The organism is Paenibacillus marchantiophytorum (genome assembly GCF_014640555.1).
Lineage (GTDB): Bacteria > Bacillota > Bacilli > Paenibacillales > NBRC-103111 > Paenibacillus_E > Paenibacillus_E marchantiophytorum.
On record NZ_BMHE01000006.1, the window covers coordinates 115,344 to 173,014 of the forward strand.

Annotated in this window: 38 protein-coding genes and 3 pseudogenes (2 of these 41 cut by a window edge); 30 read left to right on the forward strand and 11 right to left on the reverse strand. The window is 43.3% G+C overall.

Features of this window, described 5'->3' with window-relative positions; translation table 11 throughout:
• From IEY34_RS36640 to IEY34_RS08690, 4 genes are all read left to right on the forward strand, one after another.
• Positions 1 to 5,540: the 3' portion of a glycoside hydrolase family 3 N-terminal domain-containing protein gene (locus IEY34_RS36640; protein ID WP_229757533.1), read on the forward strand. It extends 496 nt beyond the left edge of the window; 5,540 of the gene's 6,036 nt are visible here — the last part of the coding sequence; its start codon lies beyond the left edge, outside the window; it ends in the stop codon at positions 5,538 to 5,540.
• Between the two features lie 161 nt (positions 5,541 to 5,701).
• A complete protein-coding gene (locus IEY34_RS08680) occupies positions 5,702 to 6,742 on the forward strand; it encodes an S-layer homology domain-containing protein (protein ID WP_189010333.1) in 1,041 nt (346 codons plus the stop codon).
• A gap of 17 nt (positions 6,743 to 6,759) precedes the next feature.
• A complete protein-coding gene (locus IEY34_RS08685; RefSeq protein ID WP_189010335.1) occupies positions 6,760 to 7,926 on the forward strand; it encodes a cohesin domain-containing protein in 1,167 nt (388 codons plus the stop codon).
• A gap of 169 nt (positions 7,927 to 8,095) precedes the next feature.
• Positions 8,096 to 8,587 carry a transposase gene (locus IEY34_RS08690; RefSeq protein WP_229757534.1) on the forward strand — a complete coding sequence of 164 codons (492 nt, stop codon included), beginning with the start codon at positions 8,096 to 8,098 and terminating at the stop codon, positions 8,585 to 8,587.
• Positions 8,588 to 8,845: 258 nt separating this feature from the next.
• Here IEY34_RS08690 and IEY34_RS37740 read toward each other — a convergent pair whose 3' ends face one another.
• The gene (locus IEY34_RS37740; protein WP_189010337.1) at positions 8,846 to 9,223 is read right to left on the reverse strand and encodes a glycosyltransferase; all 378 of its coding nucleotides are present in this window, start codon (positions 9,221 to 9,223) and stop codon (positions 8,846 to 8,848) included.
• Positions 9,224 to 9,229: 6 nt separating this feature from the next.
• Positions 9,230 to 9,592, reverse strand: coding sequence for a hypothetical protein (locus IEY34_RS08700; RefSeq protein ID WP_189010339.1), 363 nt, complete (start codon positions 9,590 to 9,592; stop codon positions 9,230 to 9,232).
• A gap of 208 nt (positions 9,593 to 9,800) precedes the next feature.
• On the opposite strand from IEY34_RS08700, the gene IEY34_RS08705 reads away from it, so the two are divergent.
• The 8 genes from IEY34_RS08705 to IEY34_RS08740 all read left to right on the forward strand — a co-directional run bounded on the left by IEY34_RS08705 (position 9,801) and on the right by IEY34_RS08740 (position 21,199).
• Entirely contained in the window at positions 9,801 to 10,931 is a 1,131-nt protein-coding gene (locus IEY34_RS08705; protein WP_189010341.1) for a glycoside hydrolase family 88/105 protein, read from the forward strand.
• On the forward strand, positions 10,909 to 12,411 hold the full coding sequence (locus IEY34_RS08710) for a response regulator transcription factor (RefSeq protein WP_189010343.1): 1,503 nt from the start codon (positions 10,909 to 10,911) through the stop codon (positions 12,409 to 12,411). Before IEY34_RS08705 ends, IEY34_RS08710 begins: the two co-directional genes overlap by 23 nt.
• Position 12,412: 1 nt before the next feature.
• A complete protein-coding gene (locus tag IEY34_RS08715) occupies positions 12,413 to 14,167 on the forward strand; it encodes a sensor histidine kinase (protein WP_189010345.1) in 1,755 nt (584 codons plus the stop codon).
• 171 nt (positions 14,168 to 14,338) lie between these two features.
• Positions 14,339 to 15,256: an ABC transporter permease gene (locus IEY34_RS08720; RefSeq protein WP_189010347.1), complete on the forward strand. Its 918-nt coding sequence runs from the start codon at positions 14,339 to 14,341 to the stop codon at positions 15,254 to 15,256.
• A 25-nt stretch (positions 15,257 to 15,281) separates the two neighbouring features.
• Positions 15,282 to 16,163, forward strand: a complete 882-nt coding sequence (locus tag IEY34_RS08725) for a carbohydrate ABC transporter permease (protein WP_189010349.1) — start codon at positions 15,282 to 15,284, stop codon at positions 16,161 to 16,163.
• A 56-nt stretch (positions 16,164 to 16,219) separates the two neighbouring features.
• Positions 16,220 to 17,848, forward strand: coding sequence for an extracellular solute-binding protein (locus tag IEY34_RS08730; RefSeq protein WP_189010358.1), 1,629 nt, complete (start codon positions 16,220 to 16,222; stop codon positions 17,846 to 17,848).
• A gap of 178 nt (positions 17,849 to 18,026) precedes the next feature.
• Complete coding sequence (locus tag IEY34_RS08735) at positions 18,027 to 19,565, forward strand: ABC transporter substrate-binding protein (RefSeq protein ID WP_189010360.1); 1,539 nt, start codon at positions 18,027 to 18,029, stop codon at positions 19,563 to 19,565.
• Entirely contained in the window at positions 19,562 to 21,199 is a 1,638-nt protein-coding gene (locus IEY34_RS08740; RefSeq protein WP_189010362.1) for a pectinesterase family protein, read from the forward strand. Before IEY34_RS08735 ends, IEY34_RS08740 begins: the two co-directional genes overlap by 4 nt.
• A 56-nt stretch (positions 21,200 to 21,255) precedes the next feature.
• Here the strand turns inward: IEY34_RS08740 and IEY34_RS08745 are convergent.
• Positions 21,256 to 21,466, reverse strand: a pseudogene (locus IEY34_RS08745) (response regulator transcription factor); the annotation flags it as partial.
• A 160-nt stretch (positions 21,467 to 21,626) separates the two neighbouring features.
• Complete coding sequence (locus tag IEY34_RS08750; protein WP_373291211.1) at positions 21,627 to 22,136, reverse strand: C40 family peptidase; 510 nt, start codon at positions 22,134 to 22,136, stop codon at positions 21,627 to 21,629.
• A gap of 273 nt (positions 22,137 to 22,409) precedes the next feature.
• Here IEY34_RS08750 and IEY34_RS08755 point away from each other — a divergent pair, with 273 nt between their 5' ends.
• Positions 22,410 to 23,015, forward strand: coding sequence for a DedA family protein (locus IEY34_RS08755; RefSeq protein WP_189010368.1), 606 nt, complete (start codon positions 22,410 to 22,412; stop codon positions 23,013 to 23,015).
• A 408-nt stretch (positions 23,016 to 23,423) separates the two neighbouring features.
• On the opposite strand, the gene IEY34_RS08760 is transcribed toward IEY34_RS08755, so the two are convergent.
• On the reverse strand, positions 23,424 to 24,638 hold the full coding sequence (locus IEY34_RS08760; protein WP_189010370.1) for a COG4705 family protein: 1,215 nt from the start codon (positions 24,636 to 24,638) through the stop codon (positions 23,424 to 23,426).
• Between the two features lie 217 nt (positions 24,639 to 24,855).
• Here IEY34_RS08760 and IEY34_RS37745 point away from each other — a divergent pair.
• A pseudogene (locus IEY34_RS37745) lies at positions 24,856 to 25,020 on the forward strand (phosphatase PAP2 family protein); the annotation flags it as partial.
• A gap of 165 nt (positions 25,021 to 25,185) precedes the next feature.
• Here the strand turns inward: IEY34_RS37745 and IEY34_RS08770 are convergent.
• Positions 25,186 to 26,022 carry a glycosyltransferase gene (locus IEY34_RS08770; RefSeq protein ID WP_229757535.1) on the reverse strand — a complete coding sequence of 279 codons (837 nt, stop codon included), beginning with the start codon at positions 26,020 to 26,022 and terminating at the stop codon, positions 25,186 to 25,188.
• A 710-nt stretch (positions 26,023 to 26,732) separates the two neighbouring features.
• On the opposite strand from IEY34_RS08770, the pseudogene IEY34_RS08775 reads away from it, so the two are divergent.
• Positions 26,733 to 27,163 (forward strand): annotated as a pseudogene (locus IEY34_RS08775) (glycoside hydrolase family 2 TIM barrel-domain containing protein).
• Between the two features lie 146 nt (positions 27,164 to 27,309).
• Positions 27,310 to 28,089 (forward strand): NmrA family NAD(P)-binding protein, encoded by a 780-nt coding sequence (locus tag IEY34_RS08780; RefSeq protein ID WP_189010374.1) that lies wholly within the window; start codon positions 27,310 to 27,312, stop codon positions 28,087 to 28,089.
• A gap of 196 nt (positions 28,090 to 28,285) precedes the next feature.
• Here the strand turns inward: IEY34_RS08780 and IEY34_RS08785 are convergent, their stop codons facing one another.
• Positions 28,286 to 30,100, reverse strand: coding sequence for a glycoside hydrolase family 43 protein (locus tag IEY34_RS08785; protein WP_189010376.1), 1,815 nt, complete (start codon positions 30,098 to 30,100; stop codon positions 28,286 to 28,288).
• A gap of 398 nt (positions 30,101 to 30,498) precedes the next feature.
• On the opposite strand from IEY34_RS08785, the gene IEY34_RS08790 reads away from it, so the two are divergent.
• The 6 genes from IEY34_RS08790 (at position 30,499) to IEY34_RS08815 (ending at position 39,046) form a co-directional block, all read left to right on the forward strand.
• Positions 30,499 to 32,250 (forward strand): sensor histidine kinase, encoded by a 1,752-nt coding sequence (locus IEY34_RS08790; protein WP_189010378.1) that lies wholly within the window; start codon positions 30,499 to 30,501, stop codon positions 32,248 to 32,250.
• Entirely contained in the window at positions 32,247 to 33,857 is a 1,611-nt protein-coding gene (locus IEY34_RS08795) for a response regulator transcription factor (RefSeq protein WP_189010380.1), read from the forward strand. Before IEY34_RS08790 ends, IEY34_RS08795 begins: the two co-directional genes overlap by 4 nt.
• A 115-nt stretch (positions 33,858 to 33,972) precedes the next feature.
• Positions 33,973 to 35,307: an ABC transporter substrate-binding protein gene (locus IEY34_RS08800; RefSeq protein ID WP_189010382.1), complete on the forward strand. Its 1,335-nt coding sequence runs from the start codon at positions 33,973 to 33,975 to the stop codon at positions 35,305 to 35,307.
• Between the two features lie 103 nt (positions 35,308 to 35,410).
• Positions 35,411 to 36,346 (forward strand): carbohydrate ABC transporter permease, encoded by a 936-nt coding sequence (locus IEY34_RS08805; RefSeq protein ID WP_189010384.1) that lies wholly within the window; start codon positions 35,411 to 35,413, stop codon positions 36,344 to 36,346.
• A gap of 31 nt (positions 36,347 to 36,377) precedes the next feature.
• Entirely contained in the window at positions 36,378 to 37,217 is an 840-nt protein-coding gene (locus tag IEY34_RS08810) for a carbohydrate ABC transporter permease (protein ID WP_229757536.1), read from the forward strand.
• Between the two features lie 170 nt (positions 37,218 to 37,387).
• Complete coding sequence (locus IEY34_RS08815; protein ID WP_189010389.1) at positions 37,388 to 39,046, forward strand: extracellular solute-binding protein; 1,659 nt, start codon at positions 37,388 to 37,390, stop codon at positions 39,044 to 39,046.
• 55 nt (positions 39,047 to 39,101) lie between these two features.
• Here IEY34_RS08815 and IEY34_RS08820 read toward each other — a convergent pair whose 3' ends face one another.
• The 3 genes from IEY34_RS08820 to IEY34_RS08830 form a co-directional block, all read right to left on the reverse strand.
• Positions 39,102 to 39,938 (reverse strand): carbohydrate ABC transporter permease, encoded by an 837-nt coding sequence (locus IEY34_RS08820; RefSeq protein WP_229757537.1) that lies wholly within the window; start codon positions 39,936 to 39,938, stop codon positions 39,102 to 39,104.
• 21 nt (positions 39,939 to 39,959) lie between these two features.
• A complete protein-coding gene (locus tag IEY34_RS08825) occupies positions 39,960 to 40,898 on the reverse strand; it encodes a carbohydrate ABC transporter permease (RefSeq protein ID WP_189010391.1) in 939 nt (312 codons plus the stop codon).
• A gap of 96 nt (positions 40,899 to 40,994) precedes the next feature.
• Positions 40,995 to 42,332 (reverse strand): extracellular solute-binding protein, encoded by a 1,338-nt coding sequence (locus tag IEY34_RS08830; protein WP_189010400.1) that lies wholly within the window; start codon positions 42,330 to 42,332, stop codon positions 40,995 to 40,997.
• Positions 42,333 to 42,563: 231 nt separating this feature from the next.
• Between IEY34_RS08830 and IEY34_RS08835 the strand changes: the two genes are divergently transcribed.
• The 8 genes from IEY34_RS08835 to IEY34_RS08870 all read left to right on the forward strand — a co-directional run bounded on the left by IEY34_RS08835 (position 42,564) and on the right by IEY34_RS08870 (position 57,306).
• Positions 42,564 to 44,348: a sensor histidine kinase gene (locus tag IEY34_RS08835; RefSeq protein WP_189010402.1), complete on the forward strand. Its 1,785-nt coding sequence runs from the start codon at positions 42,564 to 42,566 to the stop codon at positions 44,346 to 44,348.
• Positions 44,341 to 45,768, forward strand: coding sequence for a response regulator transcription factor (locus tag IEY34_RS08840; protein WP_189010404.1), 1,428 nt, complete (start codon positions 44,341 to 44,343; stop codon positions 45,766 to 45,768). The genes IEY34_RS08835 and IEY34_RS08840 overlap by 8 nt, the downstream gene beginning before the upstream one ends.
• Before the next feature lie 142 nt (positions 45,769 to 45,910).
• Positions 45,911 to 47,647, forward strand: a complete 1,737-nt coding sequence (locus IEY34_RS08845) for a sensor histidine kinase (RefSeq protein ID WP_189010406.1) — start codon at positions 45,911 to 45,913, stop codon at positions 47,645 to 47,647.
• A gap of 4 nt (positions 47,648 to 47,651) precedes the next feature.
• A complete protein-coding gene (locus IEY34_RS08850; protein ID WP_189010409.1) occupies positions 47,652 to 49,301 on the forward strand; it encodes a response regulator in 1,650 nt (549 codons plus the stop codon).
• Positions 49,302 to 49,418: 117 nt separating this feature from the next.
• Positions 49,419 to 51,158 carry a type 2 periplasmic-binding domain-containing protein gene (locus IEY34_RS08855; protein ID WP_189010411.1) on the forward strand — a complete coding sequence of 580 codons (1,740 nt, stop codon included), beginning with the start codon at positions 49,419 to 49,421 and terminating at the stop codon, positions 51,156 to 51,158.
• A gap of 13 nt (positions 51,159 to 51,171) precedes the next feature.
• Positions 51,172 to 52,086 (forward strand): ABC transporter permease, encoded by a 915-nt coding sequence (locus tag IEY34_RS08860; protein ID WP_189010413.1) that lies wholly within the window; start codon positions 51,172 to 51,174, stop codon positions 52,084 to 52,086.
• Positions 52,087 to 52,108: 22 nt separating this feature from the next.
• Positions 52,109 to 53,017, forward strand: coding sequence for a carbohydrate ABC transporter permease (locus tag IEY34_RS08865; RefSeq protein ID WP_229757538.1), 909 nt, complete (start codon positions 52,109 to 52,111; stop codon positions 53,015 to 53,017).
• A gap of 83 nt (positions 53,018 to 53,100) precedes the next feature.
• Positions 53,101 to 57,306 (forward strand): glycoside hydrolase family 98 domain-containing protein, encoded by a 4,206-nt coding sequence (locus IEY34_RS08870; protein WP_189010415.1) that lies wholly within the window; start codon positions 53,101 to 53,103, stop codon positions 57,304 to 57,306.
• An 84-nt stretch (positions 57,307 to 57,390) separates the two neighbouring features.
• On the opposite strand, the gene IEY34_RS08875 is transcribed toward IEY34_RS08870, so the two are convergent.
• Positions 57,391 to 57,671, reverse strand: the 3' portion of a protein-coding gene (locus IEY34_RS08875; RefSeq protein WP_189010417.1) for a cellulase family glycosylhydrolase. Its footprint extends 1,231 nt past the window's final position; the window shows 281 of its 1,512 coding nt (coding positions 1,232–1,512); the start codon falls outside the window, past its right edge — the gene reads right to left on this strand; it ends in the stop codon at positions 57,391 to 57,393.

Below are 57,671 nucleotides of genomic sequence, written 5' to 3' on the forward strand. Positions count from 1 at the left end.
CTGCTGATATCCTTAACGCGGCAAAATCAAAATCCGATACAGCGATTGCGATTATCGGACGCACAGCTGGAGAAGATAAGGATAACAAGGACGAGAAGGGCGCATACCGGCTGACAGACCTTGAAGTTGCTATGCTTGATCAGGTGTATGCCAAATTTGATCGAGTTGCCATCGTTCTCAACGTTGCGAACGTGATTGATATGTCATGGGCTAAAAACTACCCGAAAGCCTCCATTCTATACGCATGGCAGGGTGGCATGGAAGGCGGAAGCGCTGTTGCCGATGTATTGACCGGTGACGTAACGCCGAGCGGTAAACTGAGTGATACGATTGCAAAATCACTTGCCGACTATCCATCCACAGCTAATTTCGGCAGCCAAACCGAGAATAAATATGCCGAGGATATCTATGTCGGTTATCGCTATTTTGAAACCTTTGCTCCGGATAAGGTGCTCTATCCATTTGGGTTTGGGCTATCCTATACCAACTTTCAGATGACTACGGATAGCATCAAGAGCAATGATAAAGAAATTACCATAAATGTAACCGTTAACAACACAGGCAAGGTTGGAGGTAAAGAGGTCGTTCAGATTTATTACGGAGCGCCTCAAGGAAAGCTCGGCAAACCAGCCAAACAATTGGTGGCTTTTGCCAAAACCGGCATTCTTCAGCCTGGGCATTCGCAGCAAATGGCGATTACCTTTGATATTAACGATATGGCTTCGTATGATGACAGCGGGGTTACAGGTCATGATTCCTCTTATGTGCTAGAGGCTGGAGATTACAACATTTATGTTGGAAACAGTGTGAGGGATTCCGTCAAAGCAGGAGCCTACCAAGTTGCTGATTTAAAGGTTGTTAAGGAGCTGCAGGAAGCGCTGGCGCCTACGAAACCATTTGATCGCATAAAACCTGGCACTTTGAAAGTAGACGGCACGTTTAATAGCATCACTGAAGCGGTTCCAACAAGATCAATTGATCTGACGAAAAGAATTAAAGATAACCTGCCTGCGGCTATCGCGCAAACGGGCGATAAAGGCTACAAATTAGTAGATGTTTATGATAAAAAAGTGACGATGGATGAGTTTATTGCCCAGTTTAGCAATAATGATTTGGGAGCTATTATTTTAGGAGAAGGGATGTCCAGCCCTAAAGTAACAGCAGGAACTGCAGCGGCGTTTGGCGGTGTGACGAAGAATTTATTGAAATTTGGTCTTCCAATCGACAGTGCGGCAGACGGCCCTTCCGGAATCCGTATGGAGACCGATAGCCAACGGGCAACGAGCATTCCCAATGGTACGATGCTTGCTAGCAGCTGGAATATTGAGCTTGTTGAGCGCTTATATTTCAACTTGGGCAAGGAAATGCGTCTTAACAATATCGACACCATACTTGGACCTGGTATTAATATTCACAGAAATCCATTGAATGGAAGAAACTTTGAATACTTCTCGGAGGATCCTCTGCTAACAGGGATGATGGCTATCGTGCAAACGAGAGGATTGCAGCGGCACGGCACGACTCCTACATTGAAGCACTTTGCCGCTAACAACCAGGAATCTGCACGCCATTCTGTCAATGGCCTTATCTCGGAAAGAGCACTTCGTGAAATTTATTTAAAAGGATATGAAATGGCTGTGAAAAGCGGCAAAGCGCGTTCCGTTATGACGTCATACGGTCCAGTAAACGGAACCTGGGCTTCAAGCAATTACGATTTGAATACAACTATCCTTCGCGGTGAGTGGGGCTTTGACGGTATTGTTATGACAGATTGGTGGGCTAGGCTGAGTGAAGATCAAGGATTCTATGCAGCAACGAATCGTTTTGATGAACTGAACGGCAAAGCGATGGTTCGCGCTCAGAACGATGTCTACATGGTCATTCCCGATGGCGCTGCGGAAACACATAAGAATCGTGGGAGTAGCACCTTCAACACAGTAGCATCGCTTACGAATGGAAGTCTTACTTTAGGCGAATTGCAGCGTTCCGCCAAAAATATCAGCCGTTTCCTGATGCTGTCTCCTGCCTTCGCAAGAACAGCAAATATCGAATACAAGGTTGATTATACGCCGGGTAAAGATTGGTTTAGAGTTGACACTGCGAAGCTGGGCGATCCAGTTCTCAGCGGCATTACAGTAGGCGGTAAGAACATTAAGACCTTTAATCCGTTAAAATTGGATTATAAAGCGTATGGTGACGCGGCATTGTCTCATTATCCGGAAGTTCAGGCCGTTGCGACGGGGGGGGCAGTCGTAGATGTTGTGCAGGCGAGTCCTGGCAGACCGGCGGCGGTCATTACGGCTACGGCTGGTGGACAGCAAAGAATTTATAAGGTTATCTTTACTTCAGAAGAAGGTTTGGAGCCTATATTTGAAAATCCAACCTATGCATATTTGAAAAATATTTCGATTAACGGTAAACCAATTGATGGCTTTAGAGAAACCAGATTGAGCTATGATGTGGGTGTTAACAGTGTGGCAAGCTTGCCTGAAGTTGCCTTTGAGACAAATGCAGGAGTAACGGCAACTGCTACGGTTGATACAGCGAACAGAAGAGTATCTATTAAAGCGATAAGCTCCGATCAGGCCAATACCTACGTGATTCAATTCGGTAAAATACCGCAGAGCGATGAGTTTAATGCGACAGCATTAAACAGTTTTTGGACAATCAATAAAGAAACGGCGACGAACAGTGAAAACAAAGCTAACTGGTCGTTAACCGCAAAGCCCGGATCGTTAAGAATCATTGGGGAAAGAGGCGATTTCTGGAGTGAACATACGGACCTGAAAAATTACTTCCAACAGGAAGCCTTCGGAAACTGGGAAGCTACAGTCAAGGTTAACTTGAATAAAACGCCCAATCAGAATTACAATGCCGTCGGTATTACCGCTTCACAGGATAACAATAATTATATATTTGTGAAGTATGAATACAGTGAAGGAAAAATAATAGGCATGGTCAAGGAAACCGGCGGTGTAATGCCTGTAAGCATCGGGCAGCTTTCTGCTAGTCAGATTGCTAATTTATTCGGCGAGAAGACAGAAATCTATCTACGTTTGAAAAGGTTAGGTAACGTCTACTCTGGCTATGTCAGCGCGGATGGTACGAATTATATTTCATTAGGGAATACAACGGCGGATTATGCCAACCCGAAATTCGGGCTATTAGCTTCGAATGGAAGTCAAACGCTTACCGATCCATTTTATGCGGATTTTGATTATGTTCGTTTTAATATGGACAGTGTAACTGCGGGAGTTACGAATATCGGGCCTAACACCAAATTGAAGGTTGCAGAAACAGAATCTGCTGCTATCACTTCGGTGATCACTCCGGTAGCCTGTAATGATGTTGACGGAGGGCTATGTTATACCAATACGGCTAAGGGCGAGGCAATCTCCTACAAGGTGAACGTTACAACCGCTGGTGAGTATAGGATTTTATCCCGCATTCGATCCAGCCAGTCTGACGTCGCTCAAATGTCCTTTGGTCTCTATGATGGCGCCAATCTTCTTGGAACGTTTGACCTCACGACTACAAAAGGCGAGTGGGCTACGTTCAAAATCCCGGATGTCGCGCTCTCCAAAGGTGAGCACACATTAAGGATTGTGTTTGAAAGTGCCGGTATCGACTTGAACTGGTTGAAATTCCAGCTCAAGCAGGACGGTGCGGACACTTCGAAATTAGCAGACGCTATTCGAGCAGCTGAGAGTTTGGATTTGAGCCCTTATAGCGTTTATAAAAAAGCGCGCTTCAGCGCTGTTTTAGCGAACGTTAAGCTTGTATTAGCTGAACCGATTAACGACGCGGTAGTAACAGAAGCAATCGCTGATTTAGCGGCTGCAGTAACCGACTTGAAAACTGCAGTCATGCCGAAGGGTGTGGCTCCAAAAGCGACAGAAAAAGTGACAAACGGCATTCGAATTTATCCGTATAACGCGCCATGGATTTTCACATCGAACGGCGGATTCAGATTTGAAAGCGGTACGGACGCTATGAGCTATGTGAATCCCAATGACATCACTTATTTCGGCAAAATTGATTTGACGAATCTTGTTGAAGTTCGAGTTCAATATGCTCGCGAAGGCGGCACTATGCCATATTTCAGATTCTATACGGAAGCTGAAAATACTGGCAATCCAGTCAAAGGCGCAACGACACAAGGAAGAGCATACAGCGATTTATACAGCGGTGGTTCTTTTGATGTCAATAACGAATTTGCAAGCATTAATTTTAATCAGAAGGCTGGCGCTGCTTGGAGTAATTATGGAATCGCCAGCACTAAGCAAGTAGGGGACAATCCTTATTTGGAGAACTATCTCGGAGCTGCGACCAATTTTGTTGACAAAACAAAAGCAACGGGTTTACAAAATGTTTATATGAAATTCGATGGTCTGAATACGAACTTACAGTATGTTGAGTTCATTTATGATGGGTCTGCTCCTGCTTCTACGATTGTATCCGTTGTTCAGCCGCAGCCTTTGAGCGTTGCTTATGGAACGGGCTTTGAACAGCTGGGATTACCGGCAACAGCAACAGTCAACTTGAGCAACAATGCAACAAAAGCGATTGCTGTCCAGTGGAACGGCAGTGAGTATAACGGCAACGCGGCTGGAACCTACACGCTGAATGGAACGTTGGCTGCAGTCGATGGGGTTACCAATCCCAATAACTTGAAAGCATCTATTTCCGTTACTGTATTACCGCAGCCGGCTAAGGCGAAGTTAAGCGGTCCGATCAGTGCATCGACAGGAATGACGGTGGATTTCACTTACGGGCTAGAGCATATCGTTGGCGAAGTTGCCGCTCAAGACGTAACAGTCACGTATGATACCTATAAGCTGGAGCTTGTGTCGAATCCGGTGTCATTGAACGGCGAGAAATTCATTATAGTCGATTCTGTGTCCTTGCCGGGACAAATTCGCATGCTGGGCGTACACTTAAGCGACTACCAATCGGCTCCAAATAAAGACTTGATGAAATTGACGTTCAAGATAAAACCAGAAGCTGCGGCAGGGGTCGCTTCAGTTAGCGTGTCGAAGCTTGTGGTAGCCGACCGCCAAGGCAAAGAAACTACAGTTGCAGGGGCTGCACATCAGCTGCAAATTATCGCAGTTGATAAAACCGCGCTGAGCGCCACGATTGCAAGTGCGCAAAGCAAGTACGATGCAGCTGTAGTGGGAACCCTACCGGGTCAATATCCGGCGGCAGCGAAGGCTGCTTTGCAGACCTCGATTACCGCTGCGAATACCGTTCTGAGCAATGCGGCAGCAACACAGGACGATGTGGATCATGCAGTAACGGATCTGAATGCAGCGATACAAGCGTTCACGTCCTCGGTCATTACAACTTCACCGAGCGATACGAATGGAGACGGCAAGCTCAGCATCGGCGACTTGGGTATGGTTGCGGCTTCCTACGGTAAAACGTCAGCAGATCCGAACTGGGAGCAAATCAAATCGGCGGATGTCAACAAGGACGGTAAAATAGACGTCGTGGATCTTGCTATTGTGGCAAGAGCGATTCTAGAATTGAAACAGTAAGTGGAATGAAAACGTTTTAGTGACTTCCTTCTGCATCTTACGATACGATATGTATCGTAAGATGCAGTTGATGTTGTTGGACAAGCATCAAAGTAGCGTTTTTTCTTGATACAAAATGGATTTCATTAAGATCCTAACTTATCGTGAAGGGAAGAGATTTGGTGAGACGAACCTGCTTATCTTTATGCTTAGCACTAGTATTTTTTATTTCCACATGGTCATCTCCATTAGTTTTTGCGGCTAATGAACCCGTTTTTACTTTGGATATCCACGATGTGAAGCAGGACTCTGGAAGTGAGATTACGGTAACTGTCAAAGGAGAAAATTTGAAAGACGTCTATGCTTATGAAGTGAATCTGGAGTTTGACAACAAACGGCTGATATTCAAAAAAGCGAAAGCCGAGCAAGAAGGCGGATTTTCCATCAGTCCGATCATCAAAGAAAATAAAATTCAATATGCGCATACAAAGTTGGGCAAAGTGCCTGGGGATGACGGAAAAATAACGTTCTGTACGTTTACTTTTGAACCGATCGATGCTGGAGAAGCTCAGATTGCTTTGAAAGACGTAAAACTCGTTAACAGCCAATTGGCGTCTTCCGTCCTATCCAATTCAGCCAAAGTCTCTACGCTGATCGACAAGCTGCCGACAATCAAGGAAACGAATTTCAAGGACATCCGAAATCATTGGGCGAAAGAAGCGATTTTTGCGGCGGTTAAGCAAGGCTTTGTAGACGGATATTCGGATCAAACTTTCCGCCCGGACGAGGACGTCTCCCGTTCTGAATTTGTTGCAATGCTGATCCGTGCGCTGCATATTCAGCCGACTGACAGCAGTGGTCTGGCGTTTGCCGACTTGAACAGCATTCCTGTATGGTCTAGACCTTTTGTCTCTGAAGCTGTTAAATTAGGCATTGTAAACGGGTATGCAGATAACTCGTTCCGCTCCGGGAATTCCATTTCTCGCGCAGAGCTTGCCGTCATGATTGTTAAAGCGCTTGGCATGAAGGTCGATTTGAACAACCCATCCACATTTGCGGATGCAGGCGATCTGCCGGACTGGGCCGTTCCTTACGTATCGGCGGCTGCCAAAGCAAGATTGATTCAAGGCAGAGGCGACAATTTATTTGCGCCAAACGATAGGGCAACACGGGCGGAGGCCGTCAACTTGATTCTATCGATGCTCAAACATAAAGGTGCTTAAGGAGTTGAATATAACGTATGAGAAAAATGGGACTCATAGCGTTCACTGTACTTTTTTTGTTATTCAACATCATTTCCCTTCCGAAATCCGCCAATGCCGCCACGGCTTCATCAATTGATATCAGCGTAGTCCTTCATGTCGGAGATTCCGTCCAATTGTCGGCAGGTTATCCGAAGGTAGCCTGGACGGTTACGGAATTGAATGGAGGTGTTACTGACAAAGCTGCCGTCACTACGGAAGGCGTCGTAACCGCCAAAAAGCCGGGCAAGGTGAAAGTCATAGCGACCGCTTCTGACGGCACCCATTATACAGGTGAAATTCTCATTACAATCGTTGGAGAGGTAACGACTCCTGCCGCAGTATTAAACGGAGCGGTTAATGTCGCGCCAGGCGGAAGCTTCGATTTGATTTATGGGTTGAGGCATGTAGCGGGAGGCATTTATGCGCAGGACATTACGCTGACTTTTGATCCGGAACGGCTGGAGTTCGATTCGGCCGTATCGCTGAAAGAAAATGCGATTTCCATTGTCGATACCTCGAAGCAGCCAGGCAAAGTCCGCATATTGGCGGTATCGCTAGGCGAAGACAATGCCAATGCTGCGAGCGGGGATATTATTAAGCTACTGTGGAAGGTCAAATCTACTGCGCAAGCCGGAACGACAACCGTTTCATTAAGCAACGTCGTTGTCTCGAACGGCAGTGGAGGAGAGACGACCTTGAACACGGAAAATAACAGCCAGATTGTGATCCAGGCCGTTTCCGTGAATAAGCAAGCGCTGCTTGAACTCATTTCAAAAGCTCAAGGCAAGCATGACAATGCTGTCGAAGGCACGCTTCCCAGCCAGTATAAGGCAGGTTCCAAGGCTGTGCTGCAAAGTGCGATTAATGCCGCGAAAGCCGTAGCCGATAGTGCGTCCAGCAGCCAACAACAGGTAGATGCAGCTGAGACCGCATTGACGACGGCACTGCAAACATTTGCGGATGCCGTTAATCCCCACATTCCAGGCGATCAAAATGGCGATGCCAAAGTCAGTATTGGCGATATTGCCATCATAGCTGCAGCCTATGGAAAATCCAGCAACGATCCGGATTGGGAGAAGGTTAAGAACTGTGACATGAACGGGGATGGAAAGATTGATGTAGTAGATTTGGCTGCGGTAGCAAGCATCATGCTCAAGGAATAGTGTGAATTGCTGTAAGCGAGACCTATGCCACGTTTTTCGGGCGAAAGAGGCTGTCCCATAAGTCATGAAAATGACTGAGGGATAGCCTCTCATTTTTGTAAACAATAAGAAACCGTTCTTTGGTAAAATAGAGGTACCACCCAACCACTTACAAAAGGAGACGGTTTCTTTGTACATTCAATATACCATGGATCAATTTTTGCCTGCCAATGGATTTGGAAGAAGATATTCCTCAGAATCACCTCGTTCGCATCGTGAATGCTGCCGAGATAGTTATCACCCGAAGATGCTCACCAAAGTCATCATTTATGCCTACACCCAGCGTACCTACTCTTCTCGCCAGATCGCCAAGGCTGTCCGGGAAAATATTATGTTCATGTGGATCTCTGGCAGACAGCGCCCAGACTTCCGCACCATTAACCGGTTTCGTTCTGAACGGATGAAAGCCGTGTTAGAGACCGTTTTTGCCGCAGTTCTGCAATTTTTGGCTGATGAAAAATACGTTCAACTCGAGCACTACTTTGTTGACGGGACCAAAATTGAAGCCAATGCCAATCGGTATACATTTGTTTGGGGCAAAGCGGTTGTCAAATATAAAGCAAAGCTGCAAGAGAAAGTACAAACGCTATTCGCCACCATTGAGGAACAATCGTGGATTTAAAAGATTCCTGCTTCGAGGCTTACCCAAAGTAAGTCTGGAGGTTGGGTGGCTTTCGCTTGCCCTTAACCTGCTAAAGAAGGCGGCAGTTGATGCAAAAAGCAAAGGAGCTAAGCACATAAAAGCCGCTTAGCTCCTTTTTCAATCACATTGTCACTTTTTTATGATCGGGAATGTCCTCCACACCTATAATTAGTGCTTTTGAGACAGCCTCCTTTTCTTTGGGCAGGAAAGCTTATCATTAGTAATTTATAATACATATCAGTGGTGATGTATAATTCTTTTGTAAAGTGCAATAAACCTGTTTGTCAGAACGACGTCCGAAAAATGAGTTCTTACATATTTTCTGCATGTGTAAGGGTTAGGAAGCTTGCTTAGATCTTTAATTTTGTTTGCCATTTCATTCGTACCCCTACACAGCAGCTGAGGGAGGCCTTTGAGAACTTCCGGGGCCGCACCGTTTCTGAGTGCCAGAACCGGTGTTCCGCAAGCTAAAGCTTCCACCATGACAAGGCCAAAAGGTTCATTGAAAATGGACGGAAATAGCACGCATGATGCTCGTGAAAGTAATTTTTGTTTTTGAGCCCCGCCGAGGCTTCCTATATATTGAATTTTTTTATTGAGTCTTGGCAGAATCATGGTTCGCTAATATGCCTTGTCATCTGAAGTGATGGGACCGGCCAATGCTTCTGCAATTTCTGCAACCGTTCGATGTTGCTTAAAGCGCAGCTCACCAACGAGAGCAAGTACGTCATATCCATAGGAGGAATGCTTCATGCTAAGCATTTCAGCTTCAGCAGATTTATAGGCAACGCCTGCATGTGAGCAGTCTAGATTCTTGGAAGCATAAGCCATGCTCCATGCATGGATGATTCCGTCTCTTGTGACAATTTTTTTCTCCCATGCCGTATGGGTTCTCCGCAATTTTGAATCACAGTGTGGACAGTTTTTAAACTCAGGTCTGAAGTAAACTCTGGGCGCGGCACCCAATCTATTTTTCTCAAGCATGAAGGTCATCTCCTAGGGTGAATTCTGACCTTTATACCTTCGACAAATGACTGGAAATACCTGCTAGTTAGTCTTGCTGTCGTAGTTTTTTTTGCTTCAACCCCAGAAACATAAAATAGTTGCATGGAACGAAAAAATGTTAAATGTAAATCGTTAGCCTCGTCTGATAAAATGGGGATGGAGTAGCTTTAATCTGGGAGGAATTCATATGTCTACGAAGTGGTCTATTCAAATGTCCGAATCATTCATGCAGCAGTATCCAATTGTATCCGATATGCCGTTTCAGCGAAGAAGAAGCTGGAATTATGAAAACGGTTGTATACTAACCGCGTTCGAAAAGATGTGGCGTAAGACAGGGGATTATAGCTATTTGGAATATATCCAAACGAATATGGATTTATTTATCACATCCGATGGTCGTATTGACACGTATCGTCTGGAAGAATATAACGTAGACCAAATCAATCAGGGCAAGTCGCTGTTCCTGCTTTTGGAGAAGACGGGAGACGAGCGTTACCGCAAAGCGCTAGAGCTGTTGGTAACCCAAATGAAAGGTCATCCGCGCACCTCGGAAGGCGGCCTTTGGCATAAAAAGATTTATCCGTATCAAATGTGGCTGGATGGCGTCTACATGACTTCACCGCTACTCGCGCAGTACGCGCAAACCTTTGACGCTTCGGAATGGTTCGATGACGTGACGCATGAGATTATCCTGATGGAGCAGCGAGCGCGCGATCCGAAGACCGGCTTGATTTATCATGGTTGGGATGAAAGCAAAGAGCAGCGCTGGGCAGACAAGGAGTCAGGCTGTTCCCCGCACTTTTGGGGGAGGGCGATTGGCTGGTATGTCATGGCTATTGTGGATGTGTTGGATTTCTTGCCGATTGATCATTCCAAGCGGGGATTGGTCATTGGTTTATTTCATCGACTGGCGGAAGCTATTGCTCGTGTCCAAGAACCGGAATCTGGTCTATGGTATCAAGTCTTGGATCAGGGGGCGCGTGAAGGGAATTATTTGGAGGCATCTGGCTCAGCGATGTTCGTCTATGCTTTAGCTAAAGGAGCCAGGAAAGGGTATTTGAGCGAGACCTCTTTAGAGGTAGCGCGCAAAGGATTTCAAGGGCTGCTTACCCATTGTGTAGAAAAAGACTTGGACGGTACACTACATGTCAATCAAATTTGCAGCGTCGCGGGATTAGGAGGAACTCCTTATCGCGATGGCTCTTATGCCTATTATATCAGCGAGCCAGTGCGTAGAGATGACCCCAAGGGGTTTGCACCTTTTGTGATGGCCTGTCTGGAAATGGAGGAAGACCTTGCTTCAGATACTCATCGTTGATGACGAACACATCGAAAGAGAAGGTATCAAACTGCTCATTCATAAATATAAACTGCCCTTATCTGTGATGGAAGCAGAGAATGGCGAAGAGGCTTTGGACGTACTGAAGTCCCATCCAATTGATATCTTGTTAACAGACATCAAGATGCCGTTCATGGATGGACTTGAATTATGCCAGCGGGCAAGGGAGCGGTTTCCAGAGTTGAAAATTATTATTTTCAGCGCGTACGGGGAGTTCGAATATGCCCAAAGGGCGATCCATTATCATATCTTTTCATATCTTCTGAAGCCCATTGACGTGAATGATTTCATACGTGAGTTTACCCACGTCATTGCGCTTTGCCAAAAAGATCAAGAGCAGGAGAAGGAACAGCTATTGCTGGAGTTGATCTACAACGGTCAACGAGAAAAGCCCTGGCTTCCCGAGAAGCTTGCTCTATCAGGTATCGATTTTAACCAAATATCTGTTCAAATGATTTTGATTGATTTCACCCATCATGTATTTGATGTGGAGCATGACGATCTGCCCGATCGTGTGAAGGCGGTAATGGCCGCGCCATTCGAATATGTTAATTTGAATGAAAATCAGAGCTTGCTTTTCGTTCTTTATGATCGAGAGGCAGTGAAAGGGGAAGAACAGGTTCTGCTTGGGAACAGGCTTAAGGAAGTTATTTTAAACCTGTATCAAGAGACGGTCACGCTTGTCGTCGGGAGACATGTATCCACGGAAAGTGAACTGGCGCAGGAGTTCAGGCTAATGGAGAGCTTGCTAGAATACAAGTTTTTCTTTCAGGAAAGCACGGTGTTGTATACGGATGAAAGTCAGGGAAAAGAAGACTTGTCTGATACGATTCCGAAGCTGATGGAAACGGTCTATTGGCACTTGGAGATGAAGGATGACTTTGGTTTCCGCAAAGGTGTCGAGCTGTTCTTCAAAACGATTGATGGCAGCGGGCAGCATTCAGCTATTTATATCAAATACATGTGTATTGAATTGGCAAAGAAAATGTGGGAAACAGCTGGGAAAAATGACAATCAAGCGTTTAAAACCGTCGTAGAGGCTATTTTTGGTTGCAAATCCTTGACTGAACTTAAGGGGCAGATTCATTCTGTGATGGCACTACTTGGCAAGGATACTGATGTGCATAGCCCGGAATTTAGCAAAAAAGTAATTAAGGACATTTTGAAGCTCATTGAAGATAACTATATGTCGGATATCAGTCTAAAATGGATTGCGGATCATGTGTTTCTTACGCAAACTTATTTGAGCTACTTGTTCAGTAAGGAAGTAGGGCAAACGCTGGTTAGATATATGACGCTCGTACGTATGCAAAAGGCGGAGGAGCTTCTGCGCGGCACGAATTTGACGATCGCAGATATCAGTCAAAAAGTCGGATTTATGAATAATTCGTACTTTTGTAAAATTTTTAAGCAGTATCACGGACAAAGTCCGGCAAAATTCCGCGAGATGAAGAGCTGATATGAGAAGATTCCTGGCTTTTTTCCAAAACCTGAGGTTTAAGCAAAAGCTGTTTATTTCTTATATCGTAGTTTCCATTATTCCTGTTCTTGTGCTGGGGTTGTTTTCTTATCATCAAGCGAGCAGCTTGCTGCTGCAGCAGGCGAAACAAAATTTGGATGGGGCGATCAGCCAAATTGCCGAGACGATAAACTTTCGAGCGAAGCAGCATGAAGCGATCATTAATTCGATCACGCAAAATGTCGTGTTTAAACGGATTTTCATCGCCAACGATGGTGATTTTCCGTTGCTATACCGCGACTATGTGGATCCGTTTTTTAGTAATATTCTTGATTTTAATACGGATATTTTGCAGATTTCTGTGTTTACCGATAATCCGTCCATTTTGCGAGGGGAGTATATTTTACCGCTTGGTTTGACGAATGATTTGCCTTGGACGAGTCGGGTGGCTAAACCGAAAGAAACGCAGTGGAATATTAGGAATGGCAAGTTGTTTGCCACGCGCTTGTTTGTTAGTGACGATGGCGTGCCATTGGGAAAGTCGCCGGGTGTTTTGTTTCTGAGTATCGATGCGGACAGCATGTTTCAGGACTTGAATGAAATCAAAACGAACGCCTACGGGGTCTTGATCCTCGATAAGCAAGGGAATCCGGTTTTGTCCAAGAACTTTCGTTTGGCAGCTAATCTCTCTGTTCCATCTGTTATACCGGCTCAGCTGAATGAAAAAATCGGCTCTTTTTTCATGAACCACACCAAATACATGTACATCACAGAAGACATTCCGGAGCCCGGGTGGAAGCTCGTTTATTTTACGCCCAAGAATGGAATATCGGTGGATGCCAAAAGTATTGTAAGTGCGACTGTGCTCATTACCGTGATTTGTTTGGCGGTATTGCTGCTGATTATTTGGATGTTTTCGAATACATTCGTTAAACGGATTATTAAACTCAATAAAAAAATGCTGATTGTTGAAAATGGGAATTTGAAGATTGACGTGTCCAGTCAGGCCAGAGATGAAATTGGCCAGTTGACCAATCGATTTGGCAATATGCTGACCAATATTAACACGCTGATCGAAGAGGTGTATCAAAGCAAAATTACACAAAAAGAGGCGGAGCTTAAGGCGCTGCAGACGCAGATCAATCCGCATTTTTTGTATAATACACTGTCGATTATTAATTGGAAAGCGCTGCAGATCGATGCCATGGAAATCAGTCAACTTACGAATACGGTGTCCAGATTTTACCGGACGGTGCTCAATAAAGGGCGAAACTTCATCCCTGTTCGAAATGAGCTGGAGAATGCTAAGGATTACATGCATATTCAAAGCATTATGCACAATTATAGTTATGATTTTAATTGTGAGGTTGAGGAAGCACTGATGCGCTTTGATATGATTAATCTTATTTTTCAGCCGATTCTCGAAAATGCGCTAGAACATGGGATAGACAAGCTGCGTAAGGGAAGCGAACGAGGCCGGATTGTGCTCCGAGGCTATATGGTGGGGAATGATTTGGTTTTTAGTATTGAAGATAATGGACCGGGGATGACTCGAGAACTTGCCGATCAGATTCTAATGATGAATACGACCGGGTATGGGTTGAAAAATGTGCATGACCGGATCCAGATTCGCTTCGGTCAAGGATATGGATTACGCATTCATAGCGAGCTCGGAAAAGGCACAAAAGTGTACTTGAACTTCCCTGCTTATTTGGCGATAGAGACTCCGGAGGAGCCTACGCACAAGAAAAAGTAGCACCTGTTTGTTGGGCGATCACGCCTAGCTGAAGCAGGTGCTTTTTATTTTCCCGTCGGTAAAAACATCCGTAAGAAAGTGTTACATATCGAAAAAATGTTGGATATTAACGAAGCAAGGTATTTGCTAAAATTCATTTATAGGGTTGCTGATTGAAAGGAGTTGGACATATTGGGGGACAAGAAACCGCCACTGATCAAGCTGATCCGCAGAGATAAATTACTTCTGCTTATGTTTTTACCGGTTTTTCTGTACTATTTCATTTTCTGTTACTTGCCGATGCCGGGGATTCTAATTGCTTTTAAAAATTTCACGCCGGGCCATGGTATTTTTGGAGGAGATTGGGTTGGTCTCAAATGGTTGAACCAGTTCGTGCATTCCCGTTATTTTTGGCGGCTGCTCAGGAACACCTTCTTATTGGCGTTCTACCCGCTTGTTATCGGATTCTCCATCCCCATTTTGTTCGCGATCTGCGTGGTTGAAATTAAGAATGGGGTGTTCAAGCGTTTTGCTCAAACGGTGACTTACCTGCCTCACTTTATCTCAACGGTCGTTATCGCCGGGATGATTATTAATTTCCTATCGCCTACAGATGGTATTGTGAATACGATGCTTGCGTCGTTTGGGATGGCGAAAATCAATTTTATGATGGCTCCCGAATGGTTTCGTTCCATTTTTACGGTGTCGGGTATTTGGCAAAGCTTCGGCTTCAGCTCCATTATCTACATCGCGGCTATTATGGGGATTGATCAAGAAATGTATGACTCGGGCAAAATTGACGGGGTCAACAAGTTCCAAGAAGTATGGCACCTTACGCTGCCAAGCTTGAAGCCGACCATTGTGATCCTGCTATTGCTGTCTATAGGCGGTATTATGAGCGTGAATTTCGAAAAGGTATACCTGCTGTACAACGGGGCGACCTACGAAACCGCTGATGTTATTTCTACTTATGTGTATAGACAAGGGATTGAGTCGCAAAACTTTGGTTTCGCAACTGCCGTGGGATTATTTAATTCAGTTATCAGTTTTATTTTAGTGTATGCGGCTAATCAAATGAGCCGTCGTGTTAACGATATGTCGTTATGGTAGTGACGGCTCAAGAAAGGAGAAAGTAATGGTTAAATCATGGACGGATCGAAGCTTCTATGTGCTCATTTACAGTATCGTCCTTATCGCGATTGTTGTGACTTTGTATCCTTTCATTTATGTCGTAAGCATCTCAATGAGCTCGGTGGAAGCGATTGATAACAAGCTGGTTACCCTATTTCCGGTTGATTTTAATTTTGATGGTTACAAAATGGTGCTGGGGTATTCGGAATTATGGAAGTCTTATTATAATACGGTTTGGTACACGGTAGTAGGGACGATTTTTAATCTTGTGGCTACGTGCTTAGCGGCTTATCCGCTTTCGAGAAAGAAGTTTTTTCTCAGAAGAAAGCTCAATTTCTACATTGCATTTACAATGTATTTCTCTGGAGGACTTATTCCCCTCTACATGATTATTACAGAATTAGGGCTTTATAACACGAGATGGGCGATGGTCCTTCCCGTTCTGATCAGTACGTTTAACGTCATGATTCTGCGTTCTGCTTTTGAGAATATCCCGAATGAGATTTTTGAAAGCGCTAATATCGATGGAGCTAAAGATTTCACTTTATTGTTCCGAATTGCGATACCGCTAACAAAACCGACATTGGCGGTGTTGACCTTGTATTATGCCGTTTCACACTGGAACGATTTCTTCAATGCTCTTTTGTATCTGGGCAATTCAGAGCTTCAGCCGCTGCAAATTTTCCTGCGGAGGGTGCTGATCATGGCTTCACCTGAGATTATGCAAAAAATGGGCGGAGAAACAGCGGCCAAAGCACTTGCTGTGTCAACGCTGCAGATTCGTTACGTCTCGATTGTCGTCAGTATTTTACCGATTATTACGATTTATCCGTTTATTCAAAAGTACTTCGTTCGGGGCATCACACTGGGGGCAGTAAAAGGGTAGCGATACCTTTGCTGGATAGAGAAGTAATTTTTTTACAAATAGGGAGGGTTATAAATATGAAAAAAACGCTAAAAACAACAGCAAGTCTGACATTGGTCACCGCTTTATTTGCGATGGTAGCTGCCGCATGTACAAGCGGAGGCTCAAGCACGCCGACCGCCAGCCCGGATTCGGGAGCAAAGAAGGCTGAAACGGGTTCAACGGCTACGCCGTCAGGATTCAACTACACGGGAACAGGGCCGATTACGGATAAAACCGGTACGCTCAAAATACTTGCTACGAATGCCTGGACGAATAATGTGGATCTTAAGCAAGCTCCGATCGTTCAGGAGATTAGCAAAAGAGCAGGCATTACGGTCAATTGGGAGCTGCTTCCGCCATCCACCTATCAAGATGCCATTAGCCCGCGGCTAGCGGCAGGAGCAGACTTGCCGGACATTATTTACCAACTCGACCAGGATCAACTGATGAAGAATATTCAGGGAGGCTTGTTCAAGCCGTTGAACGATTACATTGATAAGTACGGTGTGAATATTAAAAAGCTATTTGAGAAATACCCGGCTCTGAAAGCGAGCTTAACGACACCCGATGGGAAAATCTACTATCTTCCGCAGTTGGCAGTAACCAAAAATTACATGCCTACCTTTATGGTGAACGTGAGATGGCTGGAGAAGCTTGGCTTAAAGGAACCAACAACGTTGGAAGAGTTTACTGATATGCTGCGCAAGTTTAAGAACGGCGACCCGAATGGAAATGGCAAGCAGGATGAAATCCCGTTCTCCGTTGCGCCTAGTCAACTGGCAAGTGCATTCGGACCCGTTTTTGGTTTAGATTTAGCTAACAATTTCTACGCGGACAAAGACGGGAAAGTGCATTATTCTTACTATGAACCGAATTATAAGGAATACCTCACCTATCTAAATGGTCTATATAAGGAAGGATTGTTAGAGGCAGATTTTGCCAGTGTAACAGCCGATCAGATTACGTCGAAGTTCTCTCAGAATATTACGGGGGCTACCTTCAATTTCAGTTGGTACACATCCATGGTTTACAGCAAGCTGTTCAAGGATTATGACCCAACGAAGCCGCTTATTAAAGGGATTGCTCCATTGAAAGGACCTCATGGGGAGCAATTCTACATTGGCAGAAACCCAATCACTGGCATATTCGGTATTTCCAAAAATACGAAGGACGCGGAGCTGGCGTTTAAGTTTTTGGATTATGCGAGCAGTGATGAGGCCAAAGAAGTGTACGTGTGGGGATTAAAAGGTCAAACGTATGACATTGTCGATGGTAAAAAACAATTTACAGAGAAAGGTAAAGACAATGATTTCATCCAGAAGTTTGGCATCAATCCGGTGAATTTACCGATAGAGCAGTCCGTTGAAGCAACCGATGTACTAGTAGCCCCTTGGCATGCGAAAATTGATAAAGAGATGGAGAAATATATCAAAGCTCCGTTCCCATTCGTCTACGCGCTGCAAGCTGAAGCGAGCACAGAAAATACGGTGATGCCGGATATTACGACTTATGTGAATGAGATGAATATCAAATTTATTACGGGCAAAGAAAGCCTCGATAAATTCGACAGCTATATCAAGACGTTAAAAGGCATGGGCGTTGAAGATGTCGTGAAAGGCAAACAGGCGCAATATGATCGTTACCTAGCAGCCAGTAAAAAATAATGAGGTGAATCAAACACAGCAGATGTTTCATATGACTGCTGTGTTTATCCTTATTTTGCGTATCCACAGGATAAGTCAGTTTGTGGAAGAGGCTTTTTAGAGTAAAATAGGAGGATAGCTGAGCAGTTTAGGGCGAACTTGCAATTGATTTCAAATTGGTAGGAGGAGAGAGGTTGGGATGAGAAAGTCCATTTACGTCGTACTTATCATATTAACTACTGCTATATTCGTTGGGACTATCCGTTATTGCACCAGATCTAATCCTGAGAAATCATCGATAGTTGGCACCCAACCGCCGGCAAAGCTGGGCATACATCCAACCACACTTAAATTATTGTTTCCTTTAGACAAACCGGTTGCTCAAGCGGAAGTCATTCAAGCCGTTGAAGCCAAACTGGCTAAGGATGGTTTGCCTATCAAGCTGGAATTTACGTATATCCCGTTTAATCAATATTGGAATAAAGTTTGGCTGATTGCGGCGAGTGGCGAGCCGTATGATATCGCTTTATCAGCCTTTTCCAACATATCGGATTTTGTTTCCAAAAAAGTGCTGGCGCCCCTCGATGATGCCCTGCATGATTACGGTCAGGATATTGTCAAAAGCACGCCGGATTACGCGTTTCAGGGTGTGACCATTAATGGGCATATTTATGGGGTTCCGCGTGTGATGCCGATTTCGGAGTTTCAAAGCTTTGTGCAGATTCGCGGCGATCTCAGGAAGAAATATGGTCTTCCCGAAATTAAGACAGTAGCAGATATGGATTTGTATTTGGCAACGATTCATATGAATGAACCAGCGATTACGCCCTATTTTTATGATACAGGACGATTTTTGCTCAGAGAATACGGCGATGTGGCTTTTTTTGCCGGCGCCTATTTGAATGCTCCCGTTTATATTGATCCGGCTGACCCGCAGCTTAAGGTTAGAAGTACGTATGAATCGGACTTTTTTGAAAATATCATGGCGAAGATGCACGAATGGCAAGGGAAAGGATATATCCCTTACGGCCCTTCCGATACATCTCGTTATCAGGACCCAGAGCTTGCCTTTAATTCGGGTAAAATTGCCGCGACATGGAGCGTAGTGTTGAAGCAAACGGAGAGAATCGATGCTTTTAAAGCGATGAATCCTGACGGAGAGTTGGAAAATGTGTATTTACACCCAGAGAAGCCTAAATATTTGTTCACCGGAGCGGACAATATTCTATCTGTATTTTCAACCAGTCAACATGTGAATGAATCTGTTGCTTTCCTCAACTGGTTGAGGAGCAGTCAGGAGAACTATGACCTGTTCACCTATGGGATCAAGGATGTAAATTATAAGCTGCAGGACGGCGCCATCGATTATGACGGCATTGCGCCTGAGCATCAATATACGCCGATTAGTTGGACCTGGAATGATATCCGGTTTGTTCGTTTCAGCAAATATATTTCCCCTGCTTACAGCAACCAGCTGCGCAGCTGGGATAAGGAAGCTATAGCATCCCCAACGTTAGGTTTTATGCCTGATCTGGCGCCGATCAAATCTGAAATTGCCCAGCTCAATGTCATTATTACAGAGTATCTGCCACTCTTATACGACGCCAAGGTGGACTGGGCGGCAACGATGGAGAGCTTTAGAGCGAAGCTGAAGGATGCGGGTATGAATCATGTTATTACCGAAATTCAAAAACAATATGATGCGTACAGAGTGACCAGAAAGGGCGGTAAACTATGATTACAGTTGCAGCAGATGGAAGTGGAGATTACATCAGCATTCAGGAGGCCATCAATCACATTCCTGAAGAACGGTCAGAACCAACGATCATTATCATTAAAAGCGGCATTTATAAAGAAAAACTTGAGATATATAAGTCACATATTCATTTAATTGGAGAATCTGCCGAGACGACCATCATTACCTATGACGATTACGCGAACAAAACGTTTCCGAACGGAGAACCATATCATACTTTTCATTCCTACACGGTTTTTATAGGTGGAGATGATATTTCAGTTAAGCGACTCACCTTTGAAAATACGGCTGGAAGTGGAGAAGTTGTTGGACAAGCGCTGGCAGCCTACGTCGACGGTGACCGGATCTCTTTTCAAGATTGTAAATTTCTTGGGCATCAGGATACGTTATTTACGGGTCCTTTGCCACCCAAACCAAGAGAAAGAGCCAGCTTCGGAGGTCCGAGGGAGGGATTCCCGATACGACCGGTGCGTCAGTATTATGAACGATGTTATATAGAAGGGGACATCGATTTTATTTTCGGCTCCGCTACGGCTGTATTTCAGGATTGTGAAATTTCTTCGTCAGGGGGCGGCTGGATCACAGCAGCATCAACACCTGAGAAAGTGGAGTTTGGTTATGTATTTATTAGATGCAAATTAACCGGAGAGGCGGCTGAACAATCCGTTGCCTTGGGCAGACCATGGAGGAATTACGCTAAGGTTGCCTTCATTGATTGCTGGCTAGGATCTCATATTAAGGTCGAAGGATGGGACAGGTGGGGTGAGCGGGAACCTATAGATGAGCTAGCATTCATAGAATATGGAAGTATAGGCCCCGGAGCTGATAACCACGGACGTGCGGCATGGTCCAAAGTAATTGCTCGTAAGGAAGCGGACAGGTTCGCTGCCCAAAACATCTTGGCCGGTCATGACGGTTGGAATCCGGTATCTGATGAACAACCGATTACCCTCTATTTGGCGGGTGACTCAACGATGTCGAGCTATGCGCCTTCTTACTATCCGCGTCTTGGGTGGGGGCAGGTGTTGGGCTGGTTCTTTGACCATAACGTGGTTGTAAGCAACGATGCCGCTTCAGGGAGAAGCTCTAAAAGCTTTATCGATGAGGGACGCTTAGCCGCTATTTTAAATCGGATACGTGAAGACGACTACCTCTTGATACAGTTCGGTCATAATGATCAGAAACCGGATGAGGAAAGACATACCGATCCACAAACAAGTTATCTGGATCACCTGCGTCAGTATGTGGAGGGAGCTAGGGCAAAAGGAGCTACGCCGGTTCTAATCACTTCGGTACAAAGGCGCAGTTTTGACGAGCAGGGGACGTTCACCGATACGCACGGTGACTATCCGACAGCGGTGAAGCAGTTGGCGGAGGAATATGATGTAGCTATTATTGACTTAGCTGCAAAAAGCAAAGAACTATTCATGACATGGGGCGGTGAGCAGACGAAAACGTTGTTTCTTTGGCTTACCCCTGGAGAAAATGCCAATTACCCGGAGGGTGTCCAAGATGACACGCATTTCTCAGCAGAAGGTGCATGGGAAATCGCTAAGTTAGTTATTCAGGGGATAAACGAACAAGGATTGCCGATTGCAAGGTTGATTCGTAGATAAGGGGCTGTAGCCCACTAACGTTGTATAAAAGTTAACAACGAATTTGGGAGAGAATGCGCAAGCAGTTCTTCCAAGTGAAATGGTTTCGTCACATAATCCTGGCCCCCGAAATCAAGTCCATTCACAATATCCGAGGGGGAATGCTTTTCTTAACCCGTCTGAGCCATCTAGAGCCAACTCTACAATATACCCAGCATGTGTGAGTTCTAATTGCAGCAGCCTTGCTATTTTCTCTTCATCTTCGATGACAAGTATTCTATATGACATTAACACCACTCTTTTCAAGGTGTTTGAAATCAATCGCCTTATATCTTATGTACCAAGAAAGCAGGATGTTCTGCCATAGGAAGAAGACCTCCTTCAGTTGGAGAACGGAAGGAGGTCTTCTGAGCTTGGCTATTTAGTTAAAAACATAGTGGAATAAGACTTAGTGAATCACACGACGGGCTGTTTTGTAATTCTTGCTCCACCAGCCAGAGTTCATATCTGAAATCGTCACACCCGGGCTGCCATAAGTGTGCAAAATTTTTCCATTCCCCATGTAGATACCAACGTGATGAATTGGTGAGTAGAAAAAGACAAGATCCCCCGGTTGAAGCTGATTTCTAGCAACAAAAGTTCCAACTTGTGACTGCTGCTTTGACGAACGGGGAAGATTGATACCATACTTACCATATACATATTGTGTAAAAGACGAACAATCAAAGGAGCTTGTACTGCCTTTTAGAGCACTGAATTTATACCTCACACCTAGATATTGTTTACCAGTTGTAATGATACTATTTGCTTTCCCAGATATTGCTGTAGAAGCTACTGTTGTAGAAACATTGCTTGCAGCATGTGCGGATTGTGGCGCCGAAATTAGGTTAGCAGATGCAAATAAGGATACACTAAGTGTGATGCCTAATAGCGATTTGCTTAAGCGGCTCTTCTTCATGTTGTTCATGATTGGATATCCCCCTTCAGGATCGTGTTTTAGGTTTTCAACTAGGATAACCGTAACATATCTGGAATGCCCTATAGATTACCAAACATGGGGGAATACTAGTTCCAATAAGGCTTTAAGGGTATTAATTAGAAGTTGATGAGAATCGGATGAGGGGAAATACCTTGACAATCCATACACAAAATAACTATTTGTTGCTAAAAATTCTCTCATGTTCTTCTCACTTTCCTGTGATACTATCTAATACGAGGCAGGTGAAGAAAAATGAATCATCATTCAATGATCATGTTAATCACCCATTACGGTTATGCAGGTATTTTTATAGCACTCTTCATTGGAATTATAGGGATCCCGTTACCGATCGAGATTATCCTGCTAGGTGCAGGCTATATAGCCGTTAAGACTAATTTACATTTTGGCGGCATCATCGGCTTCGCCTGGCTAGGAGCAAGTGCTGGCATGACAGTTAATTACTTCCTAGGACAAAGTATAGGTTTGAAGCGGATTAGCAAAGTAACCAAGTGGATTAAGCTTACTGAAAGCAGATTAGAAAGTTGGGCAGTGCATTTTGAAAAGCATGGAGCCATCTTACTATTAGTAGGCTTTTATGTAGCTGGTCTTAGGCATGCTGCTCCGTTCATTGCAGGGGCTACAAAATTGCGGTTCACTAAATTCATGATCATCTCGTATGTTGGTGCAATGGCATGGATTCTAGTTATTGTTTTTCTAGGTCAAAAGCTTGGTAAAGTGTGGAACCACTTGAATATGCATGTCCATCATCCAATATGGTTTATTTTCGCGGCTTGTGTAGTCGGTCTGGGTTTGTTAGGAGTTAAAATGATGGTACGTCAGCGAAGATTTTCCTCCTAAAGCAAAAACACCTCCAATCCTCTTGATCAGTGGATTGGAGGTGTTTTTTTGCTGAAGTAACAATAGTTACTTGCGTTTTAAGAGGGATAAGCCTTCCTGCAAAAAGAATTACAAAAGGTCGGCGAGCGCCCACAGTTATCTTCTTGCGAGGTCGGAATTAAATGCAATTAGCACCTCTGTGATCGTTCGCTGCTTGTTTAAAAATTGAATAAGAGCGTATCGATTCCCTTTGACAGTTTTAACTACATTGGATAGATAAGCTTGTCTAGTGCTGATGAATTCAAAAATATGTATTTAAAAACCCGTTCGATCAAGAACCAGCCATATGTATGGGGATTTTGGGTGAGAGTGGGACGGGGATGCTTTCATTTTGAAAAGTTCCCCAATATATATAATAAAATGTTCCAATTAATTAAGTACTGATATCAAAGCTTCCAGCGATGCTTTACCAGCAGTAGCATCTGGATGTACAGCACGTACTTGGCGCAATACTTTATCTATGGCATTGTCAACCTTACTCCACTTCGTTTTGTTTATTGACTTAAGCCGAGCGGCAGCTTTGTCCCAAGCTGTTTCCAAATCACTCACGCGTGTCTTTGCGGCTGAAGGATTCCCTGCTTGAACAAGACTTAATGTATCTTCAGTGATTCTCATGAAATTTGAAATATCATCTTGTGGGAAAGCTTGAGTGCTGGAGCTAGACGAAGACCCCGACGGTAAGGCATCTTGGAGACTACTATGCCGCATATAATAGCCTGTTCCTGCCGCGAGCACGAGTACAGCTACTACCACAATAACTTGCCATTTAACGCTGAATCGTTTGGGTTCAGTAGCTGTCTTTGCTGATGTTGGTATCGTTGGTATTAAATCTCGTTTGGTGACAGAGAGGAAAATAACCAATAGCAGAATCGCTGCAATGAATATTACGCTTGTTACCGTTGCACCTAAGCCTAACCCACCATTATCTTGTGTTTGTGAAAGGAAATCCCCGATGGAAGCGCCCAATGGACGCGTCATGATATAAGCAATCCAGAAGGCAAGTACAGCATCAAGCCCCAATCGCCACGAGGCAGTCATGATGGCTATAACCGCACATACGATGGCACCTGTTACGACATAACCAAGTCCTAGGCTTTCTGCCATTAAGTCTCCAGCTGCCGTTCCTAGCGCAAATGTGAACAGGATGGTTAACCAATAAAAGGCTTCCCTTCGTTTCGTAAATATGGAGTGGATTGAGAGTGTTTTCTCATTGGCATACCATAAAATAAATGTTGATACCAAGCCTGCACTGAAAACGATCGTGCTCACCTCAAGGGGAATTCCCAAGTTGTCAGTCAGATTATCCGTAACAAGCGTACCAAAGATGCTGATCAAGAATACTGTCAACCAATAGATGCTCGGTATATATTGCTTAGACTTAAACTGAACATACATGGCTACAAGCAAAAAGACTCCCGTTACAATGGAGGTACCCGTCAATCCAAAATTGAGATTTACGTTGAGGAAATCAGCAGCAGTTTCCCCGACCGTGGTGCATAAGATTTTTATGATCCAGAAATAAATGGTGACCTCTGGGACTTTACTTAACATACGTTTCATTTCATTCGATTGAATCGATTTCATTTTGTATCCTCCTTGTTCATTGATTATTAAACTCCTTGACTTGGTTATTGTACATGCATCAAATGAGAAGAGGATGAGAAACGTTTACTGGACGAGCGGAATCTAATCTGATTTCTTCATCAGTTTTTAATATTGGTTTAGTAAGCTCCCCAGATAATCGGAAAATGGTCGTGAATAGGCTCCTTTCAGCTGGCGTAGCGTTAGGAGTCATGCAGCTGCAGCTTTTGCGGTAGCGGTCTCAATTTGGTTTTGGCGCCGAAAGGAAGGACGGGTTTGGATCGTTCTTGCCTCGCTCATCGGATTTTCCCGGATTTGGTCTGGGATTCACTATCCATTACATATTATTGGAGGCGCGATTTCTGGGACTGTTAGAATCCATTGAACATAAGATATGGAAGCCTTAACAACGTAGACAAGCCAGGACAGAGAATGCTCAGTCCTGGCTTTACGGTTAAAATTAGATCCTAGGCAACTCATAGGGGCAAAGATCACTTCGATGATCGACGGGTTCAATTTTCCCTTCCTTGGGGAACATCATCCTTCAATTTTATTTCATAGATCGCAGTACTTTTTCAACCGCAATCTTCATTAATTTTCCCGCTCGATCCCAAGATAATTGAAACATATCTCTTCTGCCTTGGAGTCCTTTTGCTTTGCAAAGTCCGGGATTCTCATAAGCTTTCCTCATGATCTTCTTCAAGCTGTGCAGATCCGGTTCCGCCCATAGTTGTCCCTTTTGCGCAAAAAGATGGCTGAACTTTCTTGAGATGGCATGCTGACTGTTCATGCTGACAGATGGGCACCTCAACTTAAAAGGAATTAAGAACGAGTTATTAGGAGTAAGGAAATCCATTTGTCCACCCCAACCTGTTGCGATGACCGGCACACCACTCGCCAACGCTTCTAGAAAAGGTAGTCCGACGCCCTCGCCACGAGTGGGGAGGACGAAGGCATTACCTAGCGTATACAAACCCTTCAGCTGGCTTTCACTGAGTCGCCTGCCGATAATGACAACAGGGGCTGTATCTTTGCGGATACCCAGCCTTTTTTTATATATCGATATCTGATGCTTAATCCATTGCTCATTCTCATAAGCTGCATATCCGTTCGTTTTGATTACAAGAATAACGTTATCTTTTGATGAAAATTCTTCCCAGTATGCCCTAAGCAAGCCTTCTGGATTTTTACGATGCTGGAAGCCAAAGATAGACACGAATGTAAATTTTCCCGCCGCACGAGTCAAAGTCATCTTCTTATTGTTCGGATGAAACTCCCTGGTGTTAACACCATGAGGTACATTGAAAATCGGTATCTTTACACCGCTATTCTTTAATGCCCTTTTATTATGTCGTGAAGGTACAAAAACCGCATCAAATTTGTTCATATGGGGGCGCCACTTCTTGGGGATCCTGCTTGTTTCCCAAACGGTATTCAAAATAATTCGATCATACAAGACTCGCTCTTTCTTCCATTGAATTTGACTAGGAATATGATGATAAATAAGTGCTTTTCGTCTTTTTAACGTTATGCCATGTCTTAAAGCAGCACCAACTCTAACAGTAACATTCTGGCGCCTTAGTGAATGTACATACGTTCTACTTGCACGACCAAGACCGCTTCTTTTGTGTACAGGTCCTTTCCAGACAACATAATAGGGCCTCATATAGACATCACGGTATACTTAACATGGGGGAGTGTAACTAGGACCTTTTCAATTACTGGAATTAACACATCAATTCGGGTTGTCATTCGCTCATCTCCATTTAATCAAATGTACTTATTATGATATGTCGAGAAAAAGAAATAGCATCGAGTAATTAGTATTAATTTGTACTCATAATTTAAGTGGTTTGGACAAGGGGAATTGATAGAATACGCTATTCAAGACTTTTGTATTGATGCTCAGTTCTACTGTTGATCTTCCAGCGTACAATCGGCAATGACGAGTCATAAGAGGTAGCGGAGGTGATTATAAGGTGAAGGTGCTGTCTACACTGTGATTTAAGCATTACCTTGCTTCGTAGCTTTTCTCGAACCGTTCGAACGGCTTACAATGGTAACGCCAATGTTGAATCGCTCGATGTAGATAGCCGTATGTATGCTTCAGTCGAGAAAATTGAGGCATACGCAAAGGATACGTACAACACCAAACGATTGTTCCTTTGTGAATATAGCCATGCTATGGGGAATGGTGTGACCACGGCATTTTGCAACATACGGCTGAGGGTGTGCCTTTTTATGCTTATGGCGGTGATTTTGGTGATAAACCGAATGATGGAAACTTCTGTATCGATGGACTGGTGATACCTGATCGAAGGGCGCATACAGGCTTATTAGAACTGAAGAAAGTGATTGCACCTGTGCGAATGGAAGCTAAGGATTTGGAGATTCATTGGAAAGTCGAGAGAAATGGCAGTTTAGTTGACCAAGGAAGAATAAATGAGCTAAAGGTTTCTCCGCAAGGTTCGCAGGTGATAACCATTCCTTATTATCGGCAGCTTCAACCCACTTTTTTCGGCAGATGATCTAACAGTGGCGACACAACGGGGTGTTGCGCTCCGCGGCAACCCGTCGCGAGGTATCCGTCGTGTTACCACGCTAAGCAAGTTCCCTTGAAAGGAGCTTGCGGAGATGATATGTTAAGAAAAGAAGTTTTTCTACTATACACGTGATGAACGGAGTAGTCTATGAACAAGATATTGAGAAATCTAAGACAATTTACGGAGAGCACATCACTTATGCCGAATTAAACTACCAGAAGCACGAAACTTTTGACTCCGTACTGCTTGGCGTGGATAGAATCTTCCTCATGTTTCCGCCTGAGACAAATCTTGCCGACTATCACGCATTTATTCATAAAGCTAAGGAGAAAGGCATTAAGCATATAGTTTATCTTTCTGTAAAAGATGTGCAGTTTCTTCCATTTATACCTCATCATAAGAATGAGAAGGCCATCGTTCAAACGGGTATCCCCTATACGTTTTTACGTGCCGGCTATTTTATGCAAAATTTAAATATGTTTTTGCTTGACGAAATCGTGCGTAATGATCGCATCTTTGTCCCTACGGGAAAAGGAAAAACTAGTTTCATAGATGTCCGAGATATCGCGGAAGTGGCTGCTTGCTCATTGGCAGAAGGTGGGGTGCACAAACATCAAAAATATGCACTAACCGGCAATCGTGCACTAGATTTCTACCAAATAGCGGACATGATGTCATACATATTGAAGCGCCCCATTACTTACACGAATCCTTCCATTAAATTTTTTCGTACGTACATGATAAATAAAGGAATAAATCCAGCATATGTAAATGTGGTGACAGGCATCCATATCCCTACAAAATTGGGGTTAGCTAAGGGAATTACGAACACATTTACCAGTATTACTGGCCAAGAACCTTTTCAGATTGAACAATATTTACAAGATTATAAGCATTACTGGAACAAGTAACCGTTTGCTTTTTGTGTGGAATAATGTAAGGGCGGAGCAGGAATGCTTATTAGTGTTTTGAATATACAAATATGATGTTAGTGATATTCGTCTGCAAAGCAACCGCCTGGCCAGCGTAGGACTGGAATTTGCAGCTTTTTGATTCTTGCGCCGTAATGACCTTAAGGTATTGAACGGTGCTTGATAATCTATCAATCTACAGTTGAACCTGCATCATTAACCCGTCTTCACCGAAAACCAGCGGATCAATGCATACTTCGCGATGATATCCTTTCCCTTCCGTGAACCGAGTTAGTGGCGTAGCAAAACGATGATAGGCGATCCAGTATTGATCGGTACCGGGCTCTTGGAGAATCGAATGGTGAGCGGTGCCGAGCATTTGCTTTTCCTTATTCTTAGCTAGAATCGGGTAACGATAAGTGACCGGTCCATACAGATGCTCAGATGTTCCATAATTTACGTGGTAATCTTCGCTGCCGGTGTCATCACAGGACCACGTGAAATGATACAGCTCACCTCGCTTGAGAACCGTTACTGCCTCCCGGAAGTCATACAAGCCTACCACATTGCTCATCGTATCCTCTATCACACTGACCATATCATCGCCGAGTTGGACGATGGCGGGATGCCCGTTTCCAAACAAGAGGTAAGCGTTGCCGTCTTCCTCCATATAGATGGAGGGGTCAATGGTTTGCGACATTCGGATTCCAAGACGCTTCATTTGTTCCATCGAAATAATAGGGTGAGGCTGTGAGCGGAACGGGCCCATTGGAGTTTCAGCAACCGCAACGCCAATGGAGTGGCTTCCGCATTCCGTTTTGCCACAGAAGTAATAAAAATACTTCCCACCCCGGCAGGCAATGGCTGGGGCCCACGCACAACCAACGGCCCAGGGGACATCTTTTGCCGCAAGATCCAAAATGATTCCTTCGTCTTGCCAAGTCTTCAAATCAGCTGAAGAAAACGCATGGAATTGTGTGCCAGTCCATCGATCAAAGCCGTCGGTTGTAGGATACAGGTAATATCGATCGCCGATTTTAACAAGATCTGGGTCGGCGAATTGCCCCGGCAATACCTGATGACCGTCGCCGAATGCAGCCAGAAGACGACTGCACTCATCAAAAGTAATCGGAAGAACCCCGCCATGTCGTTTTTTGGTTTTTCCTAAGTCAAACGCCTCTTCCGAGAGAACCCGGAACTCTCCGCTATTAAGGTCAGAGGTGAGGAGGGGGAGGTAGCCCTTTCCTTCCGCGAAACGGTCTACAATCAGGCACCATTCCTCCCGATCGTTGAACTTGAAAATCTGCGGGCCTTCCACGCCTATCAATTCTTCCAACACTGGAGCGTGAAGGCTGGTAAAAGAGTCCTTGTCCAGTGATGAGCCCTTTTCGAGTCGAATATTCTTCGTAGTTTCATCCTTGGAATATCGGTAGTAGTTCCCGTTATGAGCAATAATTGTGGTGTCGATAATGTGATTATCCCGTTCTATATATTTTTCAGCTGCAGTAAAGGTACGGAAATCTTTGGTGCGGGCGCTGTATATTTTATGTTTTCGCTCATGTTCATGCATCTCTTGTGTCGCTGAGGCCCAGAACACCAGGAAATCATCTGAGGCTTCGTCGAAAATCACCTCGGGAGCCCAGACGCAACCAGCGCCGGGTTCACCAATCGTAACGGCCCACGGTGTAGACCATCGAATTAAGTCAGGAGATTCCCAGACGATGATGTTACGACTTCCAGTCTTCACCGCTGCATCCCAGCCCTTGCCGCTTGCAATGCGAAGGTCTGTGGCGATCAGATAGAACTTTTTCTCCTTGGGAGACCGCACGAGAAAAGGATCGCGCACGCCTTTCTCTCCAATCTTTGAACGCAAAACCGGCAGGCTAACGTTCAAGTCTTTCCAATGCAATCCGTCCTCACTGTAGGAGAAATAGACCTGCTCCCCGTCCGGCTGTTCTCCGATAAAATGCACCAAAAGATAACCTGAATATAAATCATTTTGTACTGTCAATTCGAGCCACTCCTTATTGTGATTTTTGCCGCAGAGCTTGAGATGAGCATACAAATGGAAGTTGAAATGATGATTCTTAGGTGAATCATATTGGCATCCAACGCGATGACGTTGACTTTCGTGTCTTGTTGCTGGCAAAAAGCTAGAAAACCTTGCTTACGCAGCCGCGAGGAATCGTACTTATCAGGCCCAGCTAGCAGCCAATCCGAATCTTGTACCAATAAGATATCATTTATGAGGGGAGGAGCCTAGGAATTTTTTTCTGCGTCGTAAAGATCGCTTCCGCGAGCTGAGATACTAAATTAGCATGTTGGTGAACTCGGTTTTAAAGGTTTTAATATTTTCAATCACGAATTAGATATGAATATCTGTTCTTACATCCAAAAGGTCGTGATAGCATGAAATTCAAACGAATACGCATAAAAATATTAATTGCCATGCTTTTAACAACGGGGATCCCCATATCGATTTTGGCAGGAATTATTGTTTATCAGGTATCTCAATCAATTACAAGTGACGCGGAGCAGGCGAAAACACTCGTCGAGCGAGATATGTTCAGCGGAATTGAGGATTTTAATCAAAATCTCTATGATACGGCTTACCAAATTTATTATAATTTTGACTTGCTTGAAAGTCTGCGAAGTTTTTCGGATTATCAACCGGATAACAGCCATAATTATGATTCGTTTCGAGATACGAAAGAATTATTTTTGGGTATGTATAATAACGCGAAGATCAAGGATATTCTGGGCATTTATTTGATTAATTCCGTTGGTGAGTCCAAGGGTAGTTTTTTTTCATATGTGCCTGTTTCTTATTCAGGTTTACCTCAACCCTACTTGAAAGGTTTAATCGAAGAATCACGTACGCATGCTGCTCAAGGACCTAATTTAGCTTACAGAAAAACCAGCTTATATGATCAACCTATTTATCAATATGTCGTCCCATTAATTTTTCAAGGCGAGCAAGTAGGGGCGCTCGTTATTGACGTTAACGTGACATCCTTTCAACAATCAATTGAAAAATACAATACCCTGTATAAAGGGGAAATCATCATATCTAACCCTCAAAAAAGTATTGTATATCATACGGATGCTAATCAGATACTTACGCAATTGGAGACAGACGGTATTTCTTCTGACAACAAGGTCGTAAAAAAGGAACTCAGTAAATTTGGATGGGAGCTTCTGTACTTATATAAAATAAATCCGAATTTACTTTTCTTTAAAAATTTAGCCTTTGCAGTCATTATTGGGGCCATTTCCTTAATGATGGTATTCTCTCTAACCCTAAGCTATGGAATTACAAAACCTATTATTGGTTTGCACAGAAACATGTTACGCATTCAGTTAGGTGATTTTTCGGCTAGAACGGAAGTATTCACGAAGGATGAGATTGGTTTCCTAGGAAATCAATTCAATCAGATGGCTGAGCAAATCCAGCAGTTAATCGATCATGATTTTAAGCTGCAACTTTTAAACAAGGAAACACAAATTAAAGCCTTACAAGCGCAAATATCGCCTCATTTTCTACACAATACGTTACAGACCATGTCCAATCTTGCCACCGTTGAAAATGCGCCTGAAATAAAATTGATCTGCCAATGCTTGAGCAATATGTATCGTTACAACATGAACATCGAAGATGAATGGGCGACTTTGAAAGATGAGATCAAGCATATACGCAATTATTTGTTTATTATTAGAAAAAGATATCCGGGCATGTTAACGATTAAAATTAGGGTGAGTGAAGAATTACAAAATAGCTATGTCCCGCGATTAATTCTTCAACCGCTTATTGAAAATTCAATTGACCATGGATTAATCCCCTCAAGAAGAGATAAGAAGTTATTAAAGCTTTATGTGCGTCGAGATTTGACGAATAATAAGTTGAAAATCTATCTTGTCGATAATGGTAGGGGCATGACGAAGAAAGCTTTGCATGATCTAACTAGTAGGCTTGCATCGAATATTCAAAGGGATATAAAGTCACTTGAAGAGCGACATTCAATAGGTCTACAGAATGTGCATGCCAGACTTCAACTTCTATGCGGTAAGGAATATGGATTACGTGTGTTCTCCAAACCAGAGGCAGGGACGATGGTCGTCATCGAGCTCCCACTGCCTAACAACCAAGAGGTGATACTATGAAGATTCTTATCGTCGATGATGAAATAGCGATACATGAACAATTGAAATTGTGCATACCTACAACTGAGCTTGGATGGACAATTGTAGGAGATGCACTTGATGGCGAAGAAGCATGTCTCTTGGTCAAAAGGTATCAACCTGATATTATTATCACCGATATAAAAATGCCCTTACTTGACGGACTAAGCTTTATGGAGTGGCTGAAAGAAAATCAGTTTGCCGGTAAAGTTATCGTACTTAGCGGGTATGGAGACTTTTCTTATTCACGACCAGCCTTTCTTTTAGACGCTTTTGATTATTTACTTAAGCCGCTACAGGAGGCCGAATTACTACGAACGCTAGTAAAGGCTGTGGAGGAATTAGCTAGAGATTCCAATCGTATCGTTGAGCAGATTAATGAGAAAGCAGTACTGAACCAAGGGATTGTTCTCATGAGAGATGAATTAATGACGCAAATTATAGGTGGAAAAATAAAAGATGAAATTGAAATCTTTGTTCGAGCGGAGCAGCTTTTTATCTCTATGCCAGAATCTAAATATATTGTTATGGTTATTCATTTAGTTGACTTGGATGAACATATTCAAGACCGATATCGTGGAGATCGGTCTATTTTTTACTTCGCAGCCAGAAATATTTTAGAAGAAAGCATTCTTGAATATGGAGGTATCGTGTTTAGAAATTTACAGAAATCTGGCGAATATGTCCTTGTTATCGAGGAGAAAGGGGCATTTTTTGACCCCATTAAACGAGCAAGGAGTATTCATTTATCACTAACAACCTGTTTACGCGTGAAAGCACTTATCGGTATTAGTTCAGTTAAACAATCGTTGAGCACACTAGCAGCAGCGTATTTTGAGGGCGTTCATGCCATTGAGACAATTCGTTTTGGAGAACAAGAGACCATCGTTAGATTTGGTGAAGAGAGGTCGCAGCTAGGAAGTTCGGGTGACCAGAAAGAATGGAAAGATCTTCAGATTCTTCTCGAATTCTTAGTGAAAACGGGATCTATAGATAGCGAAACTTCATTCATGATGAAGTTTGAAGAAGCCATGCATCATCAAAGTATTGTGAAAATGAGTCGACAGGATTTTAAGCAAGCAGTAAATATGCTCATTGATACACTAGATCAGGTGGCGCACCAATCCGAGAATATTCTCTATTGGCTGCAAGAAGCAAGGTCTAGCGTACAAGAATGGAATGTCAAACAAGTACAATTACTTCTTCGCAATAGTATGGGGCAGCTATTAAAGCGTTTAACAAAGAATCAAAAGACGAAAACGGGAAAGCAACTTATTTATCGTGTCAAACAATATGTGGAAGAGAATTATCAGGACGTAAGCTTGGAAGGTATTTCTCAACAGTTCTATTTGAATAAAAATTATTTTTGTTCCATCTTCAAAAGCGTGACAGGTGAAAACTTCTCCGATTATTTAACACGTGTTCGCATGGAACAGGCGAAGTTGTTGCTAGCCAATAGTGGACTGACAACCTATGAAATTGCCGAGAAAGTAGGCTATCAGGATCAGAGATACTTTAGTAAGGTATTTCGTAAAACGACAGGCATGCTACCCAAACAATTCCGGGCTCAACCCCCATCAGATATCTGAATATATTCCACTATTCTCTGAGATTTGTCTCATGTCCCGGTTAGCAGGTTCTTAGTACACTTAGGATGTAAAGATGAAACAAATTAAACAAGCGAAGAAAGAAGGGGACATCTAAATGGTAAATAAAAAAGTCGTTCCAGTTGTACTGTCTGGTATCGTAGCACTTTCATTGCTCTCAGGTTGTGCGAAAACGAAAGTGGAGGAGAGCAGCTCTACAACTTCTCCGAAAAGTGAGACAACTACAGCACCAACCGCAGCTGCAGCAAAACCAGTGACCTTGCAATTCTGGGCTGCGTGGTCACCGAACTCAGATGAAGAGGTTAAAACAAAGGCTCAAATCAAGAAGTTTGAAGAAACGCATCCGAATATCAAAATTGATGTCCAACTGATTACGTTCGATGTGATGCACGATAAACTCATTGCTGCCATCAATGCTGGCAATGCTCCTGATCTTAGCTGGGGTCTTAGCGAATGGTTTGGTGAGTTTAACAAGATGGATGCTTTAGCGGACTTAAGCGCTTCTTTTAATGCTTGGAGCGATAAAGATAAGATTTACAAGAACGTTGTTGATTCCTTATCCGTAAATGGCAAGCTTAAAGCACTACCACAGTATCTCGGTATTCGCGCACTTCTGTATCATGAGAATATGTTGAAAAAAGCTGGATACGATGCGCCGCCGAAAACATGGGATGAACTCATTGCCATGTCAGATAAAGTGAAAAGTTCAAACGGCAAAGAAGCGTTCGGTATCGCGGCGACAGGCGTTAGATCTCCTCAAGAACTATTGTCGTTGCTAGCTCAAAACGATTTGGAAATTGCCAAGAAACAGACAGATGGTAAATTTAAAAATACGTGGCAAGAAAATCCTGATGAGTTAAAACGTGCTGGGGAAGTATTCCAATTCTACAAGGATCTACTTGCCAAAGGTGTCGTTAAATCAGAGGCAAAAACATGGGGCTGGCAGGAAGAAGATACCAACTTTGCACAAGGTCAGTATGCAATGGTTGTGAATGGTCCTTGGATCGAAGGGCGCAGCAAAGAGAATCCAGAAGAAATGAAGGATGTCAAAGTTGCAGCACCGCCATTTAAGAAGAAAGCAGCAACCTTCCTAGAAGTAAGCCCACTGTACATATACAAGGCAAAGCATGAAAAAGAAACATTCGAATTCGCTTCCTACATCATGGGGAAAGAATGGCAGACTGCGATTCGTCCAACAAACTCACCACGTTCTGACGTTATTAGCGATAGCCCATGGGGTAAAGGATTTACTGATTTGGCAGCTACTGGGGTTGTATTCCCAAGTGTTTCACTGGGTGGAATTACAAAAGACTTGGAAGATTCAATCGCACGCGCCTTAATAAAAAATGATCCTGTGGAAACAGTGGCAAAGTGGCTATCGGACGCCATAAATGCCGATTTGAAAAAGTCCGGGGAATTAAGCGCTAAGTAAACTAAAGAGAAGGTATAAGCAGGCATTGTTCGTTGTTTGGTTTACTAAATAACTTAGCAATGCCTGTTGATCTTAACCTAAAAAGGTGATTATGGTGGAGCAAATGGAGAATAAGACAATTCAAGAGACGACGTACTGGAAACGCAAGCTTTTTTTTGGTAGAGAAAATAAAACGAAGATCTTAGCGAACTTGTTTGTTTTGCCAGCACTATTATTCTTTTTGTTTCTGATTGCCTATCCATTATTAAGTGTAGTGTGGGATAGTTTTCATTTCAAAAATTTAGTGAACAAATCGTTAACAGGCTTTGCAGCACTAGAGAATTATAAGACTGTCCTACAGAATGAGAATTTCGTAAGCGCACTTCGACAAACAGTTGTCTGGACGGTATTGTCGGTTACAGGCGAGTATTTTCTTGGTATTATCTCAGCTGTCGCCCTCAATCAACCCGTAAAAGGTAGAGGGATTTTTAGGGGAATCATTATTATTCCATGGGTTGTTCCAATTGTCGTAGCAGGACTTACTTGGCAATGGATGCTAGCGCCTGATTACGGCATCATCAATATTGCATTAGTGAAATTTGGGATATTGGATAAACCGTACTACTGGTTAGGAGAAGTGGATACGGCTCTATTCGCTGTTACGTTCGTAAATATTTGGAGAAGTTTTCCATTCTATACAATAAGCTTATTGGCTGGCTTGCAGTCGGTGTCGAAAGAGATGATTGAAGCTGCAGCGATAGATGGTGCCGGCGTTCTGACCCGATTTTCCAAAATCGTATTGCCTCAGTTAAAATCGGTTTCGTTAACTTTGATTTTCATCCATCTCATCTGGACAGCCATTAATTTTGATTTTATATGGGTGATGACAGAAGGTGGACCTTTTAACTCAACGGAAACACTGCCGATCATGATTTATCGCTATGCACTTAAGCAATATGATATTGGTACAGCATCAGCGCTTGCTTCGATGATGCTAGGCTTTATGATGGTTGCCTTTCTATTGTTCTATATGAGGTCTTCTAAGACAAATAAGTCGTAAGCATAAAGATTAGGAGTGTTTGGTTATGCTCATGAGCAAGAAACAGAGATTTTGGTTACAATTACTTACCTACACAGTCCTTGTGGTCCTAGCGGTTTACTGTTTATTTCCTTTTATGTGGATGATTGATACGGCCTTAAAGCCATTGAATGAAGTTAGGACTAGTCATCCTACATTCTTGATTAACCATGTGACTTTTGATAATTTCACGAGAGTATTGCTGGAGTCTAAGTTTATAACGTTCTTTGGTAATAGTATGTACGTGGCTTTTTCAACCACGATTCTTTCACTGATTATCTCAATTTTTGCAGGTTATGCACTTAGTAGATTCGGAACATATCGGGGAGTCAAAGTTGCAAGCCTATCCATGTTGCTTTCACAAATGGTCCCGGGCGTGCTGTTGTTAATACCTTTATACTTGCTAATGAAAAATTATCATTTATTAGATTCCTATTACTCCATGATCTTAGCGTATACGACATTTATGGTTCCACTATGTACTTTTATGTTAAAAGGTTACTTCGATACGCTGCCATATGAGATGGAAGAGTCTGCTGAGATTGATGGCTGCTCACGTGTAGGGATTATCTTCCGAATTATATTACCGGTTTCAGTCCCAAGTTTAATTGCAACAGCATTATTTGCATTCGTAAATGCGTGGAACGAGTTCATGTTTGGCTTTGTGTTCATTAATGATGAAGCACATCGGACACTTACACCAGGGATTACCTTATTTAAAGGTCTGTATACGACTGATTGGGGAAGCATCATGGCAGCTTCCGTACTTTCAGTGATTCCTGTTGTTATTTTGTTCCTATTTATGCAGCGATATCTGATGGATGGAATGACAGCAGGCGCAGTGAAAGGATAGGTAAATGTATGACACAACCGCAAAAATGGGGCTTGCCTCGATTTGCACATCCTTGATGTTGTTAACATCTATGACCTGCTAGGAAACAGCTCGGAGCTAAGGCTCTAGGCTGTTTTTCCTATTATGCTTTCAGATGACCTATATTTGGGGTGAAATCAGAAAGGCTGGATATGAAGAAGATGGTATGTGAAAAAGGATTAATTGGATTGTTGTTGCTCATTGTTTCTGTTGTTATGATTGCAGTCTTAGGAAATAAGCATGCGTTGGAGAACATGCCGTCTGTGAAACAGCAGCACAAATCAGCGATAGCAGTGGCAGAAGCAGGGAATCCGTTCAAAGAGCATATGGAAATTTCGCTAGCGATTTGGGATATCGGACCTGCTTTCCAGAAAGCAGATCAAGATAATCTCTTGAAGCATTTGGAAAATAAATTTAATGTCACTATTAAGCCTATTCAACTCAGTTGGGTGGATTGGCAGGAGAAGATTAAAATATGGGCAGCTACAGGTGAACTTCCCGATATTTTTGCTACGAGTTTACCGGATACTGACTTTCTGCTCTACGATAGCTGGGTGCAGCAAGGGACCCTTCGCGCACTTCCGGAAGATATGAGCAGGTTCCCTAATCTATCTGCTTATCTAACATCTCCCGAGGTCCAACCGCTAAAGAAAAACGGGAAATTCTATGCTTACCCTCGTTATACGTATCCGTCTGACGACGGATGGTTGACAGATAAGGCTATTTTGGTGCGTAAGGATTGGATGCAAAAGCTCGGGCTTCACGATCCCCAGAACTTCGAGGAATTTAAAGCAATGCTGAAAGCCTTCGTGACACAGGATCCGAATGGAAATGGCAAGAGGGATGAAATAGGTCTTGAGGGGCAGGGATCTATGTCCAACTATCTCAACTTTGTTTTCTCTCCGACACTTCCGCAATATGTGAATTATTATTATTTGTTCGAGAACGGCAGATGGATACCTAATTACATGTCGGAGAAGTTTCCAAAGGTCCTGCAACAGTGGAGGGAGCTATACCAAGAGGGTCTGTTAGATAAAAATTTCGCTATCTATAAAGATAGGGAAGGAACTGATTTGTTCATACAAGGAAAAGCGGGAGCACTTGCCTATTCTGTTAATATTCCACATATCAAGAAGATGAGTGATTCATGGGAGCATTACAATCCAGGAACCAAATTTGCCGATTCCGTGAAAATGCTGCCAATCTGGCCGGATGAGAAGGGTGTCCGCCATCATTATGTGCAAGGCACTTTTTGGTCGGAGTCCTATTTCAGCGCTAATGTAAGCGATTCCAAGATGGAGCGGATTATGTATCTGTATGACTATTTGGCGTCTGAAGAAGGTATGCGTCTGATGAAGTTTGGCCTCGAAGAAATTGATTATCACATGGAAAATGGTCAGCCCGTCAGTCTGCTTTCGAATCGTGAGAAATTAAACCGGAAGTATCCAAGTCTTGACGCATTAAGCGTACTAGTCTCATGGGCACAAGAGATCGATCAGCTTGATATTCCTATTAATCGCAGAAAGTTTGGCGAAGAAAATTTTCAACTATTTCTGGATTCGCGTAAGTGGATACTTGAACATACAGAACCAGTGCAATTTAATCCGTCTATTCAAACCATCCTGCACTTGCAGCCTCCCCTAAGCGGAATTTCTTTCGATCAGGCAGCGGATGATGCAGCAAAGGTTGTACTGGGCAAAGAAGATGTCGCAGCAGCTTGGCGTGCGAAGTTGAATGAATATAATAGGTTAGGGTTAGCCAAACAGGTGGATGACGTGAATAGGGAGGCACAAAAACAAAGAATTAAATGAAGTCAAAGGCTAAAGAAAATTCCTTAGCCCTATGTGATTGAGCCGTAAGCTGTAACTAGGCTTTAACAGCTCCAGCCGCGATATTCGCAATAAACTGCTTGCTGAACACCAAGAAAATAACAATTAAAGGAATTGTAGCCAGCAATGTTCCTGCCATGACCAAGGAATAATCCGTGCTGTAGATGCTATTTAATTGAGATAGAGAAATTTGCAGCGTATATTTTTTAGGATTATTCATGACAACAAGCGGCCATAAATAGTCATTCCAGGTTGAGATAAAGGAGAACAAACCCAAAAATGCTAAGGCAGGCCGAAGTAGAGGAAAGCCAACATGCCAATAAAGTCGAAAATCATGACACCCATCGATTCTGCCTGCATCCAACAGTTCATCATGAATCGTATCTTTGGCGTACTGGCGTATCCAAAATACGCCAAAGGCTGTTGCAGGGACCAAGCCAGGTAAAATCAACGCTTTGAATGTGGAAATCCAGCCAAAATTCGAGATGATAATAAAAGAGGGGATCAGGGATAACTGACTCGGTATCATCAAGGATATGAGAAGAATATTAAACAAGACTATACTTCCGGGAAACCGATATTTGGCGAAAAAAAACCCGGCCATCGAAGAGAAGAATAGCACCAATACCATTGCACATGTCGATACCCCTATTGTGTTCAGAAAAGAAGTGCCAAAATTAATATTTGCAAACACATGTTGTACATTAAGCAGGAAATTAGAACCGAATACTAATTTGGGGGGGAAACGAAATACGTCACTTGATTTATTGGTCGCTATCACGGACATCCAATAAAAAGGGAATAGTGACAGGAGTCCACCAACGATGAGAAGGAAGTGTAAGGCAAAGCTTTTGATGGTGATTGTAGGGCTCAAGGTCCGTTCTCTCCTCAGCGATTATTTCTCGGATAATTTAATGATTTTCCAATTGATAAAAGAAAATACTAAGATAATAACAAACATTCCCCAGGCGATTGCTGAACCATAGCCGAACAGATGGTTAAAGAAGGACTGTTGGTATAAATAAAGAACCATGGTCATTGCGCTATGTCCAACACCGCCTAAGCTGGTGTTTCCCGTCAATACTTGAGATTCAGTGAAGACTTGCATGCCGCCGATTGTTGATGTAATGACCGTGAACAAAATAATCGGGCGAAGCATCGGTATCGTAATTCGGAAAAAGGATTGGGGCATACTTGCTCCATCTATTCGAGCAGCTTCGTACAAATCGGTTGGAATGCTTTGCAAGCCTGCCAGATAAATAATTGCGTTATATCCTGTCCATCTCCAAATGACCATGGACGCGATTGTGACTTTAACCCAGAAGGGTGAACTGATCCATTTTATTTCATCCAAACCAAGGCTATGGAGAATAAAGTTCAAAAAACCGTAATTCTCAGAATAAAGGGTACCGAATACAATCGCAACCGCTACGATTGAAGTGATGTTGGGTAAAAAGTAAAGGATTCGGTAACCTGTACGAAAACGTAAGAATGCTGAATTGAGTAGAAACGCAATAATTAAGGCGAGAAATAGCATGGGAATCGTTGAAAGCAGCCAGATGTAAAGCGTGTTTGTAATGGAATGCCAAAAATCGGCATCAGAAATTAAAAATTTATAATTATCTATTCCAATGAATGTCATTTGTCCAATGCCATCCCATTTTTGAAACGATGCATAGAATGAAAACAGCACAGGGAAGAGTCCAAAGATCCCAAACAATATAAAAAAGGGTGAGATACCCATATAAACCAATGTATTCCTTTTAATATCCTTCCATATCCGATTGCCGTTTTTCCTTTCAATGGTGTTTGCTAGCTGGATTTCCGTTTCCATGTAAAGTCACTCCTTGGACGTGCTAGTTGTGAGGAGAAGACAAGGACTTGTTCGAATTAGCGCAAGTCCTTGCTCTTCTTATGCTCACTTACCTATTTATTTCGTTATTTGTGATAATTTCTTCTTGGAATTATCAATAGCATCCTTCAACGCTTTATTCGGATCTTTACCTGATTTCTCCATGTTCGTCAATTCATCATTGAAAGCAGTTGTCGCAATGTTCTGGTTTAGACCCAAAAACTTTGGTTTCACCTTTTTGGCAGAATCGCTGAAGATTTCTCCTGTTTTTTGACCACCAAAAAAGTCTTCTGCCAGGTTCATTTTAGGATCAGGATAGCTTGCCAAAGTAGATGGAAATAAACCCTTTGAGGCGTAGCTGTTCGCTTGGTTTTGCGCATTCTCCAACCATTTAATGACTTCAAACGCTTCTTTCGGATGCTTGGATTGTTTGGGAATAGCAAGGAAAGAACCGCCATTATTCCCAGGCTCCCCTGGAGCAGGTGCAACTCGCCATTTCCCTTTCGTATCCGGCGCTCCAGCTTGAAGGGTAGATTTCATCCAAGAAGCTCCGACAAACGAGGCGAATTTACCGTTATTAGCTGCCGAATTCCATTCTGGCGTCCAATTGGCGACTCCTGCAACCACTTTCTCCGACGTGAATTTGGCAGTAAGATCCCATCCTGCTTTAATATGTGGTTGGTCACCGATAAAGTTGTCATTGTTGTCGAAGTAGGCTTTATCTTGTTGGGCAAAATACTGGTTATAAACGCTTATTGCGTTATCAATCAGAAATACCTTGCCTGATGACGTATCGCGAATTTTCTTTCCTGCATCGAGATAGTTATCCCATGTTTTAATTTGTGCGCTCACATCTGCCGGCTCGTAAGGAAGCCCAGCATTTTTGAATAAATCAGCTCGATAATAGAGAGCCGTTGGGCCTGTATCCATTGGGAATCCAAGCATAAACTTCCCATCGCCTGAAAGGCCGGCATTCCACTTCCATGGCAAATAGTCTGCTTTCAGGGAGTCGGCGCCCAAATCAAGCAAATTATAAAATTTATCTTTATTTCCCATGTACGTTTGAACATCTTCGTTTAGACCGGTTATATCAGGTGCCCCTGATCCAGCAGAAAGCGTTGTCAATAATTTAGAGCGAAAGTCACCACCAATGTTTTGAGCATCCAACTCAATATTAGGAAACTGTTCGCTGACCTTTTTATATAAGGCTTCATCTACCGAACCGTTCCAATACCAGAGTGTAAGCTTCACTTTCCCTGTTGATGCATTTGCCTTATCTGTTGCTTTGGCTGTATCTGTTGCTTTAGCACTCGGAGCCGCCGAAACATCGACTGCTGACGGGGTGCTGCTGCATCCAGTAAAAGCGACGACTGACATGGAAAGCAATGATACCTGTACCCACTTTTTATTTTTCATGTAAACCTCTCCCTGCTTCTTATAGTTTCCTTCCATGAATCCACTCTAATTGTAGGCACTTTTCATAGAAGAGAGTATTGCTGGGAATAACGAGTTTCATCTCCAATTGTTAGACGGCAGCTCAATCAAGAGAAGAAACGATGGACTAACTTATCTATTAGACATAGGTTTATAACTTAAGCACATAGTCCGCAATGAAATCATTTTGTTATAGTGAGGATGGGTCTTGGTATGTTCCTTTGGTTTAAGCGATTACGTATTAAGACGCAACTGGCTGCCTTGTCAATTCTTGTTCTTGTCATCATCTGTTTACTGACGGTGTATTCCTATACGAAATTTGCTCATGTTCTGGAAGAGAAGAATCTGCAGGCGAATCAGAATTTGGTAGGGCAGATTCAGAAATCCCAAGAAGAGATGTATAAGTTGTTTGAGAAGATGATATTCAATCTCTCGTACAGCAGCAGTGTGCAGTCCTTTCTCCTTCTCGATGACCCTGTCAAGCGCATGGAATCTGCTCAGAATGTCAACAATCTCATGAAGAGCGTAATCAACTTAAATGAAGGCATTGAAGATATGGTTGTCGCGGGTGTGAATGGTGAGCAATTAGCCTTCAGTGGAAATCTCTCGACGATCCAACATGCGAGGTCAACCGTAGATTCACTTATTCTTTATTCAAAGCCTAATGCCTCTGAATTAATGGCTTGTCCGGATGGAAACGTTTCCTGTATGCTTCTGACGGCACCTGTTTTTTCTCTCAATAGCTCCACTCCGTTTCATAATCATATTGGCTTTGTTGGCCTTCTTGTTCAGGTCAAGACCCTCTCTGGCATAGAGGAAAAGCTTTATCACCAGAAAGATGTGATCTTGCTTATTACAGATCGCAATGGGAGGCTGATTGCCAGCAATAATCCTCAATTTGAAGATACACAGCCTATTCTTGAAATCGTCAAGCTTCATGAGGAGCAGTCATCGGATACCTTGATCTTGAAGGGGCACCATTATTTGATTCATCGAGAAGACATTCCATTCATCGCAGGACAATTGATCCATATTACTTCCCTCGATGTCCTGCATCAAGAGCTTCGTGATATTGGCAACTATGAGATCATCATACTGAGCATAAGTGTGCTTATTCTGTCCGTGATGCTCGGCTACATTAGGAACAACATCGTGCGGCCGCTGCGTAATTTGATGCAGTTCATGCAGGAGATTAAAAGGGATACGGATGCTATGAAACGAAGGATTGATTTAGAAGGATATGCAGAAATTAGTGTCGTGGCTAACCACTTCAACGGCATGCTCAGCAAGATCCAAATGCTAACCGATGAGATTGTCAGAATGAACAGCCGTATGTATGAAATCGAGTTGGAGCGACAAAACGCGCAATTCAATTTCCTTAAAAGCCAGATCAATCCTCATTTCTTGTACAATACCATGGAAACTATTAAGGGTCTTGCTGTTATGAGAGGTGTATTTGAAATTCGTGACATTGTGAAGTCAATGGGACAGATGCTCCGCTACGCGGTGAAAGGTGACGATGTCATTCCATTGTTTAAGGAAATCGATATTGTCCAAAGCTATTTGCACATCCAACAATTCCGATTTCAGGATAAAATCGTTTCAGAACTCCATTTGGACAAGAACACGATGAACTATCCTATCCCTAAAATGCTGCTTCAACCTATTGTTGAAAATGCCATTTATCATGGTTTGGAGCCAAAGATAGGGAAGGGACTCCTCAAGATATGTTCTAGGATTATTGATAGCGTGCTTTTCTTAACGGTTGAGGATGACGGAGTGGGCATGACGACGGATAAACTGGCTGAACTTATGAAGATATTGACAGCGAAGGAGCCAGTTCAATCAGAAGGAGAGAGAGGCGTCGGACTTATTAACGTGCATCGCAGAATTCAGTTAATCTATGGCGCTCCTTATGGCCTAGTGGTCCAAAGCCAAGAGAGAGTGGGCACAACCATGACGATAACACTGCCGATAGGAGACTCAGACAATGTATAAAGTGCTGCTAGTCGATGATGAGAGGTTTGTATTGGAAAGCTTGAAAGGAAGTTTGGATTGGGAGAGCAACGGATTCACGGTATGCGGAACCGCTGAGAACGGTATTGAGGCGCTGGAGCTTATTGGAACACTTCAGCCCGATGTTGTGTTTACGGATATACGCATGCCAGGGATGAGCGGTTTGGAATTCATTAAGAAAGCAAAGGAAATTAGCGCTTGTGCGTTCGTCGTCGTAAGCGGCATTGCTGAATTCAGCTATGCTCAGAAAGCTATCACATTCGGTGTAGAAGGTTATTGTATAAAACCTTTCGATGAGGATGAAATCGTCTCCATCCTGAAGAAAATTCGCGAAAGGATGTATAAGTCAGCGAATAAAACGGATTGTGAATTTGAATGGATGCTGATGGACAAACAGTCGGATCAGAGTCTTCGTCTTATGCAGGATAAGCTCAAGAAGTTGGGATTCGAACCTGACGATGGCTTTTCTGTTTGCATACTCAGAGGCGATCACTCGTTGATCCTGAGCGGGGTGGTACAACCGCATATTCATTTCACCGTCGGCAGAGCGAAGCATGCGATCGTAATGGGGAATTCACATTCCGCGAGCTTGAAGACCTGGATAAGCGCGAAGTTGCGTGAACATCCAGACTGGTCTGCAGGCTGGCATTCTTGTCATGCGCTCGATACGCTGTATCGTTCCTTTGAGAAGGCGGACATCGCATCTTATCACTATTATCTAGATGCGGGAACCTGTGTACATGAATTTCAGCTCTCAAATGAATGGCGGGTTTCTGATTTCCTGCGGCAGCTTACAGAGTCAATAGAAGGGCAAGATCATGATAAGGCCCAGCTTCTGCTGGATTCAGCATGGATTGTCATGCAAGATTCTCATGCCAATATACAGGCTTTGATACGACTGTATTATACGGTGGTATCAAGCCTTGATTCCGAAACAGGGATATCGGATCCTTCTTTGTATGCGTATGAGACCTTTGTTAAACAATATCCCAATTTTGATATCTTGTTAAAGAAACTAAAAATAATGATGAATACGAAGGCCAGTCCCTCCACAGATGACGCTCATCCAGTGATTAATCATACTATTCTCAGAAACATTATTGATGATGTTGATAATAGGTTCATGAATGCGACCCTCTCGATACGGGAACTAAGCAATCAATATTTCATTCACCCTAATTACTTAAGCCAACTATTCAAAAAGCATCTGGGCGAAACTTTCACGGAGTATGTGATGAAGAAACGGATTCACTATGCGGGTAGTTTGTTGAAGAATACGAACCTGACTATAAAGGCTGTAGGGGAGAAGAGCGGATATTCGGATTATTTTCATTTTACGAAGATATTCAAGAAAATGACAGGCGTTACGCCAAGTATGTATCGGGATCAATTAGAATCATAAGAAATCGTAAATAACTACCAAAAAATTCCTGTAAATTACCTTCCCATATAGGAAATGAACTAATAAAATAAAAGGGGCTGCGATTTAAATTTAAAAAGTAAGGGGAGATAGCAATGAGTATGTTACGCTGGGGTCTATATCGTTGAGAGGAGCATGGCGGAAGTCGATCTTTGGAAGGCTGATGCTGATGTTTATTCTCATTTTGGTACCTCTATTTATTATCGGCTACAGTATTTATAACTGGGGGATAACGACGGTCAAAACAGAGATAACCAACTCGTTGAGCGCGCAAACCGATTTCTATAAAACGAATTTGGAGAAAGAATTACAACGAATTCGTATACTTCAATATGACATCTTGAATGATGCTAGCTTGAATGAGCTTGCTGTTGCTTCCCTTTCGTTAAGTGACTATGACCGTGATATGAATTTGAACCGCGTACAGCAAAGGATCGATGCGATTAAGGGCAGCAGCCGATATATTGCTGAAGTGAAAGTGGTCATTCCAGGAATACATAAAAGCATCAATACACCCTCTATTCTGGATATGAATGAAAAAGATTCTGATTTAGTCCTCCAATCTCCCAGTATGTCAATTTTGAAATTAAACTATGTGAACCAGCAAATTATTTTAAATTCTGACTCCTCCAACATTGGCAAAACCAGTGATAACACGCCTCTATTTTATATTTTCATCCTTTTGTCAGAGACCGAAATCAGTAAAATGCTAGAAGAAATGCAGACCTATGAGGGCAGTGGCTCCATCCTCTTTAGTACAAGCAACGAGTTAGTCATAGAGAGTAGTTCGAACAAAGTTTTGTCCCAGGAAATGAGAAGTTCCCTTGTGCGTCATCAAGATGTGAATTTCAATATCAAAAACATTCTGGAATTGAACAAGAAGCAATACTACGTCAATGTTACGACAATGGATCAGGTAGGACTAACCTTGGTCAGATACACACCCATTGCCCAAGTGTTTCAGAAGATTGATCATTACCGCACTTTATTTTGGATATTTTCCTGCACCACATTGATCATTATTTGTATTTTTTCGATTTCCACCTATCGCTTTATTCATCGCCCTTTATCCAAGCTAGTAAAGGCTTTCTACCGTGTAGAAAAGGGGGATATCACGGTAGAAATTAAGCATAATCATCAGGATGAATTTAAGCATATTTATGAACGTTTCAATTCTATGCTCAGTAATTTGAATTCTTTAATCGATCAAGTGTATCGCCAGAAAATACTGCTGCAGCATGCTGAATTAAAGCAATTGCAGACACAAATTACACCTCATTTCTTGTACAATAGTTTCTTTATTTTAAACCGTTGGATTCAACGCGGCTATACGGAAGAAGCGATTACATTTTCCAAGCAGTTAGGCAGCTACTTTCAATTCGTTACACGCAGCGCGGCAGAGGAAATCCCGCTTGCTAGAGAAGTGGAGCATGCAAGAACCTATACGGATATTCAGACCATGCGTTTCTCAAACCGTATCCAATCGGAATTCGCTGAGCTGCCTGAGAAACTGGGCCATATGATGGTTCCGCGATTATTGCTTCAACCGATTATTGAGAATGCTTTCGCCCATGGTCTAGAAGATATGGAAGTTGGCGGGAGACTTGTGGTTAGCTTTGATTTGGTGGAGAACGAGCTTCATTTAAGCATTGAAGATAATGGAAAGAACTTGCTGGATCATGATCTGGAGAACATGAAGCGTCAATTAAATTGCGAAGATGAACACGTAGAAATAACGGGACTCCTGAATATTCATCGACGCATTCGTTTGAAATTTGGAAAGATGAGCGGCATAGAGGTGTGCCGTGGGGAGCTTGGCGGCTTAAAGGTCACGATGCGAATCGAAATGATGGGAGCTTAGGGACGTGCATAAACTTATGATTGTTGACGATGAACCGATTGTAGTCGATATGCTGGTCGCGTTGTTTGAAGAGGAAATGCAGATGGAGCTTGAGGTTTACAAAGCATATTCGGCTTCTGAAGCACTTGGTTGGCTGGAAACATATAAATTCGATATTGTACTCTCGGATATTAAAATGCCGGGTATGAATGGACTGCAGCTGCTGGAAAATATGCAAGCCAATTGGTCGGCATGCAAGGTGATTTTCCTTACTGGCTTTCGTGAGTTTGATTATGTATATTCAGCTATCCATCATGGCGCCGTGCGCTATTTATTAAAAACAGAGGAAGATGAGAAAATCATCGCTGCGGTACGAGAGGTTATTCAGGAAATGAAAGAAAGTCTGCACGACGGTGAGATTATTCAGAAAGCTAAGCTTCAGATGGCGCAGATGCTTCCTCTTCTTCAGAAGGAATGTTTACAGGATATCATCGACGGTGTTTCAGTTGCAAACAGCGAAGAGCTTCAAGCCCGTTTAGATGAGCTTCAAATTTCAATCGATGTGAGCCAGCCTCTCCTTATGGGAATCGGTCGTTTTGATCGAATGCCTGCGAACTTAAGCGCATCGAGAAGGAACGAAGTTTACTTTGGGCTTAAGTCGTTAGTAGACACCTATATGCCCATGGTTTTTAGAAGGAGCAGCTTTCTCGCTGAACAAACTTTTTTTGTTTGGTTGTTGCAGCCTAATGAGCGACAGCTAGAGCTGAATCGTTCGAGGCTTCTCCTGAAAGGAGCCTTAGAGAATATTCAGGCAGCTTGTTCAATCTCCTTAGACCTGACGATATCTTTTGCAATCAGTCATTCTCCCCTAGATATTCAAGCTGCAGCGGAAGGATATCTAGGTTTAAGACGGCTGCTCGCCTACCGGATGGGGGTCGGCAAAGAAATGATTTTGACGGATGCGGAACCGTATTTTGTAGATTCCCTACAGCATAATCAAGTCGATGCAAAGCTAAAGCTAGCCTACAAACAACTAGATCGTCTTCCCATGTTCAGGAATTATTTGGAAGCAGGGCAAAGGGAAGAAGTGCTGCACCTATTGGGTTCCATAATTGATGCTCTGCGAACGGTGAGTAACAGAGATGATCATCTTGCCTTGGAAATCTACTATAGCATGGCCAATGCTTTGCTGGGGTATCTAAATCGGTGGAGCCTTATGGAAGTTGTTTCTGTGAATATCGATCTACATCGCTTGCTGCGATTGGATGAATTTCGTACGTGGGGAGAAAGCGTCGAATTTCTCTATCATTTAACAGAGTCGATTCTAGACCTGCAATCCAGCCAGGAAACCAAAAGAGCAGAAGCTGTAGTCGCTGGACTGCAGCAGTATATAACAACAAATATGCAGAGTGACCTTTCATTAACGAAGTTAGGGGAACTCGTTTTTCTCAACCCTTCTTACCTCTCCAGGCTCTTCAAACAAGTCACTGGCAAAAATTTATCCGAGTATATTACGGAGATAAGAATGAATAGGGCCAAAGATCTCTTGCGGCAAAGCACGAAGAAAATTAACGAAATTTCCAAAGAAGTCGGCTATGAGTCCCAGCAATCCTTTACAAGGTTCTTTCGTCATAGTGCCGGGCTTTCACCACAGGAGTATAGAGAATCGCTGTAAAGTAGTCAATATTCGTTAAAAAGGTAAAGACAAGAGAATAGATATGAAAGCGCATACTACTTATAATTTAGAGCACAGGCCTTTACTTATCCAATTATAACTAGGGGGAATTTGGAAATGCGCAAGCAGAAGAAAATGTTTAGTACGATCCTCACATGCACGGTTATGATCACGATGTTGGCAGCCTGCTCCAAGAGCACACCCGATGCTTCAACCGCTCCTGCCTCCAATGCTCCAGCTACCGCAGCCCCAGCCAGTTCAGCGCCCACAGCTGCTGTTGATCAAGATGCCCTATATTTCGGCAAATATGATCCTCCGATTACAATTACCACTGTTAGAAGAACGGTACAGGGCGCAAAGTACAAACCAGGTGATTCTGCCGATGAGAACAACTGGACCCGCTTGCTAAAAGAGCACGGTATTATTATTAAAACACTTTGGAGTCAGGATGCGAGTGAATTCGTTAATAAAATGAATGTGTCTATTGCTACAAGTGATATCCCCGAATTGATCCCTCAAATTAATTCGACGCAAGCCAATACGTTGATTGCAGCTGATGGAATATTAGATATGAAGCCTTATCTGGATAAATATCTTTCTCCGCAGGCTAAGCAATTTTTGTACTCGGATCCAGCCATGATGAGCGGTTTGATGAAGGATGGCAAACAATTATTGATGCCTAGCGGTGCGGCTGAGATTAGACAGGATGCGAAGTCACTTTATATTCGTAAGGATTGGCTGGATAAATTAAAGCTGCCGGTGCCGACCACGTTGGAACAATTCCGCCAAGTTTCGGATGCCTTTACACATCAGGATCCAGACGGGAATGGCAAGGACGATACCTACGGCTATGGGATTGCCGGTAAAGATAACCTGATTCTGGATTGGGGCGGATTAGGCGGATTCTTTGAAATGTATAAGGTACAGCCAGGCCCTTGGTATGACGGAACCTTATTCTTTGAGAAGGATCCTTCCGGCAAAGCGATATGGTCTGGTGCCAAGCCAGCTATGAGAGATGCTTTATCGACCTTGCAAGATATGTACAAAAAGGGCGAGCTCGCCAAGGATTTCGGCACGGTCGATGCCGGCGGCAAACTGTATCAAGATATTATAGGCAGTAAAGTGGGCATGTTCGATGGCAGACCTTGGATGCCGAATTGGCCCCTACCCGACTTGAAATCGAAAGTTCCGACTGCTGAATTCATTGCTGTGAATTTCCCTAGCGCAGATGGAGCGCCAACAAAGCCGTATGGCTACATTCCAGGAAATGTCTACAAAGCAGTTTCCAAAAATACAAAGCATCCTGAAGCAATTGTACAAATGATCAATCTGTATGTAGAAAAGTTATTTGGTAAAACAGCAGAGCCAGCGAAATATAACAGTATTGATGTGAATGATGCTGGCAGTCAGCACTGGGCGGCACCCTTCATTTTGGAAGACCTCTATGTGAATTCGAAGAATTACACAGCGATTTCTGCAGCGATCAAATCAAAGGATGCATCCAAGCTTGATGCGCTGCAAAAAGGGTATTACGACGATATCTTAAAATACCAAGCAGATCCTAAATATATTGTAGGCTGGTCTGCCAATCAAACGTATAGTGGAGCAGAGAATACCATCGGCAAACATTATTATGAAGATTTGAAAGAGTCGGATATAACGAAAAACCTGTGGTTTTCTTTCCCGACATCAACGATGGCTGCCAAGGCGCCAACCTATAAGAAGATGGCGGAAGAAGCAATTACCAAAATTATTTACGGCCAATTGCCTATTACCGACTGGGATAAGACAGTAGCAAGCTGGAATAAGCTTGGCGGCGACGAGATTCTGAAGGAAGTTCAAAGTCAAGTGAAATAAGGGGAGAGTAGGAATGAATCGTTCCAGGTTCAAAAGAGAACTTCCACTGTACGCGATGTTAGTCATCCCGGCAATGATCGTCATTTTATACAGCTATTTGCCTATGCTCGGATTGGTCATGGCCTTTCAGGAATTTATACCATCCAGTCATGGATTCCTTTACTCCATTCTTCACTCCAAATTTGTTGGATGGGGCGTGTTCAGAACATTATTTACGATGGAAGATACGAATAGAGTCATATATAACACCTTTTTTATTGCAACGTTAAAAATCATTTCAAAGCTGCTCTTTCCTTTAATTTTCGCACTTCTGCTAAATGAAGTATTGTCTGGTTGGTTTAGAAAAACCGTTTCTACGATTACCTATTTGCCATTTTTCTTGTCATGGGTCGTATTAGGCGGCATTTTATTGGACTTTTTCTCCCCTCAGGATGGCGCATTCAATCATTTCTTGCACCTGATTCATATTTCACCTACCTTTTTTTTCGGTACAGCAAGTCAATTTCCATATGCGATTGTCATCACCGATTTATGGAAAGAGATCGGTTTTAATACCATCATTTTCTTGGCGGCATTAACGGCGATTGATCCATCGATGTATGAGTCAGCAATTATGGATGGAGCGGGCAGATGGAAGCAGATGCTGTATATTACACTGCCTTCCATAACCTCAATCCTTATTCTTGTTGGGATTTTAAGCTTAGGGAACATCCTGAATGCAGGGCAAGATCAGCTGCTGACCTTGTATAGCCCTGTTGTCTATTCCTCTGGAGATATTATTGATACGTTTGCTTACCGGCAAGGGATCAAGGAGGGACAATTCAATATCGCAACGGCTGTGGGGCTTTTCAAATCAGTCATCTCTTTTGTAATGATTTCATGTTCCTACCTTCTTGCCAATAAATATAGTGATTATCGAGTCTTCTAAGAAAAGAAGGAGGTTTGGATGGGTGAAGGTGTCACATCACAGCGTGAGTTATGAACACAAAACGTTCAGTAGAAAAGTGTTTGTCTTGTGCAACTACACATGGCTATCCCTGCTTACATTCATTAGTTTCATTCCAATCTGGAATATTTTATCGATGTCATTCAGCGATAATAAGTATGTCAGTGCAGGAGAAATATTTCTATGGCCCAAAGGGATTACGTTCTCGGCCTACACCTATATTCTCAATAATCAAGCATTCTATCACGCTTTGTTAATCTCTATAGAACGAACTGTGCTTGGCGTTCTTATCACCATGATTTGTACGATTCTAGTAGCCTATCCCTTATCTAAATCCAAACGGGATTTTCGGGCGAGAGGTTATGCCGTGTGGTTTTTCCTGATTACCATGTTATTTAATGGGGGACTAATCCCTTGGTTTATGATGGTAAAATATACTGGATTATATAACACAATGGGGGCTCTCGTGATTGTTCCTGCCGTACAAGTGTTCAATATCTTGTTATTGATGAATTTCATCAAAGATCTTCCGAGAGAAATTGAGGAATCGGCTTTTTTGGATGGAGCGGGACATTTCCAATTGTTAGGGAAGATTATTTTGCCATTATCAATGCCAGCTATTGCCACGCTGATCCTTTTCACTTTCGTTTTTCACTGGAATAACTGGTTTGATGGCCTGTTGTTTATGACAAGCAAAGAAAATTATCCTATGCAGACGTATTTGTATACGGTATTAACCGTTCCCGATACAACGCATATGACGACCGAAGAAATTAAGATGTTCTATAACTTAAACCAACGTTCCATTAAAGCTGCGGAAATTTTCATTGCGACCTTGCCTATCTTAATTTTGTATCCTTATTTACAGAAATATTTCACCAAAGGTCTTGTGCTAGGTAGTGTTAAAGGTTGAGTCCAATGAAAACACCAGAAGGAGGTGATTAGTTCTTTACTTACTGATTGTCTTACAAACCTATTACTGAAGGAGGAAGAGGAATGGTTAAAAATTGCATAATCAAAGTAAGCATGTTGATGCTAAGTTTTATTCTGGTATTTGCGGTTGCCGTCCCGTTGCTTGCACCGGTTCAAACCGCTCATGCTGCAGTTCCCTTGCGCAAGGTGATCGATAACAATCATCCGCTTTTTGTTATGCAAGTTGTCATGGGCCCCAATACGAATGGTGATCCCGCCTTCCGCAGAGACAACAATAAGAAATGGGATGTGAAGCAAGCATGGGCTTCCGTACCGGATGATGTGAAGCCTTATGTGGCCTTTGTGCTGCATCCCGGCCATAACAGTTGGATGAACACGGACGATGCGCGCAAATGGGTGGAAGATAACATGAAGGAGGGCAAGGATTTAAACATTCCTTTGTTCGTTCTTTTTGGAGAATCTCCTACCAAGGATACATCTAGTCTTACTGGGTATGCATGGTTAGAGCAATTATTTCAGAAATATCCCAATATGATGGGGACTGCTGTGTCGGAATTAACGGGTGTGTCCGGCAGTATTCCTTCCTTGCTTGCGATGGAGAGTCAATATGGAGGCTTCCATATTCAATCTTCCATGGAAGATACCGATGTATTCGCTAATAAAATGCAAACGAAATCATACTACGACTCCGTCGCGATGTATAAAGACAACTTCATCTACTCACCGAAGCAAATTCACAAAAATATAAATAAAATGGCAGGTGAAGCGGAAGGCTTCTGGCTGTCGGGAGCCGCTGGCAACTGGGGACCTTATTATGACAGCTACGCATTCTATGGCTGCGGGGCTTTCGGAGTCAATACGAACGGTGGAGGGAAAAGCGAAAAATGCCGCCGGTCTGTTCCGGAAAATTTATATGCCATGAATATGCTGGATCAGTATCAAATGGGGGCGACGGTCTACCATTTTGAGAATCAGTTGGATATTCCGGCCTTAAACGATGCTTATACACCGCTCTTTTCACAATCCATTCTGCCAACGATGCGATATATTATTCAGCATCCGGCACCGAGCAAAGCGCAGGTAACGAGTCAAATCAAAGTAGCATACTCGGCCTCCCAGGGTTTGATGACTGCATTAAACGATAATGATGGCGGAAGAGCTATGTTGTATGAAGGTTTATATGAGAATCCGCCGGATTATCTAAACCAGCAAGGTCTGTATTATTTACCTCGAACGACTGGAAGGTATTATGTGATTCCGCAGTTTTCTGCTTCTGCACCTGCGTCGGCACTGACACCTTTTGCGAATGTGTTGACCAAGTCATCCTATGAGAGTCAATTTAAGACAATTCCAGATAAAGTCGCTTATATGAACAGCAAATACCCAGCGACATATACAGGTGATGCTTTTGCACAGAAAGTCAATAATCAGTGGTTGGTGTATAACAGTAAATATACGACAAATACGTATCAGAATGCTTTTCTACCCCTTAGTGCAGGATCTGCATTCAAAGAAATTGACTTTACGGATATCACCCCTCATTCCTATGCGCTGGTGGAAGACGGCTCTACCAGTCTCCAAGTTGAGCTGAATAATTACCGCACGGATCACACGCAAGACTTGTATGTGCCAGGCGGTGATCGAGGTCTCGATTTCACCGATTATTATGAGGCTTACAGCTTTGTGCCGGATCCGAAAGACAGTTCGCTTCGTCTGGATACCATCAAAGTGAAAACAAGCAATAAACCCGTATTAACGATTTCCGGGTATGATCAACATTATACGTATGCGGAAAGCTTTGATTCCGCTGCTGATGTCTACACGTTATCCGTCAATCATAACGGTCCCGTTCATATTCAATTAGATACAGTAGCAGGTGATGGCAGCGGGTGGACGCTTGCTGATGACGGCGATGCGAATATCATCTATACGGGAACATGGACGAATTCAGGAGCAGCCGACGATTATCAATCGACGTATCGCACCAGCTCAGCCGCTAATGCTTCAGCGCAATACAAATTCTTCGGAACTTCTGTAGAATGGCTGGGAAGAACCACATCCAGCGGGGGAACTGCGGATGTCTACATCGATGGCGTACTTTGGGCCAAGGATGTCAGCACGAGCAGTGCAGCGCCACAGAGTGGGCAAGTTTTGTTTAGCAAAACAGGTCTTTCCAACTATACCCATACGATTAAAATCGTGAATAAAAGCGGTACGATAGGTGTGGATAGATTCTCCTATGCAGCGGCTGAAACACCAATGCCTAAGGCTCTTAACCTGAATGACTTCAGCTTTGCAACTGCGGAGAGCGATCAGGATAACCAACTCGGCTCTGAGCACTGGACGATTACGAATGGCAATATGAAGGGCGAGCCATGGGTCGGGCCTTGGGGCGCAGATGAATTAGTCTATAACAAGAAACAGAAATATGCTGATTTCACCTATGAGCTTGACGTGAATACGTCCATTGGAACGCCTGTACGGGCAGTATTCCGCGGAGATCCTATGGCCGGCACCTCGTATTCGCTCTTCCTTGATCCAACGAACTGGAACGTATTCAAGGATGCGACGAATGAACAAATTAAATTATATAAGGATGATCATACGCTTCTAGCTGCCTCAACGGCGTTAACTCTGGCTACAAACACATGGTACCATATCAAAATCGTAGCAACAGGCAGTCAAATTCAATGTTATATCAATAATACCCTTGTCATCACCAAAACCGACACAAGCTACTCAACCGGTTATACTGGTGTGAAAATCAATTCGAACATAGGTGGAAAGAACGATTTTGTTTATTTCGATAATCCGAAAGTAACGGTAAACGGAACCGTTTCGTATTCATCTGATTTCAGCAGCTGGTCTACCGCAGCCGATTGGGTTGGAGACGGTGCCATGGTGTTCCCGAATTGGCCAGTACGCACAAGCTTTGAGTTTCCTTGGCAATGGGCGTCTACCGGCAATGGCACATGGGCGGTTCAAACGGATGATACGATTCGTACCAGCGGGGAAAGCGGCATCTATACAGGAACCTCCAATGCAGGAACAACGAGTCAGGTTTCTGCCGGAGATGCGAACTGGTCGGACTATATCTACAGCTCCATGGTGAAATTCAAGACAGGAAGCGTCTATGATGCTAGTCTGCGCTTCCGCATTCAGGACACGAATAATCAGTATGGGCTTACGTTGGATGGCAATAGTAACCGCGTGAAATTATCGAAACAAGTTGGTGGTACATGGTCAACCATCTCAACTGCGAACGGAATTACCTTTGCCCCGGAGAAATGGTATAACGTTGCGGTTCGTGCCATTGACGATTTTATTTCTGTCTCCGTTAATGGCGTTACCGTTCTGCAAGCGAATGACAGCACGTATAAGACGGGGAAAGTTGGCTTAGCGCTTTACAATGGAACAGCAGCTAATTTTGACGATGCTTGGTTGGCACAATTAAAGGTTGATACCAGTGTCGATGTTCCGTTGTCTTCTCTTTCTGTAACATCTGGTTCCAGTACGATAACTACGAATGATGGGAATTTGCAAATGAGCGCTGCGCAATCACCAGCCAATGCGACCAATTCCGACTTTACTTGGGCCGTATTCGAATCTGACGCCGTAACGCCAACTACAAAAGCTACGATTGACGGCAAAGGTTTATTACATGCATTAAATAATGGAACGGTGTCGGTTGCAGCCCTATCCAACGATGGTTCTACGATTAAAGCATGGAAGAACATCGTTATCTCGGGTCAAACAGTCGGTAATCCGATTGTGGCGATAGACCCGGTATCCGTCATAACGGTCAAAGATACGCTTCCAGCTTTGCCAAGCACGGTGAAGGTCCGCTATAACAATAATACAACGGGTACAGCGAATGTCGTATGGAATACGGTAACCAGCTCGCAGGTTGCTTTATCAACGACGCCATATGCAAACGGACAATCGCAAGGGAAATTTACAGTTAGCGGCACAGTAACCGGAACGGGCTTGAAGGCGACGGCTTATGTGGTGGTTACGCCCAAAATAACTGGTGGTCTTGCGGTTACACAGAATGTGACGCACGGTGTACTTACCACAACTCCTTACACCTACACGACGCTTACCTTCGATTGTGGCGGTGGTACGACTTTCAATGGCATCAGCCGGTTAGTCTGGTGGGATACGTATGTGAATACGTCAACCATGACGGCAGGGCAGAATATTACTGTGCAGGGTACGCTTGATGCGCTGCCATATCAAAAAGTAACGATTACGATTCATGCTAATTAAATAAAATTTTGCGATGCTTCCTTCCATATAACCAAACGATCGGCGATTCCATTCCAGGAATCGCCGATCGTTTGGTAAGTAAGGTTATTGCTGGATAATTTGAATATCATCCGCGTAAAATTCAGCTGAAGCATCGCCTTTCCAAATAAACACCGTGCCATCTGAGAAATCCGATGGCGTTGTGAAGACGATTTGATTCCAAGACCAGTAGGAACCACCTGTGTAAGATAGAGTTTGCTGTGTCACCGAACCGGATAGCGTCGTGTACTTAACGCCAAGATCGGCTTTGCCATATCCCCAGGCCATGAGCTTGTAAGTTGTGTTCGGACGCAGACCGATATTTTGGCCGGCACCGCCCGTCGCCC

Coding starts and splice junctions, on each gene's coding strand:
- IEY34_RS08825 (WP_189010391.1), bottom strand. CDS start 40,898: ATGGAAACGGAAATCCAGCTAGCAAACACCATTGAAAGGAAAAACGGC.
- IEY34_RS08780 (WP_189010374.1), top strand. CDS start 27,310: ATGAACGGAGTAGTCTATGAACAAGATATTGAGAAATCTAAGACAATT.
- IEY34_RS08700 (WP_189010339.1), bottom strand. CDS start 9,592: ATGCTTGAGAAAAATAGATTGGGTGCCGCGCCCAGAGTTTACTTCAGA.
- IEY34_RS08870 (WP_189010415.1), top strand. CDS start 53,101: ATGGTTAAAAATTGCATAATCAAAGTAAGCATGTTGATGCTAAGTTTT.
- IEY34_RS08790 (WP_189010378.1), top strand. CDS start 30,499: ATGAAATTCAAACGAATACGCATAAAAATATTAATTGCCATGCTTTTA.
- IEY34_RS37740 (WP_189010337.1), bottom strand. CDS start 9,223: ATGATTCTGCCAAGACTCAATAAAAAAATTCAATATATAGGAAGCCTC.
- IEY34_RS08715 (WP_189010345.1), top strand. CDS start 12,413: ATGAGAAGATTCCTGGCTTTTTTCCAAAACCTGAGGTTTAAGCAAAAG.
- IEY34_RS08740 (WP_189010362.1), top strand. CDS start 19,562: ATGATTACAGTTGCAGCAGATGGAAGTGGAGATTACATCAGCATTCAG.
- IEY34_RS08750 (WP_373291211.1), bottom strand. CDS start 22,136: ATGAAGAAGAGCCGCTTAAGCAAATCGCTATTAGGCATCACACTTAGT.
- IEY34_RS08840 (WP_189010404.1), top strand. CDS start 44,341: ATGTATAAAGTGCTGCTAGTCGATGATGAGAGGTTTGTATTGGAAAGC.
- IEY34_RS08835 (WP_189010402.1), top strand. CDS start 42,564: ATGTTCCTTTGGTTTAAGCGATTACGTATTAAGACGCAACTGGCTGCC.
- IEY34_RS08800 (WP_189010382.1), top strand. CDS start 33,973: ATGGTAAATAAAAAAGTCGTTCCAGTTGTACTGTCTGGTATCGTAGCA.
- IEY34_RS08805 (WP_189010384.1), top strand. CDS start 35,411: ATGGAGAATAAGACAATTCAAGAGACGACGTACTGGAAACGCAAGCTT.
- IEY34_RS08770 (WP_229757535.1), bottom strand. CDS start 26,022: ATGAACAAATTTGATGCGGTTTTTGTACCTTCACGACATAATAAAAGG.
- IEY34_RS08705 (WP_189010341.1), top strand. CDS start 9,801: ATGTCTACGAAGTGGTCTATTCAAATGTCCGAATCATTCATGCAGCAG.
- IEY34_RS08725 (WP_189010349.1), top strand. CDS start 15,282: ATGGTTAAATCATGGACGGATCGAAGCTTCTATGTGCTCATTTACAGT.
- IEY34_RS08730 (WP_189010358.1), top strand. CDS start 16,220: ATGAAAAAAACGCTAAAAACAACAGCAAGTCTGACATTGGTCACCGCT.
- IEY34_RS08810 (WP_229757536.1), top strand. CDS start 36,378: ATGAGCAAGAAACAGAGATTTTGGTTACAATTACTTACCTACACAGTC.
- IEY34_RS08860 (WP_189010413.1), top strand. CDS start 51,172: ATGAATCGTTCCAGGTTCAAAAGAGAACTTCCACTGTACGCGATGTTA.
- IEY34_RS08755 (WP_189010368.1), top strand. CDS start 22,410: ATGAATCATCATTCAATGATCATGTTAATCACCCATTACGGTTATGCA.
- IEY34_RS08685 (WP_189010335.1), top strand. CDS start 6,760: ATGAGAAAAATGGGACTCATAGCGTTCACTGTACTTTTTTTGTTATTC.
- IEY34_RS08735 (WP_189010360.1), top strand. CDS start 18,027: ATGAGAAAGTCCATTTACGTCGTACTTATCATATTAACTACTGCTATA.
- IEY34_RS08760 (WP_189010370.1), bottom strand. CDS start 24,638: ATGAAATCGATTCAATCGAATGAAATGAAACGTATGTTAAGTAAAGTC.
- IEY34_RS08815 (WP_189010389.1), top strand. CDS start 37,388: ATGAAGAAGATGGTATGTGAAAAAGGATTAATTGGATTGTTGTTGCTC.
- IEY34_RS08795 (WP_189010380.1), top strand. CDS start 32,247: ATGAAGATTCTTATCGTCGATGATGAAATAGCGATACATGAACAATTG.
- IEY34_RS08830 (WP_189010400.1), bottom strand. CDS start 42,332: ATGAAAAATAAAAAGTGGGTACAGGTATCATTGCTTTCCATGTCAGTC.
- IEY34_RS08855 (WP_189010411.1), top strand. CDS start 49,419: ATGCGCAAGCAGAAGAAAATGTTTAGTACGATCCTCACATGCACGGTT.